Annotated in this window: 49 protein-coding genes and 1 pseudogene (2 of these 50 cut by a window edge); 22 read left to right on the plus strand and 28 right to left on the minus strand. The window is 73.3% G+C overall.

Annotated elements, in window-relative coordinates:
- On the plus strand, positions 1-997 hold the 3' portion of the coding sequence (locus tag LX83_RS19485; protein WP_253773391.1) for a GH92 family glycosyl hydrolase. 1,442 nt of this gene lie to the left of the window's left edge; 997 of the gene's 2,439 nt are visible here — the last part of the coding sequence; its start codon lies beyond the left edge, outside the window; it ends in the stop codon at positions 995-997.
- Positions 998-1,060: 63 nt separating this feature from the next.
- On the opposite strand, the gene LX83_RS19490 is transcribed toward LX83_RS19485, so the two are convergent.
- The 6 genes from LX83_RS19490 to LX83_RS19520 form a co-directional block, all read right to left on the minus strand.
- Positions 1,061-2,263, minus strand: coding sequence for a right-handed parallel beta-helix repeat-containing protein (locus LX83_RS19490; RefSeq protein WP_253773393.1), 1,203 nt, complete (start codon positions 2,261-2,263; stop codon positions 1,061-1,063).
- Between the two features lie 264 nt (positions 2,264-2,527).
- Complete coding sequence (locus tag LX83_RS19500) at positions 2,528-2,770, minus strand: SDR family oxidoreductase (RefSeq protein ID WP_407649616.1); 243 nt, start codon at positions 2,768-2,770, stop codon at positions 2,528-2,530.
- 98 nt (positions 2,771-2,868) lie between these two features.
- On the minus strand, positions 2,869-3,120 hold the full coding sequence (locus LX83_RS19505; RefSeq protein ID WP_253773395.1) for an MmyB family transcriptional regulator: 252 nt from the start codon (positions 3,118-3,120) through the stop codon (positions 2,869-2,871).
- Positions 3,105-3,281: a hypothetical protein gene (locus LX83_RS19510; RefSeq protein ID WP_253773397.1), complete on the minus strand. Its 177-nt coding sequence runs from the start codon at positions 3,279-3,281 to the stop codon at positions 3,105-3,107. Before LX83_RS19510 ends, LX83_RS19505 begins: the two co-directional genes overlap by 16 nt.
- Before the next feature lie 78 nt (positions 3,282-3,359).
- Entirely contained in the window at positions 3,360-4,265 is a 906-nt protein-coding gene (locus LX83_RS19515; protein WP_253773399.1) for a zinc-binding dehydrogenase, read from the minus strand.
- Between the two features lie 110 nt (positions 4,266-4,375).
- Positions 4,376-4,711: an ArsR/SmtB family transcription factor gene (locus LX83_RS19520; RefSeq protein ID WP_253773401.1), complete on the minus strand. Its 336-nt coding sequence runs from the start codon at positions 4,709-4,711 to the stop codon at positions 4,376-4,378.
- A gap of 83 nt (positions 4,712-4,794) precedes the next feature.
- Between LX83_RS19520 and LX83_RS19525 the strand changes: the two genes are divergently transcribed.
- A complete protein-coding gene (locus LX83_RS19525; RefSeq protein WP_253773403.1) occupies positions 4,795-5,778 on the plus strand; it encodes a quinone oxidoreductase family protein in 984 nt (327 codons plus the stop codon).
- Here the strand turns inward: LX83_RS19525 and LX83_RS19530 are convergent.
- The 3 genes and pseudogenes from LX83_RS19530 to LX83_RS19540 all read right to left on the minus strand — a co-directional run bounded on the left by LX83_RS19530 (position 5,684) and on the right by LX83_RS19540 (position 7,876).
- Positions 5,684-6,571, minus strand: coding sequence for an ABC transporter ATP-binding protein (locus LX83_RS19530; protein ID WP_253773405.1), 888 nt, complete (start codon positions 6,569-6,571; stop codon positions 5,684-5,686). The genes LX83_RS19525 and LX83_RS19530 overlap by 95 nt on opposite strands.
- A 72-nt stretch (positions 6,572-6,643) precedes the next feature.
- Positions 6,644-6,907: pseudogene (locus LX83_RS19535) on the minus strand (GntR family transcriptional regulator); the annotation flags it as partial.
- Between the two features lie 63 nt (positions 6,908-6,970).
- Complete coding sequence (locus LX83_RS19540) at positions 6,971-7,876, minus strand: zinc-binding dehydrogenase (RefSeq protein WP_253773407.1); 906 nt, start codon at positions 7,874-7,876, stop codon at positions 6,971-6,973.
- Positions 7,877-8,112: 236 nt separating this feature from the next.
- On the opposite strand from LX83_RS19540, the gene LX83_RS19545 reads away from it, so the two are divergent.
- Positions 8,113-8,316, plus strand: coding sequence for a hypothetical protein (locus LX83_RS19545; RefSeq protein WP_253773409.1), 204 nt, complete (start codon positions 8,113-8,115; stop codon positions 8,314-8,316).
- 220 nt (positions 8,317-8,536) lie between these two features.
- On the opposite strand, the gene LX83_RS19550 is transcribed toward LX83_RS19545, so the two are convergent.
- Positions 8,537-9,040 carry a MarR family winged helix-turn-helix transcriptional regulator gene (locus LX83_RS19550; protein ID WP_253773411.1) on the minus strand — a complete coding sequence of 168 codons (504 nt, stop codon included), beginning with the start codon at positions 9,038-9,040 and terminating at the stop codon, positions 8,537-8,539.
- A gap of 157 nt (positions 9,041-9,197) precedes the next feature.
- On the opposite strand from LX83_RS19550, the gene LX83_RS19555 reads away from it, so the two are divergent.
- The 4 genes from LX83_RS19555 to LX83_RS19570 all read left to right on the plus strand — a co-directional run bounded on the left by LX83_RS19555 (position 9,198) and on the right by LX83_RS19570 (position 13,697).
- Complete coding sequence (locus LX83_RS19555) at positions 9,198-9,506, plus strand: thiamine-binding protein (protein WP_253773413.1); 309 nt, start codon at positions 9,198-9,200, stop codon at positions 9,504-9,506.
- Between the two features lie 156 nt (positions 9,507-9,662).
- Complete coding sequence (locus LX83_RS19560) at positions 9,663-11,396, plus strand: acyl-CoA mutase large subunit family protein (protein WP_253773415.1); 1,734 nt, start codon at positions 9,663-9,665, stop codon at positions 11,394-11,396.
- A 193-nt stretch (positions 11,397-11,589) separates the two neighbouring features.
- The gene (locus LX83_RS19565) at positions 11,590-12,564 is read left to right on the plus strand and encodes a tetratricopeptide repeat protein (RefSeq protein WP_407649617.1); all 975 of its coding nucleotides are present in this window, start codon (positions 11,590-11,592) and stop codon (positions 12,562-12,564) included.
- Between the two features lie 431 nt (positions 12,565-12,995).
- Entirely contained in the window at positions 12,996-13,697 is a 702-nt protein-coding gene (locus LX83_RS19570; RefSeq protein WP_253773419.1) for an NAD(P)-dependent oxidoreductase, read from the plus strand.
- A gap of 85 nt (positions 13,698-13,782) precedes the next feature.
- On the opposite strand, the gene LX83_RS19575 is transcribed toward LX83_RS19570, so the two are convergent.
- On the minus strand, positions 13,783-14,175 hold the full coding sequence (locus tag LX83_RS19575; protein WP_253773421.1) for a MerR family transcriptional regulator: 393 nt from the start codon (positions 14,173-14,175) through the stop codon (positions 13,783-13,785).
- A 192-nt stretch (positions 14,176-14,367) separates the two neighbouring features.
- Here LX83_RS19575 and LX83_RS19580 point away from each other — a divergent pair, with 192 nt between their 5' ends.
- From LX83_RS19580 to LX83_RS19590, 3 genes are read left to right on the plus strand one after another with little or no spacing between them, the layout of a single operon-like run.
- Positions 14,368-15,096, plus strand: coding sequence for an SDR family oxidoreductase (locus LX83_RS19580; RefSeq protein WP_253773423.1), 729 nt, complete (start codon positions 14,368-14,370; stop codon positions 15,094-15,096).
- 40 nt (positions 15,097-15,136) lie between these two features.
- A complete protein-coding gene (locus LX83_RS19585; RefSeq protein WP_253773425.1) occupies positions 15,137-15,397 on the plus strand; it encodes a hypothetical protein in 261 nt (86 codons plus the stop codon).
- A complete protein-coding gene (locus LX83_RS19590) occupies positions 15,394-15,822 on the plus strand; it encodes a type II toxin-antitoxin system VapC family toxin (protein ID WP_253773427.1) in 429 nt (142 codons plus the stop codon). The genes LX83_RS19585 and LX83_RS19590 overlap by 4 nt, the downstream gene beginning before the upstream one ends.
- A gap of 83 nt (positions 15,823-15,905) precedes the next feature.
- Here LX83_RS19590 and LX83_RS19595 read toward each other — a convergent pair whose 3' ends face one another.
- The 6 genes from LX83_RS19595 to LX83_RS19625 form a co-directional block, all read right to left on the minus strand.
- On the minus strand, positions 15,906-17,453 hold the full coding sequence (locus tag LX83_RS19595) for a neutral zinc metallopeptidase (protein WP_308204011.1): 1,548 nt from the start codon (positions 17,451-17,453) through the stop codon (positions 15,906-15,908).
- Between the two features lie 75 nt (positions 17,454-17,528).
- On the minus strand, positions 17,529-18,914 hold the full coding sequence (locus tag LX83_RS37885; protein WP_308204009.1) for a neutral zinc metallopeptidase: 1,386 nt from the start codon (positions 18,912-18,914) through the stop codon (positions 17,529-17,531).
- Positions 18,915-18,992: 78 nt separating this feature from the next.
- Positions 18,993-21,284, minus strand: a complete 2,292-nt coding sequence (gene glgB, locus LX83_RS19610; protein WP_253773557.1) for a 1,4-alpha-glucan branching protein GlgB — start codon at positions 21,282-21,284, stop codon at positions 18,993-18,995.
- Positions 21,285-21,295: 11 nt separating this feature from the next.
- Positions 21,296-22,723 (minus strand): maltokinase N-terminal cap-like domain-containing protein, encoded by a 1,428-nt coding sequence (locus LX83_RS19615; protein WP_253773431.1) that lies wholly within the window; start codon positions 22,721-22,723, stop codon positions 21,296-21,298.
- Between the two features lie 5 nt (positions 22,724-22,728).
- Positions 22,729-24,537: a maltose alpha-D-glucosyltransferase gene (treS, locus tag LX83_RS19620; protein WP_253773433.1), complete on the minus strand. Its 1,809-nt coding sequence runs from the start codon at positions 24,535-24,537 to the stop codon at positions 22,729-22,731.
- Between the two features lie 135 nt (positions 24,538-24,672).
- Complete coding sequence (locus tag LX83_RS19625) at positions 24,673-26,634, minus strand: alpha-1,4-glucan--maltose-1-phosphate maltosyltransferase (protein ID WP_253773435.1); 1,962 nt, start codon at positions 26,632-26,634, stop codon at positions 24,673-24,675.
- Positions 26,635-26,942: 308 nt separating this feature from the next.
- Here LX83_RS19625 and glgP point away from each other — a divergent pair, with 308 nt between their 5' ends.
- Entirely contained in the window at positions 26,943-29,516 is a 2,574-nt protein-coding gene (gene glgP, locus LX83_RS19630; protein ID WP_253773437.1) for an alpha-glucan family phosphorylase, read from the plus strand.
- A 178-nt stretch (positions 29,517-29,694) separates the two neighbouring features.
- Here the strand turns inward: glgP and LX83_RS19635 are convergent, their stop codons facing one another.
- Genes LX83_RS19635 through LX83_RS19645 form a run of 3 tightly spaced genes read right to left on the minus strand, consistent with a single transcriptional unit; the run spans position 29,695 to position 31,852 of the window.
- Positions 29,695-30,852: a hypothetical protein gene (locus LX83_RS19635; RefSeq protein ID WP_253773439.1), complete on the minus strand. Its 1,158-nt coding sequence runs from the start codon at positions 30,850-30,852 to the stop codon at positions 29,695-29,697.
- Positions 30,853-30,896: 44 nt separating this feature from the next.
- A complete protein-coding gene (locus LX83_RS19640) occupies positions 30,897-31,307 on the minus strand; it encodes a rhodanese-like domain-containing protein (protein WP_253773441.1) in 411 nt (136 codons plus the stop codon).
- Positions 31,304-31,852, minus strand: coding sequence for a cysteine dioxygenase (locus LX83_RS19645; RefSeq protein WP_253773443.1), 549 nt, complete (start codon positions 31,850-31,852; stop codon positions 31,304-31,306). Before LX83_RS19645 ends, LX83_RS19640 begins: the two co-directional genes overlap by 4 nt.
- 367 nt (positions 31,853-32,219) lie before the next feature.
- Here LX83_RS19645 and LX83_RS19650 point away from each other — a divergent pair, with 367 nt between their 5' ends.
- Complete coding sequence (locus tag LX83_RS19650; RefSeq protein WP_253773445.1) at positions 32,220-33,068, plus strand: intradiol ring-cleavage dioxygenase; 849 nt, start codon at positions 32,220-32,222, stop codon at positions 33,066-33,068.
- Positions 33,069-33,164: 96 nt separating this feature from the next.
- On the opposite strand, the gene LX83_RS37890 is transcribed toward LX83_RS19650, so the two are convergent.
- Together LX83_RS37890 and glgX are read right to left on the minus strand one after the other, a co-directional pair.
- A complete protein-coding gene (locus LX83_RS37890; protein ID WP_301328481.1) occupies positions 33,165-34,868 on the minus strand; it encodes a hypothetical protein in 1,704 nt (567 codons plus the stop codon).
- A 123-nt stretch (positions 34,869-34,991) separates the two neighbouring features.
- Positions 34,992-37,148 (minus strand): glycogen debranching protein GlgX, encoded by a 2,157-nt coding sequence (glgX, locus tag LX83_RS19660; protein ID WP_253773447.1) that lies wholly within the window; start codon positions 37,146-37,148, stop codon positions 34,992-34,994.
- A 314-nt stretch (positions 37,149-37,462) separates the two neighbouring features.
- On the opposite strand from glgX, the gene LX83_RS19665 reads away from it, so the two are divergent.
- The 4 genes from LX83_RS19665 to LX83_RS19680 all read left to right on the plus strand — a co-directional run bounded on the left by LX83_RS19665 (position 37,463) and on the right by LX83_RS19680 (position 41,363).
- Positions 37,463-38,230: an ABC transporter ATP-binding protein gene (locus tag LX83_RS19665; protein ID WP_253773559.1), complete on the plus strand. Its 768-nt coding sequence runs from the start codon at positions 37,463-37,465 to the stop codon at positions 38,228-38,230.
- 133 nt (positions 38,231-38,363) lie between these two features.
- Positions 38,364-39,149, plus strand: a complete 786-nt coding sequence (locus LX83_RS19670; RefSeq protein ID WP_253773449.1) for an enoyl-CoA hydratase/isomerase family protein — start codon at positions 38,364-38,366, stop codon at positions 39,147-39,149.
- Between the two features lie 4 nt (positions 39,150-39,153).
- On the plus strand, positions 39,154-40,131 hold the full coding sequence (locus LX83_RS19675; RefSeq protein ID WP_253773451.1) for a class I SAM-dependent methyltransferase: 978 nt from the start codon (positions 39,154-39,156) through the stop codon (positions 40,129-40,131).
- 29 nt (positions 40,132-40,160) lie between these two features.
- The gene (locus tag LX83_RS19680; protein ID WP_253773453.1) at positions 40,161-41,363 is read left to right on the plus strand and encodes a THUMP-like domain-containing protein; all 1,203 of its coding nucleotides are present in this window, start codon (positions 40,161-40,163) and stop codon (positions 41,361-41,363) included.
- A gap of 6 nt (positions 41,364-41,369) precedes the next feature.
- On the opposite strand, the gene LX83_RS19685 is transcribed toward LX83_RS19680, so the two are convergent.
- A complete protein-coding gene (locus LX83_RS19685; protein WP_253773455.1) occupies positions 41,370-42,122 on the minus strand; it encodes a class I SAM-dependent methyltransferase in 753 nt (250 codons plus the stop codon).
- A gap of 137 nt (positions 42,123-42,259) precedes the next feature.
- Here LX83_RS19685 and LX83_RS19690 point away from each other — a divergent pair, with 137 nt between their 5' ends.
- Entirely contained in the window at positions 42,260-43,030 is a 771-nt protein-coding gene (locus LX83_RS19690) for an HAD family acid phosphatase (RefSeq protein WP_253773457.1), read from the plus strand.
- 108 nt (positions 43,031-43,138) lie between these two features.
- Here LX83_RS19690 and LX83_RS19695 read toward each other — a convergent pair whose 3' ends face one another.
- Positions 43,139-44,092: a nucleoside hydrolase gene (locus tag LX83_RS19695; protein WP_253773459.1), complete on the minus strand. Its 954-nt coding sequence runs from the start codon at positions 44,090-44,092 to the stop codon at positions 43,139-43,141.
- Between the two features lie 119 nt (positions 44,093-44,211).
- Between LX83_RS19695 and LX83_RS19700 the strand changes: the two genes are divergently transcribed.
- Positions 44,212-44,979, plus strand: a complete 768-nt coding sequence (locus LX83_RS19700; RefSeq protein WP_253773461.1) for an acyltransferase — start codon at positions 44,212-44,214, stop codon at positions 44,977-44,979.
- A 57-nt stretch (positions 44,980-45,036) separates the two neighbouring features.
- Complete coding sequence (locus LX83_RS19705) at positions 45,037-46,044, plus strand: hypothetical protein (RefSeq protein WP_253773463.1); 1,008 nt, start codon at positions 45,037-45,039, stop codon at positions 46,042-46,044.
- A gap of 346 nt (positions 46,045-46,390) precedes the next feature.
- Here LX83_RS19705 and LX83_RS19710 read toward each other — a convergent pair whose 3' ends face one another.
- Both LX83_RS19710 and LX83_RS19715 read right to left on the minus strand, forming a co-directional pair.
- On the minus strand, positions 46,391-48,994 hold the full coding sequence (locus LX83_RS19710) for a helix-turn-helix transcriptional regulator (protein ID WP_253773465.1): 2,604 nt from the start codon (positions 48,992-48,994) through the stop codon (positions 46,391-46,393).
- Between the two features lie 45 nt (positions 48,995-49,039).
- Positions 49,040-50,653 (minus strand): Hsp70 family protein, encoded by a 1,614-nt coding sequence (locus LX83_RS19715; protein ID WP_253773467.1) that lies wholly within the window; start codon positions 50,651-50,653, stop codon positions 49,040-49,042.
- A gap of 318 nt (positions 50,654-50,971) precedes the next feature.
- On the opposite strand from LX83_RS19715, the gene LX83_RS19720 reads away from it, so the two are divergent.
- The 3 genes from LX83_RS19720 (at position 50,972) to LX83_RS19730 (ending at position 55,877) form a co-directional block, all read left to right on the plus strand.
- A complete protein-coding gene (locus LX83_RS19720) occupies positions 50,972-52,336 on the plus strand; it encodes an IniB N-terminal domain-containing protein (RefSeq protein WP_253773469.1) in 1,365 nt (454 codons plus the stop codon).
- 200 nt (positions 52,337-52,536) lie between these two features.
- A complete protein-coding gene (locus tag LX83_RS19725; protein WP_253773471.1) occupies positions 52,537-54,390 on the plus strand; it encodes a dynamin family protein in 1,854 nt (617 codons plus the stop codon).
- On the plus strand, positions 54,387-55,877 hold the full coding sequence (locus LX83_RS19730) for a dynamin family protein (RefSeq protein ID WP_253773473.1): 1,491 nt from the start codon (positions 54,387-54,389) through the stop codon (positions 55,875-55,877). Before LX83_RS19725 ends, LX83_RS19730 begins: the two co-directional genes overlap by 4 nt.
- A gap of 30 nt (positions 55,878-55,907) precedes the next feature.
- On the opposite strand, the gene LX83_RS19735 is transcribed toward LX83_RS19730, so the two are convergent.
- Together LX83_RS19735 and LX83_RS19740 are read right to left on the minus strand one after the other, a co-directional pair.
- A complete protein-coding gene (locus tag LX83_RS19735) occupies positions 55,908-56,699 on the minus strand; it encodes an alpha/beta fold hydrolase (protein WP_253773475.1) in 792 nt (263 codons plus the stop codon).
- Positions 56,700-56,832: 133 nt separating this feature from the next.
- A protein-coding gene (locus tag LX83_RS19740) for an SDR family NAD(P)-dependent oxidoreductase (RefSeq protein WP_253773477.1) crosses the window boundary here: on the minus strand, positions 56,833-57,025 show its final stretch. 722 nt of this gene lie beyond the right edge of the window; 193 of the gene's 915 nt are visible here — the last part of the coding sequence; the start codon falls outside the window, past its right edge — the gene reads right to left on this strand; it ends in the stop codon at positions 56,833-56,835.

Genomic DNA, 57,025 nt, shown 5'->3' on the forward strand with positions numbered 1-57,025 from the left:
CAGCTACCAGGCGCACGGATTCGTCCAGTACGACAAGGACTTCCCGCACAAGGGCCAGGACGTGGACCCGCAGCACGGCGGCTCGGCCACCCTGGAGTACGCGCTGGCCGACTGCTCCCTGTCGGTCATGGCGCAGGCGCTGGGCCACCGCGCGGACGCCGCCGCCCTGCGCGCCAAGGGCCGCAACTACCAGGTGCTGTGGGACGCCGGCGCCAGCGACCGGGGCTTCACCGGCTTCCCCCGCCCCAAGCTGGCCGGCGGCGCGTGGTTCACCCCGGCCGACGGCTCCTACGAGCCCACCGGCCAGGACGGCTTCCACGAGGGCACCGCCTGGCAGTACCAGTGGCTGGCCCAGCAGGACGTGCCCGGCCTGGTGCGGCTGATGGGCGGCCAGCGGGCCGCCGGGCAGCGGCTGGACGAGTTCTTCGCCTACCCCGACCTGCTGGTCGACCCGGCCGGCACGGCGCGGGAGAAGTGGGTGGTCGGCTCCTACGACTACTACAACCAGTTCCGCTACAACCCCAACAACGAACCCGACCTGCACGCGCCGTGGATGTACACGCTGATCGGCCAGCCGTGGAAGACCTCGGCCGTGGTGCACGCCGCGCACACCCTGTTCACCAACGCGCCGGACGGCGTGACCGGCAACGACGACCTGGGCACCATGTCGGCCTGGTACGTGTTCAGCGCGCTGGGCCTGTACCCGGCGGTGCCCGGCACCGGCCAGTTCGTGCTCAACGCGCCCCGCTTCCCGCGCGCGGTGCTGCACCTGCCCGGCGGCCGCGACGTGGTGATCACGGCCGAGGGCGCGACCGCCGAGAACATCGAGTACGTCAGCGGCCTGCGCGTCGGCCGCCAGGCCCGCGACCGCTCCTGGATCGACGTGGCCGAGCTGCGCTCCGGCGCCGCGCTCACCTTCCAGCTCACCCCCGACCCGGCCAGGGCCACCTGGGCCACCTCCCCGACCAGCGCGCCACCCGCGCCCTGCGCCAGCTGAGTCCGAAGTGGACCCGTCCGGAGCCCCGTCCAGCGGATCAGCTGGGCGGGGCTCCGGGGGTGGTTACGGGGTGACGGTCTTGCCGCCGAAGGTGACGACGAGGCGGCCGTCGGAGGCGAAGGACCACTTCAGGGCGCCGGTGTAGGCGGAGCACCTGGACCCGTTCGACCCGGACCAGAACTGGTTCGAGCTGTCCGCGTCACCGGTGATCCGGTCGTTGCTTCCCTTGCTGCTGCGGCACGAGACGTTGTTGCGGAACACCGAGGTGCCGCCGTCGAACGAGTAGTTGCGCTCCTCGTTGTCGATGCTGACGTTGTTGGTGATCGTCATGGTGCCGAGGTTGCGGTTGTAGGTGAACCCGTGCTTGCCGTTGTCGTAGGCGATGTTGCGCTGGATGACGTGGTTGACCTTGATGTCCTCGCCACCGAGCTTGTAGCCGTTGCGGTCACCGTTGCCGGCCTGGGAGCCGTCGCTGAGGGTGCCGTTGCCGTAGGACAGGGAGTCCTCGATGGTCACCGCGCCGATGGGGCCGGTGTCGGACTTGGTGTAGAGGTCCCAGCCGTCGTCGATGTTGTTGTGCGACACGGTGTAGCGGAAGACGTTGCCCGGGCCGGAGGTGAGCTTGGCGGCGAAGCCGTCGGCGTCCTCGCCGTCGGAGTCGGCGTTGTCGTGCGACTCCGAGCTGAGGATGAGGTTGTTGGCCGGCCACTGGTCCTTGGGGGTGTCCGAGGCGATCCGGGAGATCTGCAACCCCGAGTCGCGGTTGAAGCGGGTCACCGTGCGCTCGATGATGTTGTTGCTGCCGCCGACGAAGATCCCGTTGTCGCCGGCGCGCTGCACGGTGAGGCCGTAGACGTGCCAGTACGACCCGTTCACGGCGAGCCCGCGGTTGGCCGAGTTCTCGGACATCGCCGAGAAGTTCAGCACCGGGGTCTCACCGGGGTAGGCGGACAGCTTCTTGCGGGCGCTGGCGGTGCCGTTGTTGCCCGGCGCGATGGTGACGGTCTGCGCGTAGTCGTAGGTCCCGCCGCGCAGGTAGATCGTGCCGCCGGCGGTCACCCGGGTGATCGCCGAGGTGAGCGTGGTGGGGTCCGACTCGGTTCCGGTCGCGCTGTCCTTGCCGTTCGGCGCCACGTACAGCGGGCTGGCCGCCGCCGAGACCTCGCCAGCCGGGTGGCTGGGCGCGGCGACCGCCGGTCCGGGAGCTGACACGCCCACCGCGCCCGCCACCAGGGCGGTGCCGGCGAGAAAGGGCCTGAACTTCATCATGCGTCTCCAGAGGGTGAGCGCGGCGCGGGCGCCGATCCGCTGCCGCGGCGCCGCGTGACGGCTTCGTGTTCCGCGTCTCTGGCCGGACGGATGCTCGAAACACCGAGGAGACCACAGGGTATGGAAAGCGCTTTCCTGCTGTCAAGGGCGGCGCCCTGGTCCGGTGCGGACCCCACTCCGGGCACGACATCGGTGACAAAACGGGTGAACCGGAGTGATCCGCCCGGCGCGGGACGGATGGCGACCCGGGCCGGCTGGCGGCTACCCGACGACCAGACCGCCGTCGATGACCAGGTCCTGTCCGGTGACGTAGGACGCCTCGTCGGACGCGAGGAAGGCGACGGCGTTGGCGAAGACCGCGTCCAGCCGGCGCTGGTCCCGGCCGGTGATCACCACCCGCGCGCCCTCGGCGAGCAGCCGCCGCGCGGTCGCCAGTCCCATGCCGCTCGTGCCGCCGGTGACCAGTGCGACCTTGCCGTGGAATCGGGAAACGTTGTGCTGCATGGGTTTCAGCCTGCTGAACTGGGTGCCGGACAATCAGTGCGCGCTGAACGTGGGACCGACACCACCAGGCTGGGCGGGTGATCACACCGCGCTGGCGATCACGCCGGGGCGGCGAGCCGGACGCGTGGCAGCCGGTCGAGCCGCGCCGCGGTTCCGCTGCCGGGCCGCGGGTTGTACAGCTCCAGGTACCAGCCCGGGTGATCGGTCACGGCCAGGGTCGTCATGTCGAAGACCAGCTCGCCGACCTCGGGGTGGTGCACCGCCTTGACCGCCTGGGCCGGAACGCCCACCTCGTGGCGCGCCCACAGCGCGGCGAACTCCGGGCTGACGGCGCTCAGCTCGTCGACCACCCGGCCGAACGCCGGATCGTCCGGGGCGTGGCCGGCGTCCGGCGGCGGCCCACCGCCACCACGCCGACGTCAGCCGGAGTCAGCCGGGCCCGGCAGGCGCGCAGGAAGTCGCGGAGCTGCGCGCGGCGCCGCAGTGCGGCCGAGGTGGTCTCGCTGGTCATACGCCACGGTAACAACGGCTGGCGCCGGCCAGGACCCACGACGGCCGCACCTCACGCGGGAAGTGGGCCGAACCCGGGTCAGTCGACGGACAACACGGCCTTGCCGCTGACCTCGCGGTTGATCAGCGCGTTGGCGGCCTCGTCGTAGCGCTGCCAGGAGCCGCGCCAGCCGATGTCCACCCGCAGCTGTCCGGCGGCGACCAGGTCGAGCAGGTAGGCCATGTCCGGTCCGAGTTCGGGGCCCATGTTGAAGGCGGTGAGCGACTTGGCCGCCCCCACCGTGGCATACGGCTGGAAGGTCGCCGGCTCACCCGAGGTCCAGCCGATGCTCTGGATCACGCCGCCGGGGGCCAGCGCGTCCCAGGCGCGGACCAGTTGGCCGCCGCCGACGTTGTCCAGCACCACGTCCACCGATGCCGGCTCCAGCCCGTCCAGGTTGGCGACCACCTCGTGCGCGCCCAGTTCGGCCAGCCCGTCGCCGCGCTTGGCCTGGGCGATCACGTGTGCTCCTGCTCGGGCGGCGAGCTGCACCGCCATGCGGCCCACGCCGCCGGACGCGCCGGTCACCACCACCCGCCGCCCCAGCAGCGGTCCGGAGCGGCGCAGCGCGCGCAGTGCCGTCACGCCCGCCACCGGTACGGTCGCCGCGACCGCCAGGTCCACCGCGTCGGGCACGACCGCGATCTCGCTCACCGGCACCGCGCGCCGCTGTGCCCACGCGCCGCTGAAGCCGAAGGTCACCACCCTGGTGCCCACGGCGGGGCCGGAGCCGTCCTCGGTGGTCCTGGCCACCACCCCGGCGGCGTCCCAGCCGTGCACCTCGCCCGCCTCGGCGACGCCGGACCGCGCGTGCGAGACCTCGCCGTAGTTCAGCGAGATCTCCGCGACGTCCACGAGCACCTTGTCGGGCGTGAGATCGGGTTCGGGCGTCTCGCTGAGCGCGAGTCCGGACGGGGTGTCGGGGGTGATCACGAGTGCGCGCAAGGGAAACCTCCCATGACGATGGCTGCCAGTGCGGCACAACTCTCCCGTGGCGCGGCCTATTCCACCGCTCACCGCTCCAGCAGGCGCGGGCGGCCCGGCGGCGGCGCGGGTCACCCCTGCTGGGCCACGTACGCGTCCACAATGGACGTGAGCACGCCGGGAAAGCGGTTCTCCAGCTCGGCCTGGCGCAACGTGGTCAGCCTGCGGTTGGCCTCCTCGCGCTGGTGGATGACACCGGCCTCGCGCAGCACCTTGAAGTGGTGGCTCAGTGTGGACGGCGCGACCTCGACCGGGAACGTGCCACACGCCCGTTCCGGATCGGCCAGCAGCGTCCGCACGATGGTTATCCGGGTCGGGTCGGACAGCGCGTGCAGCACGTCCAACAGGTCGATCTCGGTGGCCGCTGGGTGCCGCAGCGGGCCGCGCCGTTTGCTGGAACGGGCCATCGGGTACCTCCTTGTTTGACGACCATCGTACAGATGTGCTTCTATTTTCGTAGAACGTCGAATATCGAACTGGGGAGATGACGATGCGCGCACTGCTGATGGACGCACCAGGTGGGGCCGAGCGGTCCGAGGTCCGCGAGGTGGCGGTGCCCCGGCCCGGCCCGGGTGAGGTGACGGTCGACGTCGCGTTCGCCGGCCTGAACTTCATGGACGTGATGGCCCGGCGGGGCGACGCCGGCTACGCACCGTCCTGGCCGTACGCCCCGGGCCTTGAGGTGGCTGGAACCGTCCGCGAGCTGGGTGCGGGCGTCACGGCGTTGGCCGTGGGACAGCGTGTCGCCGCGGTCACCCAGGGCGGGGGCATGGCCGAGGTGGCGGTGGCGCGAGCGGAACTCACCGTGCCCGTTCCGGACGGTGTCGAGCTGCGGTCGGCCGCCGCGGCTCCGCTGGGCGCCGCCACCGCCTTGCTGTTGCTGGACGGTGTCGGCGGGTTCACGGCGGGGCAGAGCGTGCTGGTGCACTCCGCCGGCGGCGGGATCGGCGGAGCGATCGCGGAGCTGGTTCCCCTGCTCGGCGGCGGCCGGCTGCTGGGCACGGTGGGTCGGCCCAGCAAGGTGGCTGAAGCGGCCAGCCGTGGCTACCACGCGGTGTTCGCCCGGGGCGACGGCCTGGTCGACGCCGTGCGCGAGGCGACCGACGGACGCGGCGTCGACCTGGTGCTGGATCCGCTGGGCACCGCCGCGTTGCAGGATGACCTCGCGGTCGTCGCACCGGGTGGACGGATCGTGCTCTTCGGCAACGCCGGCGGCACCAGCCCGGCACCGCTGCCCTCGGCCGGGCAGCTGATCGGCGGCAACATCACGATCGCCGGGTTCAGCCACCGCGGCCTCTCGGCGGCGGCACCGGCCAGGGTGTCCTCCGCACTGCGTCGCGTGCTGGACTTCCTCGCCGCCGGCGAGCTGAGGGTGCCCGTCACCGTGCTGTCCTCGCTCGCGGACATCCCCGGCGCGCACGACCTGCTGGCCGAGGGACGCGGGGTCGGCAAGTACGTGGCCCGGGTGAGCTGAACCGGCGGTCCACGACCGCGGCGCCAGCCGTGCCGGACTGCCGGTCGGTGTGGCTGGACCGCACGATCTCGGCCACGCCGGGGATGGGGCCGCCGCCGTGGCGGGGGCCGACCAGCAGCCGGTGCCCGGCCGCCAGCTCGTCGGCCGAGCCGGTCAGCTGGACCCGGGCGGTGTTCAGCACGATCACGTGGTCACAGGTGCGTTCCAGGTCGGCGAGCACGTGCGAGGACAGCAGCACGGTCGTGCCCGACTCGGCCACCCCGTCCATCAGCGTCCGCAGGAACTCGTGCCGCGCCATCGGGTCCAGGCTGGCCACGGGCTCGCCGAGGAGCAGCAGCCGGGGTTGCCTGGCCAGCGCCAGCGCCAGCGCCAGGGCGACCTGGGCGCGCTGCCCGCCGGACAGCTGGCTGACCGGTCGGTCCGGGGGGATGCCCTGGTCGGCCAGGCGGGTGCGGGCCAGCGCGTCGTCCCAGCGGCGCGGGTTCAGCTTCGCGCCCATGATGACCAGTTCGGCCGCGGTGAACTCCGGGTAGAGCGGGGTGTCCTGGGCCACGAAGCCGATGTCGGTCAGCACCTCGGTGTTGTTGTGCGGTGGCCGCCCGAAGACCCGCACCTGGCCGGCGTCCGGCCGGAGCAGCCCGGCCGCCAGGTGCAGCAGGGTGGTCCTGCCCGCGCCGTTGGGGCCGACCAGGGCGGCGACCCGGTCCGCTGGCAGGCGCAGCGAGCAGTCCCGCAACGCCCAGGTGTTCCTGTACCGCTTGCCGAGCTGTTCGGCTTCCAGCGCGACTTCCATGGGTTGTTCCTCCTCACGGCCCGGAACGGGCCCCGAGGGGCGAGTGGGTGCGGTGGGGTGGGGGTGACCGGCTCAGCCGCCGTGCTCGGGCGGTGACGCGTCGGTGCTCAGGGTGGCGCGCACGGTCGTGTCGATCAGGGCGGTGATGTCCTCGGCGGCCAACCCGGCCTCCCTGGCCCGGCGCAGCCACGCCACCAGGTCGGCGCGCAGCTCGGCGTGGTGGGCGAGGGACTCACCGGCCAGCGTGCGGCGCACGAACGTGCCGATGCCAGGGCGGCCCTCCACCAGTCCCTCGATCTCCAGTTCCCGGTACGCCTTGAGCACCGTGTTCGGGTTGGTGAGTGGTGGTTCGGCCCGGTCAGGCCGCAGGACAGCGCCGTGCTGAGCCGTGCGCGGCCGTCAGTCGACGTCCAGCACGACCTTGCCGTTGACCTCGCGGTTGACCAGGGCGTTCGCCGCCTCGTCGTAGCGCTGCCACGGGCCGCGCCAGCCGACGTGCACGGCCAGGGCGCCGGTGGCGACGAGATCGAGCAGGTAGGCCATGTCCGCGCCGAGGCCGGGACCCATGTAGAACGAGGTCAGCGACTTGGCCGGCCCCACCGTGGTGTACGCGGGGAAGGCCGCCGGCCCACCCGAGGTGTAGCCGATGCTCTGGATCACCCCGCCGGGCGCGAGCGCCCGCCACGCGCGCACCAACTGGTCGCCGCCGACGTTCTCCACCACCACGTCGACCGATTCCGGCGCCAGGTCGTCCAGGTTGGCGATGACCTGGTGCGCGCCCAGTTCGGCCAGGCCGTCGGTGCGCCGGGCCGAGGCGATCACGTGCGCGCCGGCCCGCGCCGCCAGCTGCACCGCGATCCGGCCCACCCCACCGGACGCGCCCGTCACCAGCACCCGGCGCGCCAGCAGGGTTCCGGAGCGGCGCAGCGCGCGCAGCGCCGTCACACCGGCCACGGGCAGGGTGGCCGCGACCGGCAGGTCGACCCCGTCGGGAACGACGGCGACCTCGGCCACCGGCACCGCCCGCCGCTGCGCCCACGCACCGCTGGTGCCGAAGGTGAGCACCCGGTCGCCGACGGCGAGACCGGAGCCGTTCCCGGCGGTCCTGGCCACCACGCCGGCCGCGTCCCAGCCGTGCACGACGCCCGGCGCGGTGGTACCGGTCCGCGCGAGCAGCAGCTCGCCGTGGTTGAGCGAGACGTGTTCGACCTCGACGAGGACCTGGTCGGGGGTGGGTGCGGGGTCCGCGACCTCGGTGAGGGCGAGGCAGGACGGGGCATCCGGGGTGACCACGAGCGCACGCACAGGAACCTCCCCTATGACGGCTACCACCAATTCGGGCAACACCGGGCGCACGGGGAGCTGTTCCGGCTGGGGCGGGATGCGTTAACCCGGCCGGGTGAGGGGCGTGGCCAGTGCCCGGCCGCGACCGGGGTGCTGCGGAGGAAATGACGGCGGTGGCGGTGGATCGTCGAGGCGTGCCAGCCCGGCCCAGGTGGTATAAACCGCCCGATTACCTCTGGTCGAGGCGATGGGGAAACATGATTCCTGGAGTCAGGTACAGCGAGGCGCCCCGGTGCGGTGTCTGCGGGCACCGGGCGCTGCTCACCCGGGAGGCCGCCCACGCGCTGGTGCTGGAGTCGTTCGGCCGGCTGGAGCTGTTCACCTGCCCCTACGCCGACAACGGCTGGCACGTCTGGGCGCCCCACCTGGAAAGCCGTCGCGTGCCAGAACCGGGCCGCTGACCGAGCCCGCCCGTGGTCGGCGCCACCGCTGCTCGGGCCAGCAGGGCGGGTGCGGGGCGTGGTTGTCGCGGCGGCCGTCGCACGTGCTCAGCACGTCCGTAGCGGAGTCGCGCGCAGGTCTCGCCCCGGCGTTGCCAGGTGGCCCCCTCGGTTGTCCAGCGCCACGACCGTGCTGAGGCGGCAGGGGGCCGGGGAGCCTTGCCGGCCGGGGTCGCCGCGGTCAGTCGGTGAAGTCGCCGGCGGTGCGGCGGACCTTGGCCAGCAGCTGGGTGAGGTGGTCGGTTTCCCGCTCGGTCAGGCCGCACAGGCCGAAGTCCACGTCGGTGACGGCCTTGGTGGCCTCGGCCTTGCGCTCCCGGCCCGCGTCGGTGATCTCCACGAGCGTGGTGCGCCGGTCGGTGGGGTGGGGGTTGCGGCGGACCAGGCCGTCGCTCTCCAGCCGGTCGACGATGTTGGTGATGCTGGTCGGGTGCAGTTGCAGCCGCTCACCCATCACCCGCATGGGCAGGCTGCCGCGCTTGGAGAAGTCGAGCAGCACCAGGGCCTCGTAGCGGGCGAAGGTGAGCCCGTGCGGGCGCAGCGCCGCGTCCACGGCGGACTGCAGGATCTGCTGCACGCGCATGATGCTGGTGACCGCCGCCATCGCGGTTGCCGGCCCGATGCGCTCCTGCCACGTTTCCGCCGCGCGGGCGATCGGGTCGAAGGAAAGCGGGTGGCGGCTCATGGCAACCGAAGTTACCGGACGGTGTGCGCGCCCCGGCCCGCGCCCGTGGGCGACCGGGTGGGCCCGCGCCCGCGTCTGACTTGGGGTGTTGTGCGGCACGCACGGGACGCGAGGTCTGACCGGTCGTGGGCAGAATGAGCCGGACAGGAGGTGCGTCATGATCGTCGCGTTCAGTGTCAGCCCCACCCCCGGTGACGAGACCGGAGGCGTGAGCGAGGCCGTGGCCAGGGCCGTCAAGGTGGTGCGGGAGTCGGGGCTGCCCAACTCCACCAACGCCATGTTCACCAACATCGAGGGCACCTGGGACGAGTGCATGGACGTGGTGAAGCGGGCGGTGGCGGCGGCCGGTGAGGGTTCTGCCCGGGTGGGGCTGGTGCTCAAGGCCGACATCCGGCCGGGCTACGACAGCGGGCAGCTGGACGCGAAGGTGGAACGCGTCGAGCAGCACCTGACCGGTGCGGAGTAGCCGACCCTGACCGGTGCCCCGGTCGGCGGCCGGATGGCTCGCTGGCCGGGGCCGGGGCGGGATAAGCGCAGGTTGTTGTGGCTGGCGCCACACTGCGCGACAATAGTTGGGCGTCCTACTATCGGTTGTCCGACCACAACATCGGAGGCCGTCACCATGTCTGGACAGGGGTACGACAACAGGTACGCCGACATCGAGGCGGGCCGGCAGCGCTGGGTGCACCGTTACCACGAGGCACAGGCGCGGGGCCAGGTGCGCGATGCCGACTTCAGCACTCTCTCCGGGGTTGCGGTGGACCCGGTCTACGGGCCCCGGCCGGGGGAGCACGTCGAGAACTTCGAACGCATCGGCTGGCCGGGGGAGTACCCGTTCACCCGGGGCCTGTACCCGACCGGCTACCGAGGGCGGGCCTGGACGATCCGGCAGTTCGCCGGGTTCGGCAACGCCGAGCAGACCAACGAGCGCTACAAGATGATCCTGGCCAGGGGCGGCGGCGGGCTCTCGGTCGCCTTCGACATGCCCACCCTGATGGGCCGCGACTCCGACGACCCGCGCTCACTGGGCGAGGTCGGCCACTGCGGGGTGGCCATCGACTCGGCCGCCGACATGGACGTGCTGTTCCGGGACATCCCGCTGGAGCAGGTGACCACGTCCATGACGATCTCCGGCCCGGCCGTGCCGGTGTTCTGCATGTACCTGGTGGCGGCCGAACGGCAGGGCGCCGACATCGGCCGGCTCAACGGCACCCTGCAGACCGACATCTTCAAGGAGTACATCGCGCAGAAGGAGTGGCTGTTCGCACCCGAGCCGCACCTGCGGCTGATCGGCGACTTAATGGAGTACTGCGCCGCGAACATCCCCGCCTACAAGCCGCTGTCGGTGTCCGGCTACCACATCAGGGAGGCGGGCGCGACCGCCGCGCAGGAGCTGGCCTTCACCCTGGCCGACGGCTTCGGCTACGTCGAACTCGGCCTGTCCCGGGGCCTGGACATCGAGCGGTTCGCCCCCGGCCTGAGCTTCTTCTTCGACGCGCACATCGACTTCTTCGAGGAGATCGCCAAGTTCCGGGCGGCCCGCCGCATCTGGGCCCGCTGGATGCGCGACGTGTACGGCGCGCGCACCGACAAGGCCCAGTGGCTGCGCTTCCACACCCAGACCGCGGGCGTGTCGCTGACCGCGCAGCAGCCGGACAACAACATCGTGCGCACCGCCGTCGAGGCACTGGCCGCCGTGCTGGGCGGCACCAACTCGCTGCACACCAACGCACTGGACGAGGTGCTGGCCCTGCCCAGCGAGCGCGCCGCGCAGATCGCGCTGCGCACCCAGCAGGTGATCATGGAGGAGACCGGGGTCGGCAACGTGGCCGACCCGCTGGGCGGCTCCTGGTACGTGGAGGCGCTGACCGACCGGATCGAGGCCGACGCCGAGGCGATCTTCGACCGGATCAAGGACATGGCCAGGCTGGCCGTGCCCAACGGGCAGCACCCGATCGGCGAGATGACCTCGGGCATCCTGCGCGGCATCGAGGACGGCTGGTTCACCGGCGAGATCGCCGACTCCGCGTTCGCCCACCAGCAGGCGCTGGAAAAGGGCGACAAGAAGATGGTCGGGGTGAACTGCCACACCGACTCGCTCTCCGACGACCTGGAGATCCTGCGGATCAGCCACGAGGTGGAGCGCGAGCAGAACCGGGTGCTCGGGGCCCGCCGCGCCGGCCGCGACCAGGCCGAGGTGGACCGGGCACTGGCCGACATGGTCGAGGTGGCCAGGGGCGAGGGCAACCTGATCGAGCCGATGCTGGCCGCGGTGCGCGCCGAGGCCACGCTCGGTGAGATCTGCGGTGTGCTGCGTCAGGAGTGGGGCGGCTACACCGAGCCGGCCCGGTTCTGAGCCGGGCCGTCAACGCGCGGCAACCAGGTCCTGACCAGCCGCGACCCACCGGTTCGGCCGGTCGTGCCGGTGCCGGTTCGGCCGGCCCAGCCGGGGTTGGGGCGAGCGGAGCGGTTGATCCGCGCCACCTTTCGGACAGGCCGGTGCCCGGGGCTGCGGCACCCGGGCACCGAGCCGTGCCAGGATGGAAGACGTGACAAGGCCAGACCCACGCCAGTCCGCAGCGCTGTCAGCCGCCCTCTCCGGGGCGGTTGACCTGTCCGCGCTCAAGGCCAGGGCGGACGCGGCGCAGCAGCAGTCCCGACGTCCCGCCGCGAGCGCCCCCGGTGCCGCCGGCGCGACCGGCGGCCAGAGTTCCTGGATCATCGACGTCACCGAGGCCACCTTCCAGGCCGACGTGGTGGAGCGCTCGCTCCAGGTGCCGGTCGTGGTCGACCTGTGGGCCGACTGGTGCGGCCCGTGCAAGCAGCTGTCCCCGGTGCTGGAACGCGCCGCCCAGGCCGGCGGTGGCGCCTGGGTGCTCGCCAAGGTGGACGTGGACGCCAACCCGCGCATCGCCCAGCTGTTCGGGGTGCAGTCGATCCCGACCGTGGTCGCCATCGCGGGCGGGCAGCCGATCGACGCGTTCTCGGGCGCGCTGCCGGAGCCGGAGATCAAGCAGTGGATCGCGCGGCTGCTGGACGCGCTGCGCGACCGGCTGCCCGGCATCCGCGCCGCCGAGCAGAACGCGCAGGGCACCGAGCCCGAGCCGGAGCCCGAGGACCCGAGGTTCGTCGCGGCCGAGGAAGCGCTCGAACGCGGTGACTACGCCGCCGCCGAAGCCGCCTACCAGCAGATCCTGGACGCCGAGCCAGGCAACGAGCTGGCCAGGAACGCGCTGGCCCAGGCCCGGTTCCTGGCCAGGGCCGAGGCGGCCAAGCCTGAGGACATCGAACGGGCCAACGCCGCGCCCGACGACGTGGACGCGCAGTTGGCCGCCGCCGACGCCGAGCTGGCCGGCCAGCTGGTCGACGCCGCGTTCAACCGGCTGATCGACACGATCCGCCGCACCAGCGGCAGCGACCGGGACCGGGTGCGCGAACACCTGGTGGGGCTGTTCGAGCTGTTCCCGCCGGACGACCCCGAGGTCGCCAAGGCCCGCCGCAACCTGGCCAGCGCCCTGTTCTGACCAGAGGCGGCGAACCACTCGCCGCTGGTCCCCTGCCGCCACCTCGGCTGGTGGCGGTCACCCAGTTGACGGCGGTGCCGGGGCGGCCGTGGACGCGCGTGGCGTCCCGGCCCCGGCGCCGCCAGGGCAGCAGGTCCTGCCCGGCCCGTTCTCCTCGCGCACCGCAAGTGCCCCGCCCGTACCAGGGTCGCGGGCCGCCCTGCGCCGTCATCTCCTGCGCCGTTATCGCCGGCAGTGCGCCGCACCGCGCGCTCGGACGGCCCGGCACGGATCTCCACCCCGCTGACGCGGCTCGAACCGCACACCGATCAGATACTTCACGCCGTGCACTTCACGCCGTATAGTTACGGCACTCCGTGAAGAGGGGCGTGCTGCCACGGCCGCCCCACAGGCCACGGCGGATGTTGTTCTCCCAGATCAAAGGTGAAGTCATGCACATCGGAGTTATCGGCGCTACCGGCAACATCGGCCAGCGCGTTGTCAGCGAGGCCGTGAACCGGGGGCACCAGGTGACCGCGTTCAGCCGAGACGCGTCCGGCATCCAGGAGGACCGCCCCACCGTGGCGTGGCGCAGCCTGGACGTCTTTGACGCGGCCGCGCTGACCGGCGCGGTCGCCGGCCTGGACGTGCTGATCAGCGGGTACCAGCCGGGCAGTGCAGCCAGGGACCTCGCGGACGCGGTGCGCCGCTCGGTCGCCGACCCCACGGTCTACGCCACCGTCGCCAGGAACCTGCTGAAGGCGCTGGAATCGCACCCGAGAACCCGGCTGATCGTGATCGGCGGCGCCGGCAGCCTCGAACTGGCCCCCGGGGTGGTGCGCGCCGACTCCGACGAGCTGCTGCACGAGAGCCTCGACGCGCTCGGCCTGCCCCGGGAGTACGCCGCCGCCGTGCGCGGCCACCGCGACGCGCTGAACGTGCTGCGCACCTCCAACCGGCTGTGGACCTACTTCAGCCCGGCCGGGGACATCCACCCCGGCGAGCGCACCGGCCGGTTCCGAATCGGCGGGGACCAGCCGGTGCTGGACGCCCAGGGCCGGCACCGCATCTCCATCGAGGACGTCGCCGTCGCGCTGATCGACGAGGTCGAGCTGCCCCGCCACGTCCAACGCCGGTTCACCGTCGGCTACTGATCACCCCGGTGCTGCCGCCGAGGACGTCGGCACACCGGACGGCTGAGGCGCACCGCCGCGGGGTGTCGCTGACCGTCGAGACCCACTACCGAGCCGGGAGTGCTGGCTCCTCGGTGAGCACCACGGGGCAGTGCTCGTTCGGCTGCTCGGTGAGGTCGATGAGGGCGTCGAGCCGGTCGCGGGCCTGGTGCAGGGCGGTGATGTGCTGGTCGAGCCGGGCCCGCTCGGCGCGGAGCCGGGCGCGCGACGCCGGCGTGCTCACCTGGGCGTCCACGTAGGGCAGCAGGTCCCGGATGGTGGCGCTGGACAGCCCGGCGGCGTAGAGCTGCTGGATCAGCTCGACCCTGGTGACCGCGTCGTCCGGGTAGCGCCGCTGGCCCCCGGCGGTGCGGGTGGCGGTGAGCAGGCCCTGCTGCTCGTAGTAGCGCACCGCGCGCACGCTCACCCCGGTGCGCTCGGCGACCTCCCCGATCCGCATTGCCTGACTCCCTGGTGTCGGCTGTTGACCAGGTGAACCCCGCGTCGGGGCCGGGTTGTTCCCGCGGGCGGCGCAACCGGCTGGCTCCGCGCGGGGGCGGCGGTGTGATTCGCGAGACAAACGCGTGAAGCTGACACTGGCGTCAGGGATGAGGATTCCGCTGTCAACCCCTCAACCCGATGGGAGACCCACATGCGGATCGCAGGCTCCACCGCCCTGGTCACCGGCGCCAACCGCGGCCTCGGCCGGCACTTCGCCCAGGCCCTGCTCGACCGGGGCGCGGCCAAGGTCTACGCCACCGCCCGCCGGCCCGAGGCGGTCGACCTCACCGGCGTGACCACGCTCGCCCTGGACGTCACCGACCCGGACTCGATCACCTCGGCGGCGGCGCGGGCCCAGGACGTGGATCTGCTGGTCAACAACGCCGGCATGGCCGCGTTCACCGATCTGGTCACCGGCGACCTCGCCGACATCCGCGCGGAGGTGGAGACCAACTTCTTCGGCCCGCTCCAGGTCATCCGCGCGTTCGCGCCCGTCCTGGCCAGCCGGGGCGGCGGGGCCGTGCTGAACGTGCTGTCCGCGCTGTCCTGGGCCGCCTACCCGGGCTCCGGCGGCTACGCGGCGGCCAAGGCCGCGGCCTGGAGCATGACCAACACCGTTCGCCTCGAACTGGCCGCGCAGCGCACCCTGGTCACCGGGCTGGTCATGGCCAGCACGGACACCGACATGACGGCCGGCCTCGACGTGCCCAAGAACGATCCCGCCGACGTGGTGCGCGCCGCCCTGGACGGCATCGAGGCCGGTGAGATCGAGGTGGTGGCCGACGCGGACAGCGCCCGGATCAAGGCCGCGCTCGCCGAGCACCCGAGCGCGCTCTACCCGTCCGCGTACACCGGGCAGGCCGACCGAGCGGGGCGGTAGGCATCTTGACGACATCAATGGAAGGCATCATGATGCTTTCATGCGAACCACCCTGACTCTCGACGATGACGTCGCCCGGCTGGTCGAGGACGTCGTCCACCGCGAACGTCGTCCGATGAAGCAGGTCATCAACGACGCGCTGCGGCGGGCACTGGCGCCGCGCGTCGCACGACAGCAGCCATACCGGTTGGTGCCGCACGACTCCGCCGTGCGCCCGGGATTCGATCTGGCTGGCCTCAACCAACTGGCCGACGAGTTGGAGGACGAGGCGATCATGACCAGGGCGGCGCGTACCCAGTGATCATTCCTGACGTCAACCTGCTGCTCTACGCGGTCGTCTCCGGTTTTCCACAGCATGACCGTGCTCGCGCGTGGTGGGAGCGAGCCGTCAACGGGGACGACCGGATCGGGTTGACGCAGCCGGCGCTGTTCGGCTTCCTGCGGATCACCACCAACGCGCGGATCCTCCGGTCACCCCTGGCCGTCGACGCCGCCATCGACTACGTGCACGGCTGGCTCGCCCAGCCCAACGTCGAACTGCTGAGCCCCGGGCCCAACCACCTCGACATCGCGCTCGGGCTGCTGCGCGACATCGGCACCGCCGGAAACCTCACCACCGATGTCCAGTTGGCCGCCTACGCGATCGAACAGCAGGGCGAGCTGCACTCCAACGACACCGATTTCGCCAGGTTCGCCAACCTGAAGTGGGTCAACCCGCTCCAGTGAGCGGTTCGCCCGGCCGCGCCGAGCACCCGAGCGCGCGCTACCCGTCCGTCCACATCGGACAAAACGGCTGAGGGTGGGGCGGGTCAGCCGAACTGCTTGGCGCAGGCGGGCTGGCCGTCCAGGAAGCCGACGCGGAACGACTCGACCCTGGCGAAACCGGCCTTGACCGACTCGCCGTTGACGTCGGCGGCGATCAGGCTCTCCTCGCGGAGCAGTTCACCCACGGCCTCGTCCAGGTCACCGGGGGACAGCCGCAGCTTGTTCTCCGGGTTGTCGGTGCCGGTCACCGTGGCCCTGGCCCACGCCCCGGTCAGGCAGGCGGTGCGCAGCGCCGTGGTCTGGTTGTCCAGGGGCAGGCCGGCCGCCTTCTGCACGGCCAGCGTGTAGCGCGAGGCCACCTCGGCGAACGCGGCGAAGTCGCCGAGGCCGGTGCTGCCCCGGCCGGGCGTGGCGCCGATCGCCATCAGGTCCTGCGGCACCACGGTGACGGTGTTGGTGGCCGGGCAGTACGCGGCCGGCGAGGTCTGCTTGGCGTCCGAACAGGACGACGGCTTGTCGCTGATGGCCGGCGCGGCCGCGCCGCTGTCCCGGTAGGCCTCGTCCAGGCTGACCTTCAACCAGGTCATGGCCTGCGCGTTGACCGGGAGGTTGCCCTCGTTGCGGTCGTTGGCGTCGAAGGCCACCTCGGTCTTGCGCTGCTCGTACTCGTCCAGGCTGATCTTGGCGCAGCGCTTGGGGCCCATGCTGAAGCCGAACTGGAACGCCGACACCCGGTCGAACGCGCTGCCGTGCGCGCCCTGCTTGGTGTAGGAGCTGCCGGCCTCGTCGCGGATGAAGAACATCGCGGACAGCACCTGGTTGAGGCCCTTGCCGGTGGAGATCTGGAAGTGCGGGGCCTTGCCCTCGGCCACCCAGCGGAAGAAGGTGCCCGCGTAGCAGTCGGCCTGCTGCTCCTTGACGATGCTGGGCGTGTTGTCGTCCACCCCGCTGGCCGCGCCCAGCTTGTACTGCACGGCGTGGCCCATCTCGTGGGCCAGCACGGTCACCACCGACATCGGCCCGAACTCGTCGTCGAGCAGGGGCAGCAGCTCGCCCCGGTCCCAGGCGATGCTGTCCTCCAGCGAGCAGTAGAACGCGTTGACCACGCCGGCGGTGTTGGTCCGGCAGATGTTCACGCCCCGGCCGTTGGAGTCGTAGGACACGTACCGCTTGACCGGCTCGAACTGCTTGCCGAACTCGCTGGGGAACTGCTGCTTCCAGTACTCCTCGACGTCGGCGATGGCGTTGATGGCCAGCTTGTCCATCTCGCCGCCGTCGGCGTTCTCCACCGGCAGGTCGGCGTCGGCCACACCCGATCTGGGGCCGCTGGCGCCGTCGGTGACGGGTAATCCGGCCACGGTGCCCGGGTCGATCGCGCCCAGTGGTCTCGCCTGGCCCGCGATGGTCCGGCCGCACCCGGCCAGCACCGCCACCGCCGCCAGTGCCGCCACCGCGACCGCCGCCACGACCGGGACGCGCCCGCCCCTACCTGCCCGCGCCATCCCTGCTGCCCCGTCCGATCGATCGTCCTGCTCGCGCCGACGCGCCCACCCCGGACGCGCCTGGCGAGCACAGTAACCCGCCGGGGTGATCGGCCGGGCGGGGACGGCGAACTTTTGCGGCCGGCCGGGGAAACCCGCGGCCCCGGGAAGACGCTGGCGCGCGGGTCAGCCGAGCTGGCAGGAGGAGGCGCCGTCGAACACGCCGGAGCGGAACGTGGCGACCCGGTCGAAGCCGGCGTCGAGGTTGGTGTTGCCGTCGGCGTCGCGCGCGGCGTAGTCGTTGGCCAGCAACACCTGCACGGCCTCGTCCAGGTCACCGGGGGACAGGCCGAAGCCCTCCTGCCTGGACAGCACCGCGCCGGTGTAGGCGCCGGCCAGGCACAGCGCGGCCTGCCCGGCCTGGTCGCCCTGGGTGGACCTGCCGAGCGCGGCCACCGCGCCCAGGCCGTAGCGGCTGGCCAGCAGGGTGCCGGTGGCGTAGTCGCCGAGGGCCTCGTGCAGCTGCGCCAGTTTGCCCCTGGGCAGCACCTGGATGCTGCGGTGGTCCGGGCACAGCTCCACCGGCCCCTGCTCGGCCGCGCACGCCGTGGCCGAGGTCGCCTCGGCCAGCGTGGGCGTGGTCCAGGTGCCGCCGCCCTGGCCGACCAGGGCGGCGAAGTAGCCGTCCAGGTCCTCGGCGACCGCCTGGACCATCTCGTCGAACGGCAGGTTGCCGCCCCTGGCCTGGTCCTCGTAGCTGGTGAACGCCTGCTGGGTGAACCGCCGGTTGTCCACGCTCATCGTCGAGCACAGGCCCGGCCCCTGCCGGTAGCCGTCCTGGAAGGCGGAGACCCGGTCGAAGGCGTTGCCGTGCGCGGACTGGTCGGTCTGCGCGGTGCCCACCGGGTCGCGGAAGGCGACCAGCGCGCCCAGCGCGGTGTCCAGGCTGTCCTCGCTGATGCTCAGGTGGGCGGCCTTGCCCTCGGTGGCCCAGTGCACGAACGCGCCCGCGTAGCAGTCGGCCATCGCCTCGATCAGGATGGTGGGGTAGCGCTGCGGGTCCCGCTGCTCCTTCTCCGCGGTTAACCCGGTGCGGTTCTGCACGGCGTGGCCCATCTCGTGGGCCAGCACCACCACCACGGCCACGTCGCCGTAGCGGTCCCGCAGCGAGGGCAGCAGCGCGGCCCGGTCCCAGGCGATGGCGTCGGCCGACGGGCAGTAGAACGCGTTGCCCTCCACGTCCACCGCGCTGTCCGTGCACGGCGGCGGGTCGGCCCTGGCGTCGCTGGTGTCGACCGAGTACACCCCGCCGGACAGCGGGGTCCACTGCCGGCCGAACGTGTTGGGGAAGGTCTCCTTCCAGTACTGCTCCACGTCGACCACGGCGGTGGCGGCGAGCCGGTCGACGGCGCTGCCGTCGCTGCCGTGCACGAAACCGGTGTCGACGCCGCTGGGCCGGACCACCGTCGCGGGTGAGGGCTGACCAGCCAGGGTCGTGGTGCAGCTCGCGCTCACCAGGAGACAGGCCGCCGCCAGCGCGATCTTCACCAACTGCTTGGGTCCGTGCCGCACCGCTTCAGTATGCCTGGCTTCCGCCTGCCCGCCCGGGGAATCCGCCGCATCCGGCCGGGTTCGCCAGGTCCACCGGGATCACCGCACGGCACCACCGGACGGCTCGGTTCCCCCGCCGGACGCGGGCTCGCCGAACTCGGCCGCGGCCACGAAGTCGACCAGGTGCACCTCGGGCACCAGCCACAGCACCCCGGACGGCGGCAGGGTCACCCGCGCCGAGGCGGGGCGGCCGTGCCACGGCTCGGCGACCGCGGTGACCGCGCCGAGGTTGCCAACGCCGGAGCCGCCGTAGACCGAGGCGTCGGTGTTGAGCACCTCGCGCCAGCGGCCGGGCATGGGCAGACCCAGCCGGTAGTCCTGGTGCGGCACCCCGGCGAAGTTGGCCACGCAGGCCACCATGCTGCCGTCGTCGCCGATCCGCAGGAAGCTGAGCACGTTGCCGGCCGCGTCGTTGGCGTCGATCCAGGAGAACCCGGCCGGGTCACTGTCCACTGTGTACAGCGCGGGGTGGGTGCGGTAGGCGTGGTTGAGGTCGCGCACCAGGGCCCGCACCCCCGCGTGCAGCGGGTCGTCCAGCAGGTCCCAGTCCGGCCCCCGCTCGTGCGACCACTCCCGGGGGTCGCCGAACTCGCCGCCCATGAACAGCAGCTGCTTGCCGGGGTGCGCCCACATGAACGCCAGCAGCGCGCGCAGCCCGGCCGCCTTGTTCCAGTCGTCGCCGGGCATCCGCGCCCACAGCGAGCCCTTGCCGTGCACCACCTCGTCGTGCGACAGCGGCAGCACGAAGTTCTCGCTCCACGCGTACACCAGCGAGAAGGTGATCTCGTTGTGGTGGTAGGCCCGGTGCACCGGGTCGCGCGCCAGGTAGTGCAGGGTGTCGTGCATCCAGCCCATGTTCCACTTGAAGCCGAAGCCCAGCCCGCCCAGGTGCGTCGGCCTGGTCACCCCCGGCCAGGACGTGGACTCCTCGGCGATCATCAGCACGCCCGGGTGCAGCTTGCCCACGGTGGCGTTGAGTTCCTGGAGGAACCGCACGGCCGCCAGGTTCTCCCGACCGCCGTGCACGTTGGGCACCCACTGGCCCTCCGGCCGCGAGTAGTCCAGGTAGAGCATGGACGCCACCGCGTCCACCCGCAGCCCGTCGACGTGGAACTCCTCGATCCAGTACAGGGCGTTGGCCACCAGGAAGTTGCGCACCTCGTCGCGCCCGAAGTTGAACACCAGGGTGCCCCAGTCCGGGTGCTCGCCCAGCCTGGGGTCGGCGTGCTCGTACAGGGCGGTGCCGTCGAAGCGGGCCAGCGCCCACGAGTCGCGCGGGAAGTGCGCCGGCACCCAGTCCACGATCACGCCGATGCCGCGCTGGTGCAGGGTGTCCACGAAGTAGCGGAACTCGTCGGGCGTGCCGAAGCGCGGGGTGGGCGCGTAGTAGGAGGTCACCTGGTAGCCCCAGGAGCCGGCGAACGGGTGCGCGGCCACCGGCAGCAGCTCCACGTGGGTGAACCCGGTCTCGGTGACGTAGTCGGCCAGCTGCTCGGCCAGCTCCCGGTAGCCAAGGCCGGGCCGCCACGACCCCAGGTGCACCTCGTAGACGCTGACCGGCCGGCGGTGCCAGTCCACCTCCGCCCTGGCCGCCACCCACTCGTCGTCGGCCCAGGTGTGCACGGACGAGGCCACCACCGAGGCGGTGGCCGGCGGCACCTCGGTGGCGAACGCCATCGGGTCGGCCTTCTCGTGCCACTGCCCGTCCGCGCCCAGCAGCCGGAACTTGTAGCGGGTGCCGGCGCTCACCCCGGGGATGAACAGCTCCCACACCCCCGACGAGCCCAGCGAGCGCATCGGGTAGGCGCGGCCGTTCCAGCCGTCGAAGTCGCCGCACACCCGCACGCCGCGCGCGTTGGGCGCCCACACCGCGAACGACACGCCCTCGACCAGCCCGGACGGGGTGTCGTAGCCGCGCACGTGCGCGCCGAGCACGTCCCACAGCCGCTCGTGCCGGCCCTCGCCGATCAGGTGCAGGTCCAGCTCGCCCAGGGTGGGCAGCCACCGGTAGGGGTCGTCCACCACCAGGTCGGTGCCGTGGTAGTCGACCGACAGCTTGTAGTCGCCCGGCTGGACCGGCAGCACCCCGGCGAACAGCCCGCCGAGCACCGGGGCCAGCTCGTGGCGCTGGCCGTCGGCCAGCACCGCCACCGACCGGGCGCCCGGCAGCAGGGCCCTGGCCACCACCCCCTCGCCGCCGTCGGGGTTGGCGTGCACGCCCAGCACCGAGTGCGGGTCGTGGTGCGATCCGGCCAGCAGCCGCTCGACGTCCGAAGTGGACGGAGCGGCCGGGTTGGCGGCCCGGCCAGGAGCGGAACCGCCCGAGGACACGGGAACGGGACTCACAGGTGCTCTCCTTCGGTGGTCATCCGCGCGACCGAGGCCAACGGCACGGACAACCACTCCGGCCGGTTGGCGTTCTCGTAGGCGATCTCGTAGATCGCCTTGTCCAGTTCCAGGGCGTGCAGCAGCCGGGCGTGCCGGCGCGGGTCGCCGATCAGCGCGATCGCCGGCGGCTCACCCGCCCCGGTCGGCGCGGCACCGGCCGCCACCGCGGCGTAGCCGTCGCAGAACGCGGACCGGTTGCGCCGCGACCACTCCAGCGCGCGGACGGTGAGCTGCTTGTTGGCTGGCTGGTCCACGATCATCTGGTGCGCGGCGTAGTCGAACGAGCGCAGCATGCCGGCCACGTCGCGCAGCGGGGTGTGCGGCAGCACGCGCTTGGCGATGGGCGCGGCCGGCTCGCCCTCGAAGTCGATCAGCAGCCAGCCGTGCACCGTGCGCAGCACCTGGCCCAGGTGCAGGTCGCCGTGCACCTGCTGGACCACCACCGGCCCGGTCATCACCCGGACCCGCTCGAACGCCTCGCGGATCGCCGGCGCGTACGGGCCCAGCGCGGGCACCTGCAGCAGCACCTCGTCCAGCCGGCGCAGCATGCGTTCACCGGCCTCGGCCAGCTCGTCCGCGCCGGCCTGGCGGTGCCCGAGCGCCCGGTCCAGGTCGGCGTGCACGGTGGCCACGGCCCGGCCCAGCCGGTGGGCCTCGCCGGCGAAGTCACCGCCGGCCTCGTCGGCGTGCAGGTCGCCCTCGGCGAGCAGGTCGCGCACGCTGGTGGTGGCCATGGCCCAGCCCTCCACCGCGTCGGCCATGAACTCCTGGAGCATGCCCAGCACCACGGGCTGGCCGTGCAGCCGGCCGGTGATCGAGCCGAGCGGCTGGGCGATGTGCGTGCAGCCCACCGCGTGCAGGGCGCGGTGCCGGTCCAGGTCGGCGCTGGGGCCGGGGGCCAGCCGGCGGAACAGCTTGAGGATGTAGTCGTGCCCGTAGACCAGTGAGGTGTTGCTCTGCTCGGCGCCGATCGGCCGGCCGCGCGCGCCGGCGCGCAGGCTCACCCCGTCCTCCAGGGCGAACCGCAGCTCACCCACGTGCCGCTGCTCGGCCAGGGCGGTCAGCAGGTGCGCGGTCAGCTCCGGGTCGGTGCCGGCCTCGTAGCAGGGCCGCCCGCCCGGGCTGGCGATCCAGCTGGCACCCAGGTGCTCGGGCAGCTGCTCGCGGCAGCCGATGAGCAGCTGGTAGGGCTCCCGCCGGTCCTGCTGCTCGACCTCGACGACCAGGTGCAGCAGCAGCGGGTCGCCGTCGAGCAGCACGGTGGTGTGCAGCGGCCGGACCGAGCGCACCGGCCGGTCCTTGCCGGCGAACCAGCGCTGCGCCGGCAGCCACGCCGGCAGCCCGTCGGCCAGCGCCCGGACCAGGTCCTGGGTGTCGTGCACCTGTCTCACCTCGGGTCGCCGCCCTCGAACGCCGGTTTGAGCTGGAACCAGTAGAACCCGTGGCCCGGCAGGGTCAGCAGGTAGGGCAGTTCGCCCACGGGCGGGAAGGACACCCCGCCGGTCAGCTCGATCGGCACGCATCCCTGGTAGTCGCACAGGTCCAGCTCCACCGGCTGCGGGAAGCGGGACAGGTTGTTGACGCAGACCACGGTGTCCTCGACGCCGTCGTGGTCGGTCCACCGCCGCAGGTAGGCCAGCACGCTCGGGTTGGACGAGCCCAGCTCGGTGAAGTCGCCCAGCCCGAAGGCGTGGTGCTGCTTGCGCACCTCGATCATCCGGCGCGTCCAGTTCAGCAGCGACGAGGTGTTGTCCAACTGGGACTCCACGTTCACCGCCTGGAAGCCGTACACCGGGTCGGAGATCACCGGCAGGTACAGCCGGCCCGGGTTGGCCCGGGAGAAGCCGGCGTTGCGGTCGGAGGTCCACTGCATGGGCGTGCGCACCGCGTCCCGGTCGCCCAGCCAGATGTTGTCGCCCATGCCGATCTCATCACCGTAGTACAGCACCGGGGACCCGGGCAGCGACAGCAGCAGCGCGGTGAACAGCTCCTGCTGGTTGCGGTCGTTCTCCAGCAGCGGGGCCAGCCGCCGGCGGATGCCGATGTTGGCCTTCATCTGCGGGTCCTTGGCGTACTCGGTGTACATGTAGTCGCGTTCCTCGTCGGTGACCATCTCCAGGGTCAGCTCGTCGTGGTTGCGCAGGAAGATCCCCCACTGGCAGCCAGAGGGGATCTGCGGGGTCTGGGCCAGGATCTCGGAGATGGGGAAGCGGCTCTCCCGCCGCACCGCCATGAACAGCCGGGGCATCACCGGGAAGTGGAAGGCCATGTGGCACTCGTCGCCGCCGACCTCGGGGTCGCCGAAGTACTCCACCACGTCCGAGGGCCACTGGTTGGCCTCGGCCAGCAGCACCCGGCCCGGGTACTCGTCGTCGACCACCTTGCGGCAGCGCTTGAGGAAGGCGTGCGTCTCGGGCAGGTTCTCGCCGTTGGTGCCCTCGCGCTCGAACAGGTAGGGCACCGCGTCCAGGCGGAACCCGTCGATGCCCAGGTCCAGCCAGAACCGCAGCACGTCCAGCATGGCCTCCTGCACCGCGGGGTTGTCGTAGTTGAGGTCGGGCTGGTGGGAGAAGAACCGGTGCCAGTAGAACTGGCCGCGCACCGGGTCGAACGTCCAGTTCGACGTCTCGGTGTCCACGAAGATGACCCGCGCGTCGGAGTAGCGCATGTCGTCCTCGCTCCACACGTAGAAGTCGCCGTACGGGCCGTCCGGCTCGTAGCGGGACTGCTGGAACCACGGGTGCGCGTCCGAGGTGTGGTTGAGCACCAGGTCGGTGATCACCCGGATGTTGCGGCGGTGCGCCTCGTCGAGCAGGTGCACGAAGTCGTCCACGCTGCCGAACGGCGGGTGCACCGCGCGGAAGTCGGAGATGTCGTAGCCGCCGTCGCGCTGCGGCGACGCGTAGAACGGCGGCAGCCACAGGCAGTCGACGCCCAGCCACTTCAGGTAGTCCAGCCGGCTGGTCAGTCCTCTCAGGTCGCCGACGCCGTCGTTGTTGGCGTCCTTGAACGCCCGCACCAGCACCTCGTAGAACACCGCGTACTTGAACCACTGCGGGTCCCGCGCGGCCAGCCGGGCTGAGCCGAAGTCCTTCGCCTCGGGCTCGACAAGCAGGCCCTCCGCCGTGACGGCCTCACCAGTGTGAGGTACCCCGTCCAGGCCCAGGGCCATGTCGGGTCGGGGCTCTTCCGACATGGCTACCACCTCGTCCCCGTGTCGTCAGGCTTGTCTTCCTGACTACCCCATTGGGCGGTACCCCGCACAACAGGAACCCGGATGGACGTATGGTCCGACCGCTCGCCGGCCGGCCGACGGCGTTGTTTCCCCTGGTCAGGACCACAGCACCACGATGTGCGCGACGGCGTGCCACGGTTCGAGGCGGATGTAGTTGGCCTGCCCCCACTCCCAGGTCTGCCCGGTGACCTCGTCGTGCGCGAGGAACCGGTCCGACCAGTCCCGGCCCAGCGCCGGCAGGTCCAGCCACAGGGTGGCCTCCTGGGTGGTGTGCGGGTCGAGGTTGACCACCACGACCACGGTCTCGCCACTGGCCGGGTCGGTCTTGGAGTAGGCGATCAGGGCGTCGTTGTCGATGTGGTGGAAGCGCAGGGTGCGCAGCTGGTGCAGGGCCGGGTGGGCGCGGCGGATCTCGTTGAGCCGGCGCAGCCACGGCTCCAGCGACCGGCCCTCGGCCAGCGCGCCGGCGTAGTCGCGGGGCCGCAGCTGGTACTTCTCCGAGTCCAGGTACTCCTCACTGCCCGGCCGCACCGGCCGGTGCTCGAACAGCTCGAAGCCCGAGTACACCCCCCAGGTCGGCGACAGCGTCGCGGCCAACACCGCGCGCAGCGCGAACACCGCCGGCAGCCCGGACTGCAGGCTCTCGTGCAGGATGTCGGGGGTGTTGACGAACAGGTTCGGCCGCGCCTCGTCGGCGTGGGCCACCAGCTCCGCGCCGAACTCGGTCAGCTCGTGCTTGCCGGTGCGCCAGGTGAAGTAGGTGTAGGACTGGGTGAAGCCCAACCGCGCCAACCCGTACAGCCGGGCCGGGCGGGTGAACGCCTCGGCCAGGAACAGCACGTCGGGGTGGGTCCGCTTGACCGTCCAGATCAGCCAGTGCCAGAAGTCCGGTGGCTTGGTGTGCGGGTTGTCCACCCGGAAGATCCGCACCCCGTGGTCGATCCAGTGCTCGACCACGCGCAGCACCTCGGCGTACAGGCCGGCGGGGTCGTTGTCGAAGTTGAGCGGGTAGATGTCCTGGTACTTCTTGGGCGGGTTCTCCGCGTAGGCGATGCTGCCGTCCGGGCGGGTGGTGAACCACTCGGGGTGCTCGGCCACCCAGGGGTGGTCGGGGGCGCACTGCAGCGCCAGGTCCAGCGCCACCTCCAGGCCGAGGTCGTGGGCGCGGGCCACGAAGGCGTCGAAGTCGGCCAGCGTGCCCAACTCGGGGTGGACGGCGTCGTGGCCGCCCTCGGCCGCGCCGATGGCCCAGGGCGAGCCGACGTCGCCGGGCTCGGCGTGCACGCTGTTGTTGCGGCCCTTGCGGTTGACCCGGCCGATGGGGTGGATGGGCGGTAGGTAGACCACGTCGAAGCCCAGGGCGGCCACCCGGTCCAGGGCCTGGGCGGCGGTGGCCAGGGTGCCGTGCACGGGCTGGCCGTCGGTGTCCCAGCCGCCGGTGGAGCGGGGGAACAACTCGTACCAGGCGCCGAACAGCGCGCGGGTGCGGTCGACCCAGAGCCGGTGGGTGCGGCCGCGGGTGACCAGCTCGCGCACCGGGTGGGTGTGCATGAGCTGGCGGACCGGGTCGGACAACGCCAGCGCGATCCGCTCCGCCACGGGCCGCTCCTGGTCGCGCAGGCCCTCGGCGGCCAGGCCCAACAGCTCCCGGTCACCCCTGCGGTCGGGGCGGCGGCTGACCCGCTCCAGCAGTTGGGCGCCCACCTCCAGGTCGTTGGCCAGCTCGTCGGCGCCCTGGCCCGCGCCGACCTTGGCCTCCACCGTGTGCAGCCAGGTCGACCACGGGTCGCTCCACGCGTCCACCCGGAAGGTCCACTCGCCCTCGGCGTCCGGCACGATCGCCGCCACCCAGTGGTCCTCGCCCCGCTCGGCCATGCGCGTCTGCCGGTTGACCCGGTCGGCCGGGCCGCGCCAGGACACGGTCGCGGCGACCGCGTCGTGGCCCTCCCGCCACACCACCGCCGACACCGGAACGTGCTCGCCGACCACGGCCTTGGCCGGATACCGGCCGCAGCTGACCACCGGGGAGACATCGTCGATGCCGAGCCGTCCGCTCATGGGCCGCACGTCCTTCCGCGCACCTGTGGTGCCACAGTCGCGTTCGCGCGCCTGCGCTGCCACGGCGGCGTTCACGCACCTGACCCAGGCGCGCTCGCGCACCGCCGCGCACCGGTTGGCGCTGCTGTTCGTTCCGGGTCCACCCTGTAGTTTGCCCCGAGAGATCGGTTCGCGTCAGGTTTGCCGACCGCCGTGACGGGGCATGGACATCACCATGACCACTGGCTTAACGCGGCCCCACTGCAAGGTTTTGCGGACTGGGCTGGCAATTCTGCCGGCACCGGGCGGTGCGGGATAAGGTCCGAAGGGTGAGAGCACTCCGCCGGTTCACTGTCCGCGCCAGCCTGCCCGAGCCACTGGCCGCGCTGGGCACGCTCGCCACCAACCTGCGCTGGACCTGGCACCCGCCCACCCAGGAGCTGTTCGCCTCGGTGGACCCGCAGACCTGGGAACGGGTGGGCAACGACCCGCTCCGGCTGCTCGCCCAGGTGCCGGTCAGCCGGCTGGAGGCGCTGGCCGGTGACGAGAACTTCCTGTCCCGCACCAGAACCATCGCCGAGGACCTGCACCACTACCTGACCGCGCCGCGCTGGTACCAGCGCCGCCAGGAGGAGACCAACCAGCGCCGGGCCGCCGGCGGGAACGACCCGCTGCTGCCGGACTCGGTCGCCTACTTCTCCATGGAGTTCGGCGTCACCGAGGCGCTGCCCAACTACTCGGGTGGCCTTGGCGTGCTCGCCGGCGACCACCTCAAGGCCTCCTCCGACCTGGGCGTGCCGCTGATCGGCGTCGGCCTGCTCTACCGCTCCGGCTACTTCCGCCAGTCGCTGTCGCTGGACGGCTGGCAGGTCGAGCACTACCCGGTGCTCGACCCCAGGGGCCTGCCGCTGGAACTGCTCACCGAGCCCTCGGGCGCGCCGATCCTGGTGCACGTGGCCATGCCCGGCGGCCGGGTGCTGCGCGCCCGGATCTGGCGGGCCCAGGTCGGCCGGGTCCCGCTGCTGCTGCTGGACTCCGACGTGGAGGACAACGACGAGGACCTGCGCGGGGTCACCGACCGGCTCTACGGCGGCGACCAGGACCACCGCATCCGCCAGGAGATCCTGGCCGGCATCGGCGGGGTGCGGGCGGTGCGCACGTTCTGCGAGCTGACCGGCCACCCCCGGCCCGAGGTGTTCCACACCAACGAGGGCCACGCCGGGTTCCTCGGCCTGGAGCGCATCCGCGAGCTGATCAACGGCGAGGGCCTGGACTTCGACCAGGCGCTGACCGCGGTGCGCGCCGGCACCGTGTTCACCACGCACACCCCGGTGCCGGCCGGCATCGACCGGTTCCCGGTCGACCTGGTGCGCCACTACTTCGGCCAGGACGTGCTGCTGCCCGGCGTGGACACCCAGCGGGTGCTGGCGCTGGGCGCCGAGGACAACCCGGGCATGTTCAACATGGCGCACATGGGGCTGCGCCTGGCCCAGCGCGCCAACGGCGTGTCCCAGCTGCACGGCCGGGTCAGCCGGGCGATGTTCCGCGGCCTGTGGCCGGAGTTCGACACCGAGGAGGTGCCGATCGGCTCGGTCACCAACGGGGTGCACGGCCCAACCTGGGCGGCCGGCGAGATCAGCAAGCTGCTCGGCGAGTCCTCAGTGGATGGTGGGGCGGGCGCGCTCGGCCTGGAGCCGGTGAGCGACTCGCTGCTGTGGGAGCTGCGCTGCTCACTGCGCACCCGGCTGGTGGAGGAGGTGCGCCGCCGGGTGCGCGCGGCGTGGTTGCAGCGCGGCGCGTCCGCGCTGGAACTGGGCTGGACCGAGTCGGTGTTCGACCCGGAGGTGCTCACCGTGGGCTTCGCCCGGCGGGTGCCCACCTACAAGCGGCTCACCCTGATGCTGCGCGACCCGGAGCGGCTGCGCGCCCTGCTGCTGCACCCGCAGCGGCCGGTGCAGCTGGTGGTGGCCGGCAAGTCGCACCCGGCCGACGACGGCGGCAAGGCGCTGATCCAGCAGATCGTCCGGTTCGCCGACGACGCGGGCGTGCGCCACCGCATCGTGTTCCTGCCCGACTACGACATGTCCATGGCCCGCTACCTGTACTGGGGCTGTGACGTGTGGCTGAACAACCCGATGCGCCCGCTGGAGGCGTGCGGCACCTCCGGCATGAAGGCCGCGCTCAACGGCGGCCTGAACCTGTCCATCCGGGACGGTTGGTGGGACGAGTTCTACGACGGCAGCAACGGCTGGGCCATCCCGACCGCGGACGGGGTGACCGACCCGACCCGGCGTGACGACCTGGAGGCCGCCGCCCTGTACGAGCTGCTTGGCGGGCAGGTGGCGCCGCTGTTCTACGACCGGGGTGAGGACGGCGTGCCGTCCGGCTGGATGGCCATGGTGCGGCACACCCTGGCCACCCTGGGCCCGGCCGTGCAGGCGTCCCGGATGGTGCGCGAGTACGTGGAGACCTACTACGCGCCGGCCGCGCAGTCGGCGGCGTCGGTGTGCCGGGACGGGCACGCCGGCGCGCGGGAGCTGACCGCCTACCGGGCCCGGGTGGCCGCGGCCTGGCCCGCGGTGTCCGTTGTGGACAGCGGCACCGCGGTGAACGGCTCGGGCGGGCCGCGCCTTGGCGTGCCGCTGCGGGTGTGGGCCCGGGTGCACCTCGGTGGCCTCGATCCGTCCGAAGTGGACGTGCAGGCGGTGATCGGCAGGGTCGGCGACTCGGACGAGCTGCACGACGTGGTGACCGCGCCGATGCGGCACACCGGCGACGGCGGCTACGAGGCGGACGTGCCCCTGCCGCACGCCGGTTCGGTCGGCTACACCGTGCGCGTGCTGCCCAAGCACCCCCTGCTGGCCACCCCCGCCGAACTCGGCCGCGTGGCCCTGCCCCGCTGATCCCACCCTCGCGGGGTGGCCGACCCACCCACCCCCACCCCGCGAGTCGACTTTGCAAACCCCGCGAGTTGACACTTCAGGCAGGGCCATGTGGGTGAACGCGGGGCGCGGGAGCCGGTGCGGGCAAGGCGGACGGGCCGGCCGCCACCGGCCGGCCGCGCGCGTCGCCGTGCGGTGATCAGCTGATGTCCAGCCGCGCGCGGGTCGTGACGACCCTCGGCCACCAGGCGGCCAGGCGTTCGGCGTCGGCCAGGGCGGTGCGGGCCGCCGCGTTGTCGCCGGCGGCCATCTGTGCCCTGGCCAGGGTGGCCAGGTCGTCAGCGCGGCTGAGGCCGGACTCGCTCTGCTCGGCCGCCTGGGTGGCCAGGGTGATGGCCTGGTGCGGGTCGCCGTCCAGCAGGGCGAGCAGCGCCAGCGTGCCGGTCAGCCGGTACCTGGGGTAGCCGAGGGCTTCGGCGCCCTCCACCGCGCGCCGCGCCGTGGGCAGGCCGACGTCGGGCGGCAGCTGGCCGGCCTCCACCGTGGTCGCGGTCAACCCGGCCATGCCGGCCAGGCTGAACGCCATCTCGCGCGGTGTCTGGTCCTTCTCCTGCATCAACTGGCTGACCAGCGCCAACGCCTCGGCGTAGCGGGCCTGGGCGGTCAGCACCAGCACCCGCGCCGAGGTCGCGGTGCGCAGGTCCGGGTGCAGCCTGGCCAGCTCGGCCGCACCCTGCTCGGCCGTGCCCAGATCGCCGGCCTCCACCGCGTCGGTGACCCGGCTGACCAGTGGGGCCGCGTCCAGTTCGGCGGCGCGCCGGCCGGTCAGCCGGGGCAGGGCGAACAGGAACCAGCCGGTCGAGGTGGACTCGGGGGTGCGCCGAGGGAGCAGGGCGTGCACCAGGTTGGCGGTGGCGCCGAGCGCCAGCCCCCAGCCGAACGGCGTGGCCGACACCAGCCAGGTGCCGGCCACCGCGGCCAGCCCGACCAGCGCCGAGCACCCGGCCGTCAGCCACATCCGGGGCCGCACCCGGGGCCGGCCCGGGCCGATGCCCACGGAGAACAGCAGCGGCACCGCCCGCAGCACCACCCGGCGCGCCGGCGTGGTCCACTCCCGCAGCTTGGCGCCGACGCCGATCTGCACGTGGTGCACGCGCACGCCCCACGCCAGCGCGCCGAGCAGGATGCCCAGTTGCAGCGCGGCCAACTCCAGCAGCAGGCCGACCAGGGCGCCGACCAGCCCGGCGGCGGCACCGGGCACACCGGTGCCGCCTGCCACCACCTGCCACACCACCGCGGCCAGCACCGCGGTGGCGAGCAGGACAGCGGGCCGGAGGAACAACCGGAGTACGCGCACGAGCAACAGACGCTACCGGCTCCGCGCTGGTTCCCGGCCCGGGATCAGGTGATCGCCGGCGTCCCGCCAGGGCGCACCGGCAGGCCGGCCGCCGCCCACGCGCGGAAGCCGCCGACCAGGTCGGTGGCCCTGGCCAGGCCGATCCGGCGCAGGTCGCGGGCGGCCAGGCTGGAGGCGTAGCCCTCGTTGCACAGCACCACCACCGGGGTGTCCGAGGTGAACCCGGGGATCCGGTGGGCGCCGTTCGGGTCGAGCCGCCATTCGAGCACGATCCGCTCCACCACCACCGAGCCGGGCACCTCGCCCTCGGCGAGCCGGTCGTGGTGCGGCCGGATGTCCACCAGCAGGGCACCCCGCCGCCGCAGCTCGTCGGCCCGCGCCGGGCTCACCCGGTCCAGTTCGGACCGCGCCTCGGCCAGAAACCCTTCCACCCCAAGGGGTTGCGGCGTGCTCACGCCGGTTCCCGGTGCGGGGCGGCCGGCAGCGGCGGGATCACCGAGGGGATGTCGGCCAGGCTGGCGTACTCCCGGGTCGGCACCAGGGGCGGGGAGTAGGCGTGCACGCTGGCGGCGTTGTGCGCGCCGAGGTTGCGCACCTGGTGGGCGCGGCCGGCGCCGAAGCCGATGCCCGAGCCGGCCCGGTGCCGGGCCGAGCGGATCGGTCCGGTGGGGTAGCGGTACTCCTCGGCCAGTTCGCCGAGCAGCACGGTGAACGAACCGGACGCGCCGCCGTGGTCGTGCGGCTCGGTGCCCTGGCCCGGCATCCAGGACAGCAGCCACAGTTCGACGCCCTCGGTCAGGGCGAGCCTGGTCCACCAGCGCTGGCCCGGGTCGAACCGCACCACCTCGCGCAGCGGCCCGGCCAGTTCGCCGGCGACGGTGGCGGTGAGGTCGCGCAACTGCCGAGCCGTCCACAGTGGACGTTCAACGGCGAGCAGGTCGCGCAGCAGGGGGTGGTCGACGCCGGGGTGCACGTCGAGATCGGAGATGGAGGTGGTCAACGCGTGCTCCTGGGGTGAGAACGGTGTTGGCGCGGGTGCGGGTGCGGGAGCGGACGCGACGGGCACGCGGCAGCCGCCACCGCGCCGGCGACCGGCGCCGGCACGGGGATGGGGCTGAAGGGTGGACAGGCTCAGTGGCCGCGCGGGATCCGCCGCGTCCGGCTACACCCGCTCGACGCGACCAGCAGCAGGTCGACGGAGCGGTCACGCCAGCTCAACAGCGAACGGAACACGACCGTGATGCTGCCACAGCGGGCCGTGCCGCGGTGGGCCTCCCAGTGTGTGGACTGTGATGTGTTAATCGCGCTCAGTGAACTCCGACGGAGTTCCCAGGAAACTCCAACCTGATATCGGTTGCATCCTGTGCATGGCTGATTACGAAGAGCCCCCGCAAGTCGGGGCTGCTGACGATGACCAGGACACCGGACTGACCAGTCGGCGCAAGGTGCTCGGCGCGATCGGGGGACTCGGCATCGGGGCCACCGCGCTCGGCATCGCCGCGGGCGCGGCCGCGGGCCAGGCGGGCGCCACCGAGACCGGTGTCGCCGGGGCCGGGGCCGCCGAAGCCGGGGCCGAGGGCGGGGTGCGGCCGGCCGCGTACGTGCCCGCGTGCGTGCTCTCGCCGGAATCGATCGAGGGCCCCTACTACATCGACTCGACGATCCTGCGCAGCAACATCACCGAGGGCAAGCCGGGTGTGCCGCTGCGCCTGCAGCTCGTGGTGTCGAACGCGCGGACGTGCACGCCGATCAAGGACGCGGCCGTGGACGTCTGGCACTGCGACGCGGTGGGCCAGTACTCCGGCTTCCTGGCCGGCACCGCCCGGCCAGGCACCCAGGGTGTGCCCACCGACCCGTCCCGGTTCCTGCGCGGCACCCAGGTCAGCGACGCCACCGGGGCGACCAACTTCGTCACCGTGTACCCGGGCTGGTACCAGGGTCGCGCCATCCACATCCACATCAAGGTGCACGTCGGCGGCAGCACCGTCCACACCGGACAGCTCTACTTCTCCGACAGCCTGTCGGACCAGATCGCCAGGCTCCAGCCGTACGCCAGCCACACCATCCGCCGGCTGCGCAACTACGAGGACATGATCTACCGCAGCTCGGGCGGGGCCAGCACCACGCTCACCCTCACCCCGCTGGGCGGCTCGATCACGGACGGCTACCGCACCAGCATCGTGGTCGGGGTCGACCCGTACGCCAGCCCGGCCTGAGCCGGCGCGGCGGGCCCGTTCACCCGTTCGGGCCTGCGTGAACGTGCAACTCGCGGGGTTTGCACAGTCAACTCGCGGGGTGGGGCGCGAGGGTTGTCACCGTGGCTCGGCTGATCGGGTGAGCCGGCGCGCGGCCAGGGCGCGGGCCACGGTGGCGACCCGGCGGCTGGGGTGGTGTGCGGCGATCGCCGCCAGCACCTCGTCGGTGCGGCGGTGGGTCGACGGCCACAGCTCGGTGAGGTGGTCGATCTGCGCCGGCTCGTCGCGGCCGTCGGCCAGCCAGGCCACCACCCCGTCCGGCCCCTGCTCGTCCAGCACCACCCCGAGCAGGTCGACCCGGGCCAGGGCCAGCCGGTCGGTGGGGAGTTCGCCCTCGTCCAGACCGCTGGTGTGGGTCAGCCACAGCACGGCCACCGGGTCGTGCGGGCCGCCCAGCAGCAGCCGCACCTGGGCGGTGGCCAGCTCACCGAACACCGCGGCCACCAGGCTCAGCCCGGTGAGCACCCGCAGCACCGGCCGGCCCGGCCGCAACAGCGCGGTGACCAGCTCCTGGCAGGCCGGCCGGTCGGCGCGGCCGACCAGCCAGGCGCGCACGTCCGCCAGCCACTCGGCCGGGTCCAGCTCGCCGACCAGGTCGGCCAGCTGCCCGGCGGTGGCCTCGGCCGGGGCGGGCCGGACCAGCACGCGCAGGCCCAGCCGCTCGGTCAGCCGCACCGCCACCCGCCGACCGACCGGGGTGAGCCGGGCCAACTCCTGGGGTGGCGCACCGGTGAGGGTGAGCACGCCGCACGCGGCCAGCAGTTCGGCCAGCTGCCGCACGCCGGCCGGGACCAGCCGGCGCACCTGGCCGCCCAGCAGCGGGAACTCGTCCAGCGCCGCGGCGGTGACCAGCTCGGCGAGCAGGTCCAGGTCCACGCCCACGGCCCTGGCCGGGTCGGCGGCGTGCGGGTCGGCGGCCAGCAGCTCGGCGAGCAGCCGAGGGGCCGCCTGGTCGACGAAGCGCGACAGCGCCGAGTCCGGTTCGCGGTGTCGGGTGGCGGTCGGCTGGACCGCCAGCAGCGCGGCCACGATCCGGTCCACCGCGCGCAGCGGGTCGGCGGCCGGTGGCCAGTCCGGCGCGGCCACCACCGACCGGTTCTGCTGCCACACCAGGGCGCCGGCCTCCTCGGCCCACTGCAGGTACAGGTCGAGCACCCCCGGTTCGCCCGGGGACAGGCCCAGCAGGGCCAGTAGCCGGGCGGTGTCGGCGGGCGTGGGCTGGCCGTCCACCAGGCCGCGACCCGGGACGCCGAAGAACTCGCGCAGCCGGGCGAACACGGCCAGGACCGGGGCCCGCGCCGCCGCAGCCCGGCACTCGTGCTCGGCGGGCAGGCGCACCGGGCCGAGGGTGCGGCGGGCGGCGTGCAGGGCCGTCTCGAACTGGTCGGCCAGTTCCAGCGGGTAGGCGGTCAGCGCGGTACCGGGATCGCTGTCCGGGGTGAGCAGCGCCTGGTCGGCCAGGAACTCCAGCACCGCCGCCACCGTCCTTGGCACGCGGCCGGCCGGGTCCAGGCGGGGGTCCTGGCCGGCGGCCAGCTGCCGGGGCAGGTGCTCCAGCAGGCAGCGGCGCACGTCGGCCAGGCGCCAGCGGCCCAGGTCACCGTCCTGGTGGGCCCACTTCCAGTGGAACACCGCGCCGGCCAGCCGGGCGTCCTCGCGGTACCGGCGCCGGTCGAACAGCCAGGTGTGGAACTGGTCGACCAGGTCGGTGCTGGTGCTGTGGAAGGCGTCCTCGTCGGCCACGCCGAACCGCAACCGCATCCCGCCAGCATGTCAAAGAAAGCCGTGCGGCACAGCGAGTTGTCCCCGGCGCGGCGGGCCGTCAGCGCGGGCCCTCAGCACAGCGGGGCCCTCAGCGCGGCGGGCTGTCAGCGGGGTGGACCGTCAGCGCAGCGCGCGCAGGAGCAGCAGGCTGCGGCCGGGCAGCACCAGGTCGTCGCCGGGCGCCAGCGCGGTGGCGTCGGCGGGTTCGCCGTCCGTGCGGGTGGTGTCCAGCACGGGCACGTACCGCTTGCCGTACTCGGCTGCCGGCAGGGTCACGGTGATCTCCGCGTCCCCGGCGTGCAGCACCAGCAGCCACGAGTCGTCCGAGACCAGCTCGCCGTCCCGGCTGCGGGACAGGCAGCCGGAGCCGTTGATCCACATGCCCAGGGTGCGCCGGTGGTCGTCGAACCAGTCCGTCTCGGCCATCTCCTCGCCGTCGGGCCGCAGCCACACCAGGTCGGGTTCGTCCTCGGCGGTGTTGCGGCCCTCGAAGAACTCGGGCTGGCGCAGCGCCGGCGACTCGGCGCGCAGCCGGACCAGCCGGCGGGCGAAGGCGAGCAGGCCGCTGGCCTCGCCCGCGCCGTCGGCCAGCACCGACCAGTCCACCCACGAGGTGGCGTCGTCCAGGCAGAACGCGTTGTTGTTGCCGCGCTGGGTGCGCCACAGCTCGTCGCCGGCCAGCAGCATCGGCGTGCCGGTGGACAGCAGCAGGGTGGCCAGCAGGTTGCGGGCCTGCCGGCCGCGCAGCTCCCGCACGGCCGGATCGTCGGTCTCGCCCTCCACCCCGCAGTTCCACGACCGGTTGTCGTCGGTGCCGTCCCGGCCGCCCTCACCGTTGGCCTCGTTGTGCTTGCGGTCGTAGGACACCAGGTCGCGCAGGGTGAAGCCGTCGTGCGCGGTGACGAAGTTGATCGACGCCCAGGGTCGGCGCCCGTCGTCGGCGTACAGGTCGGAGGAGCCGGACAGCCGGTAGGCCAGGTCCCGCACGCCCGTGGCGCCGCGCCAGAAGTCGCGCACGCTGTCCCGGTAGCGGCCGTTCCACTCGGCCCACTGCACGCCGAACCCGCCGACCCGGTAGCCCTCGCCGGTGGCGTCCCACGGCTCGGCGATCAGCTTGCACCGCGACAGCAGCGGGTCGCAGGTGATCGCGGTGAACAGCGCCGAGTGCGGCTGGAACGCCCCGCCACCCGGCCGGCCCAGCACGCTGGCCAGGTCGAAGCGGAACCCGTCCACGCCCAGCTCGGCCACCCAGTACCGCAGCGAGTCGGTGACCAGCCGGATCACCGTGGGCGAGCCGGCGTCCAGGGTGTTGCCGCAGCCGGTGAGGTCCACGCCGCGCCCGTCCGGGCCGTGCGCGTAGTACGCGGGCGCGTCCAGGCCGCGGAAGCACAGGGTGGGGCCGGACTCGTCACCCTCGCAGGTGTGGTTGAACACCACGTCGACGATCACCTCGATGCCCACCGCGTGCAGTGCGGCCACCATGGTGCGGAACTCCGCCACCTCCTGGCCGGGCTCGCTGGCGTAGCCGGGGTGCGGGGCGAAGAACCCCAGCGGCGAGTAGCCCCAGTAGTTGTGCCGGCCGGTGCGCAGCAGCGCGGGCTCGTCGGCGAACGCGTGCACCGGCAGCAGTTCCACCGCGGTCACGCCCAGCCGGACCAGGTGCTCGATCACCGCCGGGTGGGCCACGCCCAGGTAGGTGCCGCGCTGGTGGGCCGGCACGTCCGGGTGCCGCGCGGTGAACCCGCGCACGTGCAGCTCGTAGAGCACGGTCTCCTCGAACGGCACCTCGGGCGCCGGCCCGGTGTCCGGCCCGCCGGGCGAGGTCACCACCGACAGCGGCACGCTGTCCAGCGAGTCGGTGACCGACGGGCCACCGGTGTGCGGGTCGTCGACGTAGCCCAGCGCCGGCTCCAGCGCGGTCAGCCGGCCGGTGATCTGCCTGGCGCAGGGGTCCACCAGCAGCTTCGCCGGGTTGCAGCGCAGCCCGCGGGCCGGATCGTAGGGGCCGTGCACACGAAACCCGTAGCGCTGGCCCGGGGTGACGCCCGCGACCAGTCCATGCCAGACACCAAAGGTCCGCTCGGTCAGCTCGACGCGCCGCTCCACCCGGCCGCCCCGGCCGTCAGCGCCACCGTCCTCGCTGATCAGACACACTTCGACGGCCTCGGCGACCGAGGACGCCACGGCGAACCGCACCCCGCCGGCCTCGGGGTGCGCGCCGAGCGGGAACGGACGCCCGGCCAGGACGGGCAGGTCGGAGGCTGCTGTGGTGGCCACCCCTCGATCTTCCCAGCGTCGCGCCGGCTCGTCTTCACTCCGCCGTGTCGTTTCGGTCGCCGGCGGTCACGGTTCGCGGTCTGGCCAGGTGGAACCACCCGGTCGGCTGGTCGCGCAGGTCACATCAGGTCACCCCAGTGGTCGGTGCGCTGATGCTCGTCAGAAACAATGGCGCCGTGACCGACCACGGGGCGAAGCAGGGCGCGGTGCGAGAACTCGGTGCTGACGGGCACAGCAGGGCCGACGGGCACAGCAGGGCCGACGGGCACAGCGGGGCCGACGGGCAGGTGGATGTGACCGACCTGGTCGTGCACATGGCGGACGTCACGGTCCGGCGGGGCGGCAACACGCTGCTCGACACGATCGGGTGGAGCGTCGAGCTGGACGAGCGGTGGGTGGTCCTCGGCCCCAACGGCGCCGGCAAGACCACGCTGCTGCGCCTGGCCTCCGCCGAGATGCACCCGTCCTCGGGCGTGGTGCACCTGCTCGGCGAGCGGCTGGGCACGGTGGACGTGTTCGAGCTGAAGCCGCGGATCGGGCTGTGCTCGTCCGCGCTGGCCGTGCGGGTGCCGCCCACCGAGAAGGTCGCCGACGTGGTGGTCAGCGCCGGGTACGCGGTGCTGGGCCGCTGGCGGGAGAACTACGACCAGCTGGACACCGGCCGGGCCGCGAGCCTGCTGGACGCGCTGGGCGTCGGCCACCTGGCCGAGCGCGAGTTCGGCACCCTGTCCGAGGGCGAGCGCAAGCGCGCGCTGATCGCCAGGGCGCTGATGACCGACCCGGAGATGCTGCTGCTGGACGAACCCGCCGCCGGGCTGGACCTGGGCGGCCGGGAGGACCTGGTGGCGCGGCTGTCCGGGCTGGCCATGGACCCGGACGCGCCGGCCATGGTGCTGGTCACCCACCACGTGGAGGAGATCCCGCCCGGCTTCACCCACGCGCTGCTGCTGCGCGAGGGCGGCGTGGTCGCCCAGGGCCTGGTCGACGACGTGATCACCGCCGAGAACCTGTCCGCCACCTTCAACCAGAACCTGGAGCTGCAGCGGATCGGCGACCGGTTCTTCGCCCGACGCCTCGGCTGACCGCCCCGCCCCTGGCGTCGACCGCCCGCACGACCCGCGCCCCGGCGCCGGCCGCGTTGCGGCTGTGCCCCGCTACCACGCGGTAACCTGCCTGCGGCAGGCGCCAGGGCAAGGTCAGTTGAGGAGGAGCGCGGTGAGCGACAGCGAGTTCGTCAGGCTCGAAGTGGACGGTGGCATCGGCACGATCCGGCTGGACCGGCCGCCCATGAACGCGCTCAACACCCAGGTCCAGGAGGAGATCCGGCTCGCGGCGCAGCAGGCCGGCCAGCGCTCCGACGTGCGCGCGGTGATCGTCTACGGCGGCCCCAAGGTGTTCGCGGCCGGGGCCGACATCAAGGAGATGGCCGAGCGGAGCTACCCGGAGATGGCCGAGCGGGCCCGGCCGCTGTCCGAGGCGCTGGGCGCGGTCGCCCAGATCCCCAAGCCCACCGTGGCCGCGATCACCGGCTACGCCCTGGGCGGTGGGTTCGAGCTGGCGCTGTGCTGCGACCGGCGCATCGCCGGGGACAACGCCAAGGTGGGCCAGCCCGAGATCCTGCTCGGCATCATCCCCGGCGCCGGCGGCACCCAGCGGCTGGCCCGGCTGGTCGGCCCGAGCAGGGCCAAGGACATCGTCTACACCGGACGGTTCGTGGACGCGGCCGAGGCACTGGCCATCGGCATGGTCGACGAGGTCGTGGCCCCCGACGACGTGTACGCGGCGGCCCGGCGGTGGGCGGAGCGGTTCGTGACCGGCCCGGCCATGGCCCTGGCCGCGGCCAAGGCCGCCATCGACGGTGGCCTGGACACCGACCTGGCCAGCGGGCTGCGGCTGGAGAGCCACCTGTTCGCCGCGCTGTTCGCCACCGAGGACCAGAAGACGGGAATGCGCTCGTTCATCGAGAATGGTCCCGGCAAGGCGACCTTCGAAGGACGGTGACCACGTGACCGGCACAACCGATCCCACGCCCAACCCGCACGCCAGTGCCGAGCAGGTCGCGGCGGCGTGGCAGGACCCCAAGCTGGCCAACGTGCTCTACCACGACTGGGAGGCCGGCAGCTACGACCAGAAGTGGTCGATCTCCTACGACGAGCGCTGCATCACCTACGCCACCGACCGGTTCCGCGCGGTCGCCGGCGAGACCGGCTGGCCCTACGGCCACGCCCTGGAGCTGGGCAGCGGCACCGGGTTCTTCCTGCTCAACCTGATGCAGGGCGGGGTGATCAGCAAGGGCTCGGTCACCGACCTGTCCCCGGGCATGGTCGAGGTGGCGCTGCGCAACGCCGAGCACCTGGGCCTGGACGTGGACGGCCGGGTGGCCGACGCCGAGCGCATCCCCTACGACGACGACACCTTCGACCTGGTCGTCGGGCACGCGGTGCTGCACCACATCCCGGACGTGCCCGCGGCCCTGCGCGAGGTGCTGCGGGTGCTCAAGCCGGGCGGCCGGTTCGTGTTCGCCGGTGAACCCACCAAGGTGGGTGACTTCTACGCCCGCAAGCTGGGCCAGCTCACCTGGTGGCTGAGCACCACCATCACCAAGCTGCCCGCGCTCAGCTCCTGGCGCCGGCCGCAGCAGGAGCTGGACGAGTCGTCCCGGGCCGCGGCCCTGGAGGCCGTGGTGGACCTGCACACCTTCGACCCGAGCCAGCTGGAGCGGATGGCGCTCGGCGCGGGCGCGGTGGACGTGCGCGCGGTGACCGAGGAGCTGACCGCCGCGCTGTTCGGCTGGCCGGTGCGCACCTTCGAGGCCGCGGTGCCGCAGGGCAAGCTGGGCTTCGGCTGGGCCATGTTCGCCTACCGCAGCTGGCAGCGACTGTCCTGGTTGGACGAGAAGGTGCTGTCCAAAGTGGTCCCGCGCGAGCTGTTCTACAACGTGCTGATCACCGGGACCAAGCCGGAAGGCCCGGTCAGCCTGTAGGCCGGCACCGTCCGATCGGGACACTCCAGATGGGATACCCGTTCACCGTCGCGGACGTGGCGTTCCTCGGCTCGGCCGAGGGACGCGCCGCCCTGTCCGCCGTGGCCGAACTGCCGCTGACCCCGGACAGCTACCTGGCCGACGTGGGCCGGGCCAGGGCCGTGGCCGGCGAGCGGTACGCGGCCGTGCTGGAGACCGTGCTGCTGCGCCGCAGGGCCGGGACCAAGCTGGCCGGCGCGGCCGACTGGCTGTGCACCGACGACGCCCTGCAGCAGGCCACCGCCACGCCCGTGGCCGAGCACCGGGCGGCCCGGCTGGCCGGCCGGGACGTGCACGACGTGACCTGCTCGATCGGCGCGGACCTGATCCCGCTGGCCCGCACCGCCCGCCGCTGCCTCGGCTCCGACCTCGACCCGGTCCGGCTGGCCATGGCCAGGCACAACGCCGCCGTGGCCGGGGTGGCCCCGCTGCTGGTGCGGGCCGACGCGCTGCACCCGGTGTCGCGCGGCGCGGTCGTGGTGGCCGACCCGGCCCGCCGCTCGGCCGGCGGTCGGCGGGTGTGGCGGCCGACGGACTTCGTGCCACCCCTGGACCAGCTGGCCGAGGCGCACCGCGGCGCCGACCTGGTGGTCAAGTGCGCGCCCGGCATCGACTTCGCGGTGGCGCCGTGGGCCGGCGAGGTGGAGCTGGTCTCGCTGGACGGCCAGGTGCGCGAGGCCAGCCTGTGGAGCGGCGGCCTGACCGAGCCCGGCGTGCGCCGCCGCGCCTCGGTGCTGCGCACCCGCGAACCCGGCCCCGACGGTCCACACTGGACGCTGGTGGACGCGGTCACCGACGCCGAGCCCGACGACTGCCCGGTGCGCCGGCCCGGCGAGTGGCTGGTCGACCCGGACGGCGCGGTGGTGCGGGCCGGCCTGGTCCGCCAGTACGCGGCCAGGCACGGCCTGGGCCAACTCGACGAGCACATCGCCTACCTGACCGGCGACCGCCCGCCGCCGGGCATCCGCGCGTTCCGCGTGCTCGACCACGGGCACTACAGCGAGAAGGCGTTGCGCGGGGAGCTGCGCCGCCGCCAGGTGGGCGCGGTGGAGATCCTGGTGCGCGGTCTGGACGTGGACCCGAACGCGCTGCGCCGCCGGCTGCGCCCGACCGGGCCAGCCGCGCTCAGCGTGGTGCTGACCCGGATCGGCCACCGCCCCACCATGCTGCTCTGCCAGCCGGAACGCACCTGACCCCGATCACGCCCGCACCCGCGCGACCAGGGCGAAGCGGTGGCAGCTGGCGGCCAGCGGCCGGCCGGGACGGATGTCCTCGTGCACGGCGCGCAGCCGCTCGGCGTAGCGCTCGACCGTGAAGTCGGGCACCTGCCAGGGCGTGATCCGCAGGAACAGCACGAGCGCGCCGACGTCGTGGAACTCGGCGGGCACGTGCGCCTCGGCCCGCCAGGTGACCTCGAACCCGGCGTCGGCCAGCTGGGCAGCGGCGGCGGCCAGGTCCCAGTCCAGGTAGGCGTGCGGTGGCGCGCCCAGGGCCTGGTTGACCTCGGCCAGGTCGCGCCCGCCGACCTGCTGGGTGAGGAACACCCCGCCCGGCGCCAGCACCCGGCGGATCTCGGCCGGGTCGTAGGACTCGTGCCTGCTGGTGATCAGGTCGAACGAGTGGTCGGGAAACGGCAGCAGGTCGTCGTCGCCGACCTCGGCCACCGCGATCCCCAGCGGGGTCAGGCGCCGCCTGGCGATCGGCACGTTCGGGGCGAAGCCCTCGGTGGCCGCGGTGCGCGCCGGCAGCGGGGCCAGCGAGGACAACAGCTCGCCGCCGCCGGTGCCCAGGTCCAGCAGCGAGTCCACACCGGACAGCCGCTCGGTCACCAGCCGCCGGTAGTCCCAGGGCAGCGCGTCCTCGCGCGCGGTGAACCGGCCCTGGAACACCCCGAAGTCCCACCCCTCGAACGGCGTGGTCAGCCCCTCGGTGATCAGGCGGTCGTAGTCCACAGCAGCTCCTCAACCGGGTGAATTCCTCGTCCGCTGGCCGCCCCGGCACCCCTACCGGGCGGTCGGGCCCAATCATCAGCTGAGGGCCCGACGAGCTGGACGGTGGGCTAGCCACCCGCGGCGGAGAGGAGGCCACCATGACAGGCCGGTACACCGGACTGGGCCGGGTCGCGGCCGTGGTGGCACTGGTCGGCGCGCTGGTCACCGCCGCGGCCGTGCCCGGCCGGCCGCACGCCGGCGACACCCGCACCTGGCTGGCCGAACCCGCCAACCTGGACCGGGTCAAGCGGGAGATCAGCCGGTACTACGGCGGTCACGTGGACGACGGCGGCCACCACCACGCCACCCAGGACAGCCCGTGGGCCAGGCGGGTCGCCGAACTGGTCGGCCAGGCCAGGGCCTACCTGGCGGCCCGGCTGGCCGCGCGGGTGCGCCAGCCGGCCATCGTGCTGGACATCGACGACACCAGCGAGCAGACCTACGACTGGTCCGCCGACCGGGACTTCGCCTTCGACGCCGCGGCCCAGCGGCAGGCCATCGCGGACGCCGCGTTCCCACCGGTCGAGCCGACCAGGGAACTGGCCAACTGGGCCAGCCAGCACGGGGTCCGGGTGTTCTTCGTGACCGGGCGGGCCGAGGAGCTGGCGGGGAGCACCGCCGCCGGGTTGCGGGTGCACGGCTTTCCCGAGCCGGCCGGCCTGTTCCTCCGACCCACCCGCACCCCGCGCCCCTACCTGCCGTGCGGGCTGTCCTGCGACACCGTCGCCTACAAGTCCGGCACCCGGGCGTTCCTGGAGGCCCAGGGCAACACCATCGTGCTCAACCTGGGCGACCAGGACAGCGACCTGGCCGGCGGGCACGCCGAGCGCGCCGTGAAACTGCCCAACCCGATGTACACGATTCCCTGATCCGACTCGATCACCCCGGACACGGCCGTCCCGCGGTTCTTCTCGCCGAGATCAGCTGGTATCGGCGCCCGGGCGGCCAGGACAGCGGCGTGGCCGGCACCGGGTGGGTCACAGCGCGCGCAGCCGGTCCAGCACGAACGCGCGGACCCGGTCGAGGTCGGCGTCCAGGGCGATGTCCACCCGCCGCCGCTGGTCCACTCCGGACTCGGTGCTGATCAGCGCCGACCTGCGGTCGGCGAGCAGCGCGCCCCGGGCCGGGCCGGTGGTGCAGTCCACGTCGACCGGGTAGCTGGTGCTGGTCAGCAGTCCGGGCGACACGGCTTCGGCCACGGCCACGGCGTCGTGCAGCACCGTGCCCTGCCAGCCCATCCGCTGGTAGTACCGCTGGTAGTCGGCGGTCAGCCCGACCAGGGCCGAACCCACCTGGCTGGCGGCGTCCAGCGCGGCCAGCCAGTCCAGGTCCACGCCGCAGCGCAGGGTCAGGTCGAGCGGGACCACCACGGTGGGCAGGTCCTCCTCGACCAGCACCCGCCGTGCCGCCTCCGGGTCGCTCCAGATGTTGAACTCGCTGGTCGCCGTGACGTTGCCGACGTCGAGGCCGCCGCCCATGACCACCAGCCGGCCGATCTTCGACCGCACCGACGGGTGCGCGGCCAGCAGCAGCGCCACGTTGGTCAGCGGCCCGACCGCGGCGATGGTGACCGGCTGCTCGGCCGCGGTCAGCACCTCGGTCATCAGCGTGACCGCGTCCACCTCGGCCGGCGCCCGGCTGGGCGTGGGCAGGGTGCTGGCCCGGCCGGACAGGCCGTCGCTGCCGTGCGCGTAGCGGGCCCGGTGCGGGTGCGGGTGCACCAGCGGCCGGTCCGCCCCGGCGGCCACCGGCACGTCCGGCCGCCCGCACAGCTCCAGCAGCCGCAGGGCGTTGTCGGTGGTCGAGGCCAGCGGCACGTTGCCGAACACCGTGGTCACCGCGCGCAGGTCGACCTCGGGACTGGCCAGGGCGAGCGCCAGGGCGAACGCGTCGTCCACGCCGGGGTCGGTGTCGATGATGAGCGGGATCATGCTGCGCGCTACCTCCGTGCCGGGGCTGTCCTCCTGCCTCATCCAAGCTGATGGGGCTGGTCACCGCACAGGTAGTTCCCGGTTTGGTGGGGAATACCTCTCGGCTACCGTTGCCGCTGATGACCAGCATGTGGGGAGCGCCCCTGGCGGCGCGGATGACGTCGTGGCGGCGAACCCGCCGTGATCCGGACCAGGCCCGGTTTCTCACCGTGGCCTCGCTGCGCTGGGTGCTGCGCAACCGCGCCTACACCCCGTGGTACCTGGTGCGGTACTGGCGGTTGCTGCGGTTCCGGCTGGCCAACCCGCACGTGGTGCTGCGCGGCATGGTGTTCCTCGGGCGTAACGTGGAGATCCACGCCCGCCCCGGCTACGGCCGGCTGGAGATCGGCCGGTGGGTGCACATCGGGGACGGCAACGCCATCCGCTGCCACGAGGGCTCACTGCGGATCGGCGACAAGGTGGTCTTCGGCAAGGACAACACGGTCAACTGCTACCTCGACGTGGAGATCGGCGCGGCCACCCTGGTCGCCGACTGGGTGTACGTCTGCGACTTCGACCACGTCACCACCGACGTGCACCGGCCCATCAAGGACCAGGGCATCGTCAAGTCGCCGGTGCGGATCGGGCCGGACAGCTGGATCGGCACCAAGGTGACGGTGCTGCGCGGCACCCGGGTGGGCCGGGGCTGTGTGCTGGGCGCGCACGCGGTGGTGCGCGGTGACATCCCCGAGTACTCGATCGCGGTGGGCGCGCCCGCCCGGGTGGTGCGCAACCGGCGCGCCGACTACGAGGCCGACGCCGAGCGCCGCGCGGCCGTGGCGGACATGGCCCGCAAGGCCGACGAGGCGCTGCGCAGGACGCTCGACGATTCCACCGACAAGTCCTGACCGCGGTTGGCATACTCGGCCGCCAGGTGTCCCGGTTTCCAGGGAGGTTGGCGGAGCGTGGAACTCGTGGGGGATGTGGCGGCCGCCGTTGAGCTGGCTCGGTCGCTGCGGGCTGCCGACACCGGTGGGTGGCGGGCCAGCGGCGTGCGGCAGGTGCTCGACCAGCTCGGCGCCGGTGCGCGAGCGCACCCGGTCGGGGAGTTCGAGCGGCGGTTCGTGCACGCCGGTGAGGAGTTCGTCGGCATCACCGTGCCGGTCGCCACCGCCGAACCGACCCACGCGGCCCAGGCCGCCTGCTTCCGCCAGGTCGCCGAGGCGCTGACCGAGGAGTTCGGCGCGGCCCCGATCCTCGGTTCCTACGGCGGCGTGAGCCCGTTCTACGGTGGCCAGCTGTCCCCGTGGGGCTCGCACTTCCTGCGCTGGCGGGGACGGCCCAACTCGCTGGAGCTGCGTGCCGGCGCGGCCGGGCCCGAGCTGCTGCTGCACCCGACCGAGCCGGTGGAGGACTGGTTCTGGCGGCAGGGCCAGGGAGTGGAGTTCGAACTGGCGGGCTTCTTCGCGTTCGCCCAGCGCGACCGGGCCAACGAGGGCCTCGGCCTGCCCGGCGGGTGGCGCGCGGGTGACTGGGACACGTTCCACCGCGCGCTGCGGGGATTCCTGGCGGCGTTGCCCACGGAGACGGCGGCCCTGGGCGTGGCCCTGTCGCCCGGGATCTACCTGTCCGGCGCCAACGGCGCGGTCATGGTCGACCTGGAGGTCGGCGACGACCTGGAGATCATCGCCTACGCGCTCGACAAACCCGCCACGGTGGACTTCGCCGGCCTTGGCTGGCCGCCGCCGTCGGCCGGGGGCGACCGGCCCACCCCGGCCAGCCTGCCGGTCGTCGGCCGGACGGGCGGCATCGCCCCGGGTGAGGTCGACGCGGCCGGCCTGGCCAGCCTGCTGGTGGACACGGCCCGCGCGATCGGGGTGGCCGCACCCGACCAGTTGTGCCTGCGCGACTGGTCCCAGCGGGCCGGCGACTACCGCGTCAACTTCTACGGTCTGACCCTCAGCGAACGCTGACCCCGAACGGGCCCTGACCGGGTGCTCGACCCTGAGCAGGGCCCGCCCGTGACAGGTGCTCGCCCCTGAGCGGGCACTCGCCCTGACCGGGTGCACGACCCTGAACGGGCGCTGACCGGGCGCTAACCCGATCGGCGCAATCGCGGCACACTCCGCGTTTCCCCTGCTCATCCCGCGAGTCGTGCGTTCGCGCCCCGCGAGTTGACCGTTCGGGCAGGGCCGAACGGGTGATGCGGGGGCGCGGGGTGCGGGCCGGGGGTCACCCACATGGGCCTGCGTGAAGTGTCAACTCGGGGGGTTTGCAAAGTCGACTCGCGCGGTTGCGGAGGGGAAGTAGGTCAGCTGGTCAGGTGTCTGACGGGTGGTGCACCAGGGCGCGGAGTTGGGCCAGGAGTTCGCCGCGGCTGGTGGCGCCCAGGCGTTGGCGCATCCGCGCCACGTGATGCTCGACCGTCTTGGCGGAGATGAACAGGCGGTCGGCCACCTGCTTGTAGGTCAGGCCGTCCAGCACCAGGCCGGCCACCTCGCGCTCGCGGTCGCTGAGCTGACCCGCCGCGCCCGCGCCGGACCGGGCCGCGCCGGCCTGGGGCTTGCCCGGATCGGCCGTGGCCGGGCGGGCCTGCCTGGTGGCACCGGCTGGGCGGCCCTGCAACACCCGGGCGCACTCCAGCAGCCCCACCATGGCCTTGCGGTCGGCGGTGCGGATCGCCGCCTGGCCGGCCAGCCGGGCGCCGTCCCAGCACAGACCGGCCGCGTGCAGGCCGCGGGCGGCCGACTCCACGCTGTCCGGATCGACCTGGCCGGCCAGCACCGCCAGCCAGCTGTGCGCCGCCGCCGACAGCACCGCGTGGTGGCGGCCGTGCTCGGCCGCGCCGGCCAGCGCGGCGGCGTGCCGCTCGGCCGCGGCCGGCTGCTCGGCGATGATCGCCGCGTGCAGGCAGCTCCAGTGCAGCGCGCTGGTCCACAGTGGAGGATCACCCAGCTGCGCCAGCAGCGCGGTGGCCTGCTCCAGGTGCGGGGCCAGCCGGTCCTGGTCGCGCAGCCGGGCCGCGGCCGTGGCGAACTCGCCCAGCGGCAGCAGCGTGAACAGGTCGACCGGATGGCGCAGCACCGCCTCGCACGCCTGGTGCCAGATCCGGTGCAGCGCGGCCACGTCGCTGTCCCGCCGGGCCAGCCCCACGTCCAGGGCCACGGCGAACAGCCAGTCCCGCGGCTCCAGCGCCGGCACGCTCGCGCGGAGGGCGCCCAGCAGCTCCCGCGCCTGGGTGGTGTTGCCGCGCAGCATCAGGATCCACGCCTGGAGCAGGCGGTGCCGCGTCGCCATCAGCGCGCCGCCCATGCTCGCGCCCACCGCGCGGGCCAGCACCGACTCGGCCACGGTCAACTCTCCACAGTGGATCGCGGCGAGCGCGGCCAGCGCGGCCGGGCTGTCCGGCAGCAGCACCGCCTGCCCGGTGGGTTCCAGCAGCGCCGACGCCCGGACCAGAGTGGACAGTGCCGTGGTGGCCGGCGCGGTGACCGACTCGTGGACGCCCTGCGCCATCAGCGCGGTCGCCCCGGCCAGCAGGGTCGGCGGACCGTCCACTGTGGAGTCGGCGAGCAGCTGGCCGGCCTCGGCCAGCCGGCCGGTGCCCACCAGGCCGACCACGGCCAGCGCGGTGTCCTGGCCGGCCCACCGGTACAGCTCGGCGCTGCGCCCCAACTGGCCGCGGTGCGCCAGCGCCGCCGCCACCACTCTGGCGCCGGAGCGGTCCGGGGTGTCGCCGTCGCCGATCACCTGGTCGGCCAGGCGCAGCGTGGCGTTCAGGTCACCGGACAGCGCGGCGGCGTGCGCCCACCGGGCGAGCAGGGCCGGACTGGGCCGGGCCGCGTTGCTGGCCGCCGCGTACAGCTCGGTGGACAGCGCGGGCTCGGCCGGCAGCGCCTCCTCGGCCGCCGCCTCGAACGCCGCCGCCGCGCTCGCCCCGCCAATGCCGGTCCTGATCAGCGAGCGGGCCAGGCCGAGCAGCGGGCCACCGCGGGCCAGCTGCAACTCGGCCAGCCGCTGGCGCACCGCCACCTGCCGCTCCAGCGGGATCAGCGCGCGCACCGCGGTCCTGGCGATCGGCAGCAGGGTGGCGTCCGGCCCGAGCAGGCCGGTCGCCCTGGCCGCGGCCATCACCTCGGCCACCCCGTCGGCGTCCCGGCCGAGCAGTGACCCGAGCAGGTCCAGGTGGGGCGCCAGCCCGGCCTCGGCGGCGAGCAGGAACCGCTGCAGGTCCGGGCCGAGGCGCTCCAGCTCGTAGCGGAACCGGGCGAGTGCCGTGGGCGGCAGGCTCGGCTGGGCGCCTGCCTGCTGACCGGGGATGGTCTCGGCGAACGCGTCGGCCAGCCACGCCACGAACCTGGGCACGCCACCGGTCTGGGCGTGCACGAACTCGGCCAGCGCCCGGTGCGGCGCGGCACCCCACACCGCGGTCAGGTAGGCGGTGGTCTGGGCCTGGTCGAACGGCCGGGGCAGCAGCGGGGTGCGGGCCCGGCCGATCAGGTCGGTCAGCTCGGCCAGGGCCGCCGACCGGGGCCACGGCCGGAACGCCACGGCCAGGCACAGCCGGCCGGTCTCGGCGATCCGGCGCAGCGCGCGCAGCCGGTCCTCGCCGAGCTGGTGCGCGTCGTCGACCAGCAGCACGCCGGCATAGCCCCGCTCCCGGCCGCCCTCGTCAGCCGCTCCGCCGGGCACGCCGGACTCGACCGCGCCCTGCCGGCCGTCCAGCACGGGCACGCCGGCCCGCCGGTAGGCGGCGGCCACCTCGCCGAGCACCGTGGTCTTGCCGTGGCCGCCGGGCGCCAGCACGCCGATGTGCGTTCCCGCGGTCGGGTCGGTCTCGATGGCGGTGAGCAGGTCCCTGGTTTGCCGATCGAGGATCAGCTCGGTGTCGGGCACGGTTCCGGGGCTCAACAGCGTCCTCATCCTGGTTGGTCGTGGCCTGATGCGTCCGGGCCGCTGGGCGGCCGGCTACCGGGATCTTCGTTCCTTGAGGTTGTGCACCAGGCGCTTGACCAGCAGCCGTTCCGGCACCTCCAGCGGGGTGACCTGGACCGGGGGCCGGGGTGGTGGTTCGGCCAGCTCGTCGTTGCGGTGGTCCAGCTCCTCCACCGGGACCGGGATCCAGCCGTGCTGGTCCAGTTCCTGGCTTTGGTCCTGCCCGGCATTGTCGACGATCGGGGCGAGGACCGAGGTGCGTTCGAGCAGAGCGGGCAGCGGCCGGTCACGGCCGGGCACCATCCGGCAGGCGGCCAGTGCCGCGCCCCTGGCCACGCTGAACTCGGGGTCGGCCTCGGTGGCCAGCCGCGCGGGCAGCTGCGCGGCCACCAGTTCGGCGACCAGCGGCACCCGCACCGACCCGCCGACCATCAGCACCGCGCTGATCACCGCGGATCGACCAGGTGCCTGGGCGGGAGCTTGGGACAGCGCAGTTCGACCAGGTGCCTGGTCGAGAGCTTGGGGCAGCGCGGATCGACCAGGGGCCTGGTCGAGAGCTTGGGGCAGCGCAGTTCGGCCAGGGGCCTGGGCGGGGTCGGAAACCGGGGACGGCGGATTCTGGTCGGGAGCCTGGGGTGGGTTCTGGTTGAGCGCCCTGGTGTATCCCGAGGTGGTCGCCTGGGCGGGGACCACCGGGCTGGCGGCTGGCTCCACCGCCTGGTCGACGGCGCCGACGACCGGGCGCAGCGCGCGCAGCAGCACGTCCACGCTGGCGTGCACGGCCGGGGTGATCAGCTTCTCGAAGTCGGCGCGCGCCACGTGCACCTGGACCGGCCCGTCCGGCAGCCACACGGTGATGTCGGCCGCGCCGGCCTGTGACAGCTGGTTCTTGGCCGCGGCGCAGTCCTGGAGCAGTCGGGCGTGGGTGGCCGCGGTGCGCGGGTCGGTCGGGTCGAGGTTGGTCAGCGCCCGGCCCAACTCGGCGCGCACGTGTTCGACCAGCGCGCCGTCGAACGCCGACCCGCCCACCGGGTCGACGCTGTTCGCGCTGCTGAGCAGTTCGAACCCGCCGGCGTCGGTCTGCCGCACCACAGAGCACTCCACCGGCCCGCTGCCCAGGCTGTACACGGCGAGCAGGTCGCCGCTGTCCACCCGGTCGCGCCGGGCGTGGTTCTCCGCCGCCGCCAGGGGTTCCGGCAACAGGGTGACGTGCTGCAGGCCGTAGTCGACCAGCTCCCGGTGCAGTTCCCCCCGTCGGTAGGGGCCCCAGTCGGCCGGATGGGTGACGACCACGTGGTCGGCGTCGGCGCCCTCCTGGGCGGCCACGTCCTGCACCACCCAGACGATCATGGCCGCGGTCAGGGCGGCGGCGGTGTAGGGCTGGCCGCCGACGATCATGGGGACCTCGTCGCCGACGCGGCGGTGGAAGTCGCGCGCCAGGTCGGTGTGCCCGCGCCGCCCGCCCGCCGCGGCCGCCTCGCCCGCCAGCACCGATCCGTCCTCGGCCAGCCGCAACACGGTGGGGACCGCGGGGGAGTGGTGGCCAAGCCACACCACCTCGACCTCGCCCCAGCCCGCGTCGTCCAGGCGGCAGAGCGCGGCAGCGGTGTGGCTGCCGCCAACGTCTACGCCCAGGACGTACGGCATGCGGGCAGTTCCTCCGGCGGTCGGGTGGTCAGGCCAACGCATCCCCGAGGGGCACCTTAGGGTGTCACACCTCGGGGCGGTAATCATCCGTTCGTACCAGAGGCGCGTCCACCATGGGTAGTAGGACGAACGCACCAGACCGCATCCCCTAATCCCCTAACGGGCGACGGTGATCGTCACCCGTAGGGGGTGATCAATGACTCGGGGTGATCCCCGATGATCCCGCCGGCCCAGCCCAATACGGTCGTGGCCCGGCTGGCGGCACCAGCCCGGCCGGGTACGACACCAACCCCTGACTGTTCTCGGGAGTCCTCTCTGATGAACGCGGACCAGACGTTGAACGACTTCGTGCTCAACCTGTTGAGCGACTCGGCGGCCCGTTCGGCCTTCGAACTCGACCCCGAGGGCGCGCTGCAGGACGCGGGACTGGGCGACATCAGCGCCCTGGACGTGCAGGAGGTCATCCCGCTGGTCATCGACAACCTGCCGGTGCAGGACGTCGTCGGGTTGGACGCGCTGCAGCTGGACCTGCCGCTGGACGCGCTGGAGGCCGGCCCGGCCGGGGCCATCTCCCAGCTGCAGTTCGTCACCTCCCAGCTCAGCTCCCTGCCCACCGACCTGGGCGCCACCGCGGCCGGCGCGCTGTCCGTGGACGCCGGTGGCTTCGCGGCCGGCGGTGCCGTGGACAGCCCGCTTGGCAGCCTCGGCCTGACCGCGACCAGCGCCACCGCCTCGACCGGCCCGGCCCCGACCGCCGCCCCGGCCGACTTCTCCGCCGCCGGCGACCTCACCGGCGCGCTCGACTCGGTGACCGGCGGCGTGGTCGGCACCGACGCGCTCGGCGGCGTCACCGACACGGTCGCGCTCGACGGCGTCACCGGCACCGTGACCGGCGTGGCCGGCACCGTCACCGGCGCGCTCTCCGGGGTCACCGGCGGCCTGCCCACCGGCGACCTGTCCGGCGTGACCGGGGTCGTCGACGGCGTCACCGACACCGTGGCCGGGGTGACCAGCGGCGTCGGCTTCAACGTGCTGGGTGGTGTGACCGACGCGCTGTCCGGGGTGACCGGCACCCTGTCCGGCCTGACCGGCGGCCTGGTCGACGCCGACCTGGGCGAGAACCTGGGCACCAGCGTGACCAACCTGGTCGCCCTCGGCGGCGCCGGTGTCGACTACACGGTGGACACCACGGTCGCCGAGACCGACAAGACCGTGCACAACCTGCTCACCGGTCACCTCGACGACCAGCTCACCGACACCGCCAACGCCCTGCAGGCCAACGACCTGGGCGCGGCCCTGCCGCCGGCCGACGCGGCCGTGCACGGCGCGACCGCCACGCTGGACGCGGTGGCCGGCGAGGTCAACCACGTGGTCGACGGCCTCGGCCTGCCCGCGGACCTGCCTGACCTGGCCCCGTCCGCCACCCTGGGCGAGGTCACCGGCGCCGTCACCGACCTGGCCGAGCCCGTGACCGAGCTGGGCGGCCAGACCGTCCACGGCGTGGTCGACTCCCCGGTCGGCGACGTGGTCGACGGCCTGAGCGGCCCGGCCAACGCGCTCACCTCCACAGTGGACTCGCTCACCCACTCCACCGTCAGCGACGTGCTCGGCACCGTCGACCACGTCACCGACGTGGTCAACCCGGCCCAGCTGGACGTCTCCGACCTGGGCATCGGCCTCTGAACCGAGCCGCTGTTCCAGGGCTGACCAGGCAGTGAGCCACCCCGGTCGGGGGGCTCCGCGCGGCTCGGCGAATCGTGCCGAACGCGTGGAATCCGACGGGTGCTGGCGAGATGCCCGCGGTGACCGGTTTCCCGACCACGGTGCGGGAAACCGGTCACTTGTGCCCACACGGGTTGACCGGACACGGCACACTAGGGCGGATGACGGCACCGCCCTGGCTCGATGTGCTCGACGAGACGGTCGAGGCGTGCGCCACCCACGGCCGCGCCGACCTCGCCCACCGGCTGCGGCAGAAGCGGGCCCGGCTGCTCGACCCGCAGCTGCGGGTCCTCGTGCTGGGCGAGGCCAACCAGGGCAAGAGCCAACTGGTCAACGCCCTGGTCAACGCCCCGGTCTGCGCGGTGGGTGACGACACAACCACCACGGTGCCCACCGTGGTGCAGCACGCCGACTCGCCGTTCGCCGCACTGGTCAGAACCGCGGCCGGCGCGGGCGCGGTGGTCAGACCGAGCGAGGCGGCCACCGAACGCGTGCCGGTGCCCATCGACGAGATCGCCGCGAAGGTCAGCGGCCGGGGCGTGGCCGGCGAGTTCGTCCGCGCCGAGGTGGGCGTGCCCCGCCAGCTGCTCGCCTCCGGACTGACCTTCATCGACACGCCCAGCACCAGCGCGCTGCACGTGACCCGCACGGTGCGCCCGCTGGCCGCGCTGACCCAGGCGGACGCGGTGCTCCTGGTCTCCGACGCCACCCAGGAGCTGTCCAGCACCGAACTGGACCTGATCCGGCAGGTCGTGGCGGTCTGCCCGAACCTGATCCTGGCCGTCACCAAAACCGACATCGCCCCGGGCTGGCGGCGCGTGGTGCAGCGCAACCACGCCCTGCTCACCCAGGCCAGGGTGGCCGCGCGACTCGTGGCGGTCTCCGCCGCGCTGCGCCTGCGGGCCGCCCGCACCGGGGACAAGGCGCTCAACACCGAGTCCGGTTTTCCCGAACTCATCGCCTGCCTGCAGCAGCACGTGGTCGCCAAGGCCGACCAGTTGGCGCAGCGGACCGCCGCGGTGACCGTGTGCACCGCCGTGGAACAGCTCGTCGCCCCGCTCCAGGCGGAGCTGACCGCCCAGGACCCCGGGCAGACCTCGGACGCCATCGCCAGGCTGCACCAGGCGCAGCGCCGCGCCGAGGAGCTGCGCCGCCGCTCGGCCCGCTGGCAGCACGTGCTCGCCGACAACATGGCCGACCTGGCCGTGGACATCGAGTACGACCTGCGCGACCGCACCCGGCGCATCCTGCGCGAGAGCGAGCGGGTGCTGGACCGCGCCGACCCCGCGGTCATCTGGGACACCTTCAAGGACTGGCTGGAGGACAGCCTGGCCGAGGCGGCCGAGGCGAACTTCGCCTGGCTGGTCGAGCGCTGCCAGTGGGTGGCCAGGAAGGTGGCGGTGAACTTCCCCGCCTACCGGGACGGCATGCTGCCCGACGGCCTGCTGGCCGGCACCGAGGAGGTGCTGTCCCACCTGTCCGAACTGGAGCGGCCGCCGATCGAGCGGTTCACCATCAGCCAGAAGGTGTTCACCGTGCTGCGCGGCTCCTACGGCGGCGTGTTGATGTTCGGGCTGGTCACCAGCCTGGCCGGGATGCCGCTGATCAACGCCATCTCCCTGGGGGCGGGCGCGCTGTTCGGCGGCAAGAGCGTGCACGACGAGAGCGAGGCCCGGCTCAAGCGCCGGCAGGCGGCGGCCAAGACCGCGGCCCAGCGCTACGTGGACGACTTCTTCCTGGCGTTCAGCAAGGACTGCAAGGACATCGCCCGGCAGGTGCAGCGCCGGCTGCGCGACCACTTCACCGTGCTGGCCGAGGAACTCCAGGAGACCGTCACCGAGTCGGCCCGCAGTGCCAAGCGCGCCGTGCAGAGCGACGTCACCGAGCGGGAGGCGCGCAAGCGGGAGATCAAGCGCGAGCTGGAACGCCTGGTCGTGCTGCACCGCAAGGCCCAGCTGCTGGCCGCGCCGGCCAAGCCGGCGGTGGCCGCGGCGGCGCGGGAGATCACCGCGTGAGGCCAGGGGACACGCTGGACGAACGGGCCTGGGCGCTGCTGACCGCGGCGACCCGGGTCTACCAGGACAGCCCGCGCGCCCTCGGCTGGCTGCGCCACCACCTCGCCCGGTTCGCGGAGCCGCTGCGCGTGGCCGTGGTCGGCATGCCGGGCTCGGGAAAGTCCACCGTGGTCAACGCGCTGGTCGGGGAGGAGATCGCGCCGGTCGAACTCGGCGAGCACGGCCAGGTGCCTACCTGGTACCAGGCCGGCGGCCAGCCGCGCGCCCAGGTGTTCTCCGCCTCGGCCCCACCCCGGGACCTGCCGGTGGCCCGGGTGGACCGGCAGCTGGACATCGACACCGAGCAGTGGCCGGCCGGCGGTGCCCGGCCGACCCGGCTGGTCGTCGACTGGCCGGCCCGGTCGCTGCGCGACACCACGCTGATCGACACCCCGCCGCTCACCCCACCCGGTGCGTCCGAAGTGGACCCACCAGGCCCGGGCGCGGTCACCGCCGAGCAGCTGGCCGGCGAGGCCGACGCCGTGCTGTACCTGATGCGCCACATGCACGGCCGGGACCTGCGGCTGTTGCAGGCCATGCACGACCACCCGATCGCCGGGGCCGCGCCGGTGAGCACCATCCTGGTGCTGTCCAGGGCGGACGAGATCGGCGCCAGCCGCATCGACGCGCTGTCCTCGGCCAAGCGGATCGCCCGCCGCTACCGCAGGGACGTGCAGGTCACCGCGGTCTGCCAGAACGTGGTGGCGCTGGCCGGCCTGATCGCCAGCGCGGGCCGGACGCTGCGCGAGACCGAACTGGCCGCGCTCACCGCGCTCGCCCGGGTGCCCCGCGAGGAGCTGGAGCGCTTCCTGCTGTCCACCGACCGGTTCACCGCCGCGGACTTCCCGGTCGCGCTGGACGCGCCGAGTCGACGCGCGCTGCTGGACCGGTTCGGCATCTTCGGGGTGCGGCTGAGCACCACCCTGATCCGGCAGGGCTTCGACACCCACCCCAAGCTGGCCGCGCAACTGGTGCAGCGCAGCGGCCTGGCCGAACTGCGCGACGCCGTCGGCGCGCAGTTCACCGAGCGGCGCGCCGTGCTCAAGGCCCGGTCCGCGCTGCTGGCGCTGGACGTGGTGCTGCGCAGGGAACCCCGGCCGGCGGCCCGCGCCCTCGCCGCGGACCTGGAGCGGCTGCTGGCCGGCGCGCACGAGTTCCGCGAGCTGCGGCTGCTGGCCGCGCTCCAGTCCGGCGGCACCACCCTGCCCGGTGAGCTGGACGCCGAGGCGCAACGGCTGATCGGCGGTGACGGCCCGCGGCTGGCCGCCCGGCTGGGCGTCGATGCCGAGGCCGACGACCACGAGCTGTACCGGGCCGCCCTGGACGCGCTGGCCCGCTGGCAGCGGCAGGCGGACAACCCGCTGCTGACGCCCACCCAGCGGCGGGCGGCCCAGGTGGTGGTGCGCAGCTGCGAGGGCGCGCTCGCCGCGCTGACCGCCCCGGCGTAGCCGGCCGGGACCGGCGGGTGGTGGTGCTGGTCAGTCGGTGAAGAAGTCCGTGATCAGGCCGGTCCACCCCTTGATGTCGGCCACCGAGGTGGCCACGTGCAGGGTCGAGTGGGGGAGCAGCTCGTGCAGCCGTTCGGCCGTGGCCACCGGGTGCAGCGGATCGGTGTCCCAGGCCAGGATCAGCGTGGGGTGGCGCAGCGTGGCGATCGCCTCCGGCGCGGGCAGGTCGGACTGGCCGGCGCCGCGCAGGACGTGCGGCAGCAGTTCGTCGGCGACGTCCGGGGTCATGTCGAACTCCGGGTAGTCGGCGAAGATCGGCAGCGGGTCGGCGTGCGCCGCCTGTTCCCGCCAGGCCGCCGCGCCCAGCCGCTCGATGCTGTCGGCGGTGTCGAAGTACCACTGCCTCGCCTGCCTCGGGCCGGTTTCCCACGCCACGGGCGGGATCAGCAGCGCGAGGCGGCGGAAGCGGTGCGGTGCGGCGAGCGCGGCGCGCAGTGCGGTGTCGGTGCCCAGTGACGAGCCGGCGAAGTCCATCGGCTGGTCGATGCCCAGGGTGTCGATGAGGGCGAGCAGGTCCTGGGTGTAGTTCTCGAACCGGTAGTCCTCGGTGACCGGGCGGCCCGTTGACCGGCCGTGCCCGCGCTGGTCGTAGCTGAGCAGCTGGTGCCGCTCGGCCAGCGCGTCGATGTCGAGCAGGTCCAGGCGCCGCACGGCGTCCCGGCTGAGCGTGACCCCGTGGGCGTAGCCGGCCGGCGACCCGGAACCGGTGAACTGGTAGGCGATCGTCGCACCGGCACGGGTGAGATGGCTGTCCTCGGACATGGCGCCCCTTCGCAACGTGGGCCGGTGGCGACCGAGGTACGGGTACCCCCGGCGGGTATCAGGTGATCATCACGCTATACCCAACGGGGGTATGCGGCAAGGACGGGGCGGCCGCGGTGTGGACGGGCCCGGGTCACACCGGGAACGCCACCCCGGTCAGCTCCTCGGAGATGCTCCACAGCCGGCGCTGCGCGGCCGTGTCGTGCGAGCGCCGGCTGGACCGGACCACCACGGGGTGTCCCCGGAGTTCACCGAACCCGCCCGGGCCGTAGTACTGGCCGCCGCGCGCGGTCGGGTCGGTCGCGGCGCGCAGCGTGGGCAGCGCG

Source organism: Goodfellowiella coeruleoviolacea (genome assembly GCF_024171785.1).
In the GTDB taxonomy this organism is placed as follows: Bacteria; Actinomycetota; Actinomycetes; order Mycobacteriales; family Pseudonocardiaceae; genus Goodfellowiella; species Goodfellowiella coeruleoviolacea.

Excerpts from the sequence above, each read along its gene's own strand:
- LX83_RS19570 (WP_253773419.1), top strand. The coding sequence starts at position 12,996 with ATGCACATCGGAGTTATCGGCGCTACCGGCAACATCGGCCAGCGCGTT.
- LX83_RS19700 (WP_253773461.1), top strand. The coding sequence starts at position 44,212 with ATGACCAGCATGTGGGGAGCGCCCCTGGCGGCGCGGATGACGTCGTGG.
- LX83_RS19695 (WP_253773459.1), bottom strand. The coding sequence starts at position 44,092 with ATGATCCCGCTCATCATCGACACCGACCCCGGCGTGGACGACGCGTTC.
- LX83_RS19555 (WP_253773413.1), top strand. The coding sequence starts at position 9,198 with ATGATCGTCGCGTTCAGTGTCAGCCCCACCCCCGGTGACGAGACCGGA.
- LX83_RS19500 (WP_407649616.1), bottom strand. The coding sequence starts at position 2,770 with ATGCAGCACAACGTTTCCCGATTCCACGGCAAGGTCGCACTGGTCACC.
- LX83_RS19550 (WP_253773411.1), bottom strand. The coding sequence starts at position 9,040 with ATGAGCCGCCACCCGCTTTCCTTCGACCCGATCGCCCGCGCGGCGGAA.
- LX83_RS37890 (WP_301328481.1), bottom strand. The coding sequence starts at position 34,868 with ATGCGGTTGCGGTTCGGCGTGGCCGACGAGGACGCCTTCCACAGCACC.
- LX83_RS19530 (WP_253773405.1), bottom strand. The coding sequence starts at position 6,571 with ATGGAAGTCGCGCTGGAAGCCGAACAGCTCGGCAAGCGGTACAGGAAC.
- LX83_RS19710 (WP_253773465.1), bottom strand. The coding sequence starts at position 48,994 with ATGAGGACGCTGTTGAGCCCCGGAACCGTGCCCGACACCGAGCTGATC.
- LX83_RS19560 (WP_253773415.1), top strand. The coding sequence starts at position 9,663 with ATGTCTGGACAGGGGTACGACAACAGGTACGCCGACATCGAGGCGGGC.
- LX83_RS19650 (WP_253773445.1), top strand. The coding sequence starts at position 32,220 with ATGGCTGATTACGAAGAGCCCCCGCAAGTCGGGGCTGCTGACGATGAC.
- LX83_RS19735 (WP_253773475.1), bottom strand. The coding sequence starts at position 56,699 with ATGTCCGAGGACAGCCATCTCACCCGTGCCGGTGCGACGATCGCCTAC.
- LX83_RS19665 (WP_253773559.1), top strand. The coding sequence starts at position 37,463 with ATGGCGGACGTCACGGTCCGGCGGGGCGGCAACACGCTGCTCGACACG.
- LX83_RS19585 (WP_253773425.1), top strand. The coding sequence starts at position 15,137 with ATGCGAACCACCCTGACTCTCGACGATGACGTCGCCCGGCTGGTCGAG.
- LX83_RS19720 (WP_253773469.1), top strand. The coding sequence starts at position 50,972 with ATGAACGCGGACCAGACGTTGAACGACTTCGTGCTCAACCTGTTGAGC.
- LX83_RS19580 (WP_253773423.1), top strand. The coding sequence starts at position 14,368 with ATGCGGATCGCAGGCTCCACCGCCCTGGTCACCGGCGCCAACCGCGGC.
- LX83_RS19490 (WP_253773393.1), bottom strand. The coding sequence starts at position 2,263 with ATGAAGTTCAGGCCCTTTCTCGCCGGCACCGCCCTGGTGGCGGGCGCG.
- treS (WP_253773433.1), bottom strand. The coding sequence starts at position 24,537 with ATGTCGGAAGAGCCCCGACCCGACATGGCCCTGGGCCTGGACGGGGTA.
- LX83_RS19525 (WP_253773403.1), top strand. The coding sequence starts at position 4,795 with ATGCGCGCACTGCTGATGGACGCACCAGGTGGGGCCGAGCGGTCCGAG.
- LX83_RS19510 (WP_253773397.1), bottom strand. The coding sequence starts at position 3,281 with ATGACCAGCGAGACCACCTCGGCCGCACTGCGGCGCCGCGCGCAGCTC.
- LX83_RS19680 (WP_253773453.1), top strand. The coding sequence starts at position 40,161 with ATGGGATACCCGTTCACCGTCGCGGACGTGGCGTTCCTCGGCTCGGCC.
- LX83_RS19520 (WP_253773401.1), bottom strand. The coding sequence starts at position 4,711 with ATGGCCCGTTCCAGCAAACGGCGCGGCCCGCTGCGGCACCCAGCGGCC.
- LX83_RS19715 (WP_253773467.1), bottom strand. The coding sequence starts at position 50,653 with ATGCCGTACGTCCTGGGCGTAGACGTTGGCGGCAGCCACACCGCTGCC.
- LX83_RS19690 (WP_253773457.1), top strand. The coding sequence starts at position 42,260 with ATGACAGGCCGGTACACCGGACTGGGCCGGGTCGCGGCCGTGGTGGCA.
- LX83_RS19545 (WP_253773409.1), top strand. The coding sequence starts at position 8,113 with ATGATTCCTGGAGTCAGGTACAGCGAGGCGCCCCGGTGCGGTGTCTGC.
- LX83_RS19575 (WP_253773421.1), bottom strand. The coding sequence starts at position 14,175 with ATGCGGATCGGGGAGGTCGCCGAGCGCACCGGGGTGAGCGTGCGCGCG.
- LX83_RS19725 (WP_253773471.1), top strand. The coding sequence starts at position 52,537 with ATGACGGCACCGCCCTGGCTCGATGTGCTCGACGAGACGGTCGAGGCG.
- LX83_RS19625 (WP_253773435.1), bottom strand. The coding sequence starts at position 26,634 with ATGAGCGGACGGCTCGGCATCGACGATGTCTCCCCGGTGGTCAGCTGC.